This is a genomic window from Photobacterium marinum, from assembly GCF_000331515.1.
Classification (GTDB): domain Bacteria; phylum Pseudomonadota; class Gammaproteobacteria; order Enterobacterales; family Vibrionaceae; genus Photobacterium; species Photobacterium marinum.
The window spans coordinates 1-57,671 of record NZ_AMZO01000001.1; the positions used below are offsets into that span (position 1 = coordinate 1).

55 protein-coding genes, 1 tRNA gene and 1 riboswitch are annotated in these 57,671 nt (G+C 46.2%); of the genes, 23 read left to right on the top strand and 33 right to left on the bottom strand.

Annotated elements, in window-relative coordinates; translation table 11 throughout:
- Window positions 1-62: 62 nt before the first annotated feature.
- Window positions 63-139, top strand: a tRNA-Asp gene (locus tag C942_RS00005).
- A gap of 211 nt (window positions 140-350) precedes the next feature.
- Here the strand turns inward: C942_RS00005 and C942_RS00010 are convergent.
- The 9 genes from C942_RS00010 to C942_RS00050 all read right to left on the bottom strand — a co-directional run bounded on the left by C942_RS00010 (window position 351) and on the right by C942_RS00050 (window position 13,315).
- Window positions 351-1,856, bottom strand: coding sequence for a cytochrome-c peroxidase (locus C942_RS00010; RefSeq protein WP_007461045.1), 1,506 nt, complete (start codon window positions 1,854-1,856; stop codon window positions 351-353).
- Between the two features lie 514 nt (window positions 1,857-2,370).
- Window positions 2,371-2,607 carry a YdcH family protein gene (locus C942_RS00015; protein ID WP_036798142.1) on the bottom strand — a complete coding sequence of 79 codons (237 nt, stop codon included), beginning with the start codon at window positions 2,605-2,607 and terminating at the stop codon, window positions 2,371-2,373.
- A gap of 276 nt (window positions 2,608-2,883) precedes the next feature.
- Window positions 2,884-4,107 (bottom strand): sodium/glutamate symporter, encoded by a 1,224-nt coding sequence (gene gltS, locus C942_RS00020; protein ID WP_007461047.1) that lies wholly within the window; start codon window positions 4,105-4,107, stop codon window positions 2,884-2,886.
- A 688-nt stretch (window positions 4,108-4,795) separates the two neighbouring features.
- On the bottom strand, window positions 4,796-5,140 hold the full coding sequence (locus tag C942_RS00025; protein WP_007461050.1) for a hypothetical protein: 345 nt from the start codon (window positions 5,138-5,140) through the stop codon (window positions 4,796-4,798).
- 107 nt (window positions 5,141-5,247) lie between these two features.
- Window positions 5,248-8,391 (bottom strand): bifunctional diguanylate cyclase/phosphodiesterase, encoded by a 3,144-nt coding sequence (locus C942_RS00030; protein WP_007461052.1) that lies wholly within the window; start codon window positions 8,389-8,391, stop codon window positions 5,248-5,250.
- 198 nt (window positions 8,392-8,589) lie between these two features.
- Window positions 8,590-9,837, bottom strand: coding sequence for an SGNH/GDSL hydrolase family protein (locus tag C942_RS00035; protein ID WP_007461054.1), 1,248 nt, complete (start codon window positions 9,835-9,837; stop codon window positions 8,590-8,592).
- A gap of 76 nt (window positions 9,838-9,913) precedes the next feature.
- Entirely contained in the window at window positions 9,914-11,716 is a 1,803-nt protein-coding gene (locus C942_RS00040) for an RICIN domain-containing protein (protein ID WP_007461056.1), read from the bottom strand.
- 457 nt (window positions 11,717-12,173) lie between these two features.
- Window positions 12,174-12,614, bottom strand: coding sequence for a VOC family protein (locus C942_RS00045; RefSeq protein ID WP_007461058.1), 441 nt, complete (start codon window positions 12,612-12,614; stop codon window positions 12,174-12,176).
- Between the two features lie 14 nt (window positions 12,615-12,628).
- Window positions 12,629-13,315 carry a type 1 glutamine amidotransferase domain-containing protein gene (locus C942_RS00050; protein ID WP_007461062.1) on the bottom strand — a complete coding sequence of 229 codons (687 nt, stop codon included), beginning with the start codon at window positions 13,313-13,315 and terminating at the stop codon, window positions 12,629-12,631.
- A 303-nt stretch (window positions 13,316-13,618) separates the two neighbouring features.
- Between C942_RS00050 and C942_RS00055 the strand changes: the two genes are divergently transcribed.
- Window positions 13,619-14,773 carry an alpha/beta hydrolase family protein gene (locus C942_RS00055; protein WP_007461063.1) on the top strand — a complete coding sequence of 385 codons (1,155 nt, stop codon included), beginning with the start codon at window positions 13,619-13,621 and terminating at the stop codon, window positions 14,771-14,773.
- A gap of 157 nt (window positions 14,774-14,930) precedes the next feature.
- On the opposite strand, the gene torA is transcribed toward C942_RS00055, so the two are convergent.
- From torA to punC, 8 genes are all read right to left on the bottom strand, one after another.
- Entirely contained in the window at window positions 14,931-17,393 is a 2,463-nt protein-coding gene (gene torA / locus C942_RS00060) for a trimethylamine-N-oxide reductase TorA (protein ID WP_007461066.1), read from the bottom strand.
- Window positions 17,394-17,416: 23 nt separating this feature from the next.
- Window positions 17,417-18,601 (bottom strand): pentaheme c-type cytochrome TorC, encoded by a 1,185-nt coding sequence (gene torC / locus C942_RS00065; RefSeq protein WP_007461068.1) that lies wholly within the window; start codon window positions 18,599-18,601, stop codon window positions 17,417-17,419.
- 53 nt (window positions 18,602-18,654) lie between these two features.
- Window positions 18,655-18,825 carry a trimethylamine N-oxide reductase system protein TorE gene (gene torE, locus C942_RS00070; protein ID WP_007461070.1) on the bottom strand — a complete coding sequence of 57 codons (171 nt, stop codon included), beginning with the start codon at window positions 18,823-18,825 and terminating at the stop codon, window positions 18,655-18,657.
- A gap of 596 nt (window positions 18,826-19,421) precedes the next feature.
- Entirely contained in the window at window positions 19,422-20,093 is a 672-nt protein-coding gene (gene artM, locus C942_RS00075; protein WP_007461072.1) for an arginine ABC transporter permease ArtM, read from the bottom strand.
- Entirely contained in the window at window positions 20,090-20,779 is a 690-nt protein-coding gene (gene artQ / locus C942_RS00080) for an arginine ABC transporter permease ArtQ (RefSeq protein ID WP_007461073.1), read from the bottom strand. The genes artM and artQ overlap by 4 nt, the downstream gene beginning before the upstream one ends.
- 1 nt (window position 20,780) lies before the next feature.
- Complete coding sequence (locus C942_RS00085) at window positions 20,781-21,512, bottom strand: lysine/arginine/ornithine ABC transporter substrate-binding protein (RefSeq protein WP_007461075.1); 732 nt, start codon at window positions 21,510-21,512, stop codon at window positions 20,781-20,783.
- Window positions 21,513-21,602: 90 nt separating this feature from the next.
- Window positions 21,603-22,331: an arginine ABC transporter ATP-binding protein ArtP gene (gene artP, locus C942_RS00090; protein ID WP_083882285.1), complete on the bottom strand. Its 729-nt coding sequence runs from the start codon at window positions 22,329-22,331 to the stop codon at window positions 21,603-21,605.
- A gap of 299 nt (window positions 22,332-22,630) precedes the next feature.
- The gene (punC, locus tag C942_RS00095; protein ID WP_036798244.1) at window positions 22,631-23,839 is read right to left on the bottom strand and encodes a purine nucleoside transporter PunC; all 1,209 of its coding nucleotides are present in this window, start codon (window positions 23,837-23,839) and stop codon (window positions 22,631-22,633) included.
- A 105-nt stretch (window positions 23,840-23,944) separates the two neighbouring features.
- On the opposite strand from punC, the gene punR reads away from it, so the two are divergent.
- The gene (punR, locus tag C942_RS00100; protein WP_007461081.1) at window positions 23,945-24,847 is read left to right on the top strand and encodes a DNA-binding transcriptional activator PunR; all 903 of its coding nucleotides are present in this window, start codon (window positions 23,945-23,947) and stop codon (window positions 24,845-24,847) included.
- Window positions 24,848-24,932: 85 nt separating this feature from the next.
- Here punR and C942_RS00105 read toward each other — a convergent pair whose 3' ends face one another.
- The 16 genes from C942_RS00105 to C942_RS00180 all read right to left on the bottom strand — a co-directional run bounded on the left by C942_RS00105 (window position 24,933) and on the right by C942_RS00180 (window position 40,159).
- Window positions 24,933-25,139 (bottom strand): DUF2986 domain-containing protein, encoded by a 207-nt coding sequence (locus C942_RS00105; protein ID WP_007461083.1) that lies wholly within the window; start codon window positions 25,137-25,139, stop codon window positions 24,933-24,935.
- Window positions 25,140-25,226: 87 nt separating this feature from the next.
- Entirely contained in the window at window positions 25,227-25,838 is a 612-nt protein-coding gene (locus C942_RS00110; RefSeq protein WP_007461085.1) for a CDP-alcohol phosphatidyltransferase family protein, read from the bottom strand.
- Entirely contained in the window at window positions 25,838-26,497 is a 660-nt protein-coding gene (locus tag C942_RS00115; RefSeq protein WP_036798144.1) for an ATP-binding cassette domain-containing protein, read from the bottom strand. Before C942_RS00115 ends, C942_RS00110 begins: the two co-directional genes overlap by 1 nt.
- Entirely contained in the window at window positions 26,463-28,190 is a 1,728-nt protein-coding gene (locus C942_RS00120) for an ABC transporter permease (RefSeq protein ID WP_007461090.1), read from the bottom strand. The genes C942_RS00115 and C942_RS00120 overlap by 35 nt, the downstream gene beginning before the upstream one ends.
- Before the next feature lie 53 nt (window positions 28,191-28,243).
- Window positions 28,244-29,437: an ABC transporter substrate-binding protein gene (locus C942_RS00125; RefSeq protein ID WP_007461092.1), complete on the bottom strand. Its 1,194-nt coding sequence runs from the start codon at window positions 29,435-29,437 to the stop codon at window positions 28,244-28,246.
- 5 nt (window positions 29,438-29,442) lie between these two features.
- On the bottom strand, window positions 29,443-31,677 hold the full coding sequence (locus C942_RS00130) for an FAD-dependent oxidoreductase (RefSeq protein ID WP_007461093.1): 2,235 nt from the start codon (window positions 31,675-31,677) through the stop codon (window positions 29,443-29,445).
- A 15-nt stretch (window positions 31,678-31,692) separates the two neighbouring features.
- A complete protein-coding gene (locus C942_RS00135) occupies window positions 31,693-32,277 on the bottom strand; it encodes a carboxymuconolactone decarboxylase family protein (RefSeq protein ID WP_007461095.1) in 585 nt (194 codons plus the stop codon).
- Between the two features lie 161 nt (window positions 32,278-32,438).
- Window positions 32,439-32,831: a hypothetical protein gene (locus C942_RS00140; RefSeq protein WP_232428119.1), complete on the bottom strand. Its 393-nt coding sequence runs from the start codon at window positions 32,829-32,831 to the stop codon at window positions 32,439-32,441.
- Between the two features lie 256 nt (window positions 32,832-33,087).
- Window positions 33,088-33,678: a TfoX/Sxy family DNA transformation protein gene (locus C942_RS00145; RefSeq protein WP_036798147.1), complete on the bottom strand. Its 591-nt coding sequence runs from the start codon at window positions 33,676-33,678 to the stop codon at window positions 33,088-33,090.
- Between the two features lie 135 nt (window positions 33,679-33,813).
- Window positions 33,814-33,916, bottom strand: a riboswitch (cyclic di-GMP riboswitch).
- 215 nt (window positions 33,917-34,131) lie between these two features.
- Entirely contained in the window at window positions 34,132-35,139 is a 1,008-nt protein-coding gene (gene purR, locus C942_RS00150) for an HTH-type transcriptional repressor PurR (RefSeq protein WP_007461101.1), read from the bottom strand.
- 437 nt (window positions 35,140-35,576) lie between these two features.
- Window positions 35,577-36,383, bottom strand: a complete 807-nt coding sequence (locus C942_RS00155; protein ID WP_007461106.1) for a heme ABC transporter ATP-binding protein — start codon at window positions 36,381-36,383, stop codon at window positions 35,577-35,579.
- Window positions 36,380-37,417, bottom strand: coding sequence for a FecCD family ABC transporter permease (locus C942_RS00160; RefSeq protein ID WP_007461108.1), 1,038 nt, complete (start codon window positions 37,415-37,417; stop codon window positions 36,380-36,382). The genes C942_RS00155 and C942_RS00160 overlap by 4 nt, the downstream gene beginning before the upstream one ends.
- Before the next feature lie 38 nt (window positions 37,418-37,455).
- Window positions 37,456-38,295: a heme/hemin ABC transporter substrate-binding protein gene (locus C942_RS00165; RefSeq protein ID WP_007461110.1), complete on the bottom strand. Its 840-nt coding sequence runs from the start codon at window positions 38,293-38,295 to the stop codon at window positions 37,456-37,458.
- On the bottom strand, window positions 38,292-38,711 hold the full coding sequence (locus C942_RS00170) for an ExbD/TolR family protein (RefSeq protein ID WP_007461111.1): 420 nt from the start codon (window positions 38,709-38,711) through the stop codon (window positions 38,292-38,294). Before C942_RS00170 ends, C942_RS00165 begins: the two co-directional genes overlap by 4 nt.
- A complete protein-coding gene (locus C942_RS00175; RefSeq protein WP_007461113.1) occupies window positions 38,708-39,394 on the bottom strand; it encodes a MotA/TolQ/ExbB proton channel family protein in 687 nt (228 codons plus the stop codon). The genes C942_RS00170 and C942_RS00175 overlap by 4 nt, the downstream gene beginning before the upstream one ends.
- A gap of 3 nt (window positions 39,395-39,397) precedes the next feature.
- A complete protein-coding gene (locus C942_RS00180; RefSeq protein ID WP_036798151.1) occupies window positions 39,398-40,159 on the bottom strand; it encodes an energy transducer TonB in 762 nt (253 codons plus the stop codon).
- Between the two features lie 262 nt (window positions 40,160-40,421).
- On the opposite strand from C942_RS00180, the gene hutW reads away from it, so the two are divergent.
- The 20 genes from hutW to C942_RS00280 all read left to right on the top strand — a co-directional run bounded on the left by hutW (window position 40,422) and on the right by C942_RS00280 (window position 57,670).
- Entirely contained in the window at window positions 40,422-41,789 is a 1,368-nt protein-coding gene (hutW, locus tag C942_RS00185) for a heme anaerobic degradation radical SAM methyltransferase ChuW/HutW (RefSeq protein ID WP_007461116.1), read from the top strand.
- A 115-nt stretch (window positions 41,790-41,904) separates the two neighbouring features.
- Window positions 41,905-42,432, top strand: a complete 528-nt coding sequence (hutX, locus tag C942_RS00190; protein ID WP_007461118.1) for a heme utilization cystosolic carrier protein HutX — start codon at window positions 41,905-41,907, stop codon at window positions 42,430-42,432.
- 3 nt (window positions 42,433-42,435) lie between these two features.
- Window positions 42,436-42,993: a heme utilization protein HutZ gene (gene hutZ, locus C942_RS00195; RefSeq protein WP_007461121.1), complete on the top strand. Its 558-nt coding sequence runs from the start codon at window positions 42,436-42,438 to the stop codon at window positions 42,991-42,993.
- A gap of 203 nt (window positions 42,994-43,196) precedes the next feature.
- A complete protein-coding gene (locus C942_RS00200; RefSeq protein ID WP_007461123.1) occupies window positions 43,197-43,592 on the top strand; it encodes a hypothetical protein in 396 nt (131 codons plus the stop codon).
- 428 nt (window positions 43,593-44,020) lie between these two features.
- A complete protein-coding gene (gene eutS / locus C942_RS00205) occupies window positions 44,021-44,371 on the top strand; it encodes an ethanolamine utilization microcompartment protein EutS (protein WP_007461125.1) in 351 nt (116 codons plus the stop codon).
- A 3-nt stretch (window positions 44,372-44,374) separates the two neighbouring features.
- A complete protein-coding gene (locus C942_RS00210) occupies window positions 44,375-44,845 on the top strand; it encodes a EutP/PduV family microcompartment system protein (RefSeq protein ID WP_007461127.1) in 471 nt (156 codons plus the stop codon).
- A 29-nt stretch (window positions 44,846-44,874) separates the two neighbouring features.
- The gene (eutQ, locus tag C942_RS00215; protein ID WP_007461129.1) at window positions 44,875-45,594 is read left to right on the top strand and encodes an ethanolamine utilization acetate kinase EutQ; all 720 of its coding nucleotides are present in this window, start codon (window positions 44,875-44,877) and stop codon (window positions 45,592-45,594) included.
- Between the two features lie 2 nt (window positions 45,595-45,596).
- A complete protein-coding gene (gene eutT / locus C942_RS00220) occupies window positions 45,597-46,433 on the top strand; it encodes an ethanolamine utilization cob(I)yrinic acid a,c-diamide adenosyltransferase EutT (RefSeq protein WP_007461131.1) in 837 nt (278 codons plus the stop codon).
- Window positions 46,420-47,397, top strand: coding sequence for a phosphate acetyltransferase (gene pta, locus C942_RS00225; RefSeq protein ID WP_007461133.1), 978 nt, complete (start codon window positions 46,420-46,422; stop codon window positions 47,395-47,397). Before eutT ends, pta begins: the two co-directional genes overlap by 14 nt.
- A 36-nt stretch (window positions 47,398-47,433) precedes the next feature.
- Complete coding sequence (eutM, locus tag C942_RS00230; RefSeq protein ID WP_007461134.1) at window positions 47,434-47,754, top strand: ethanolamine utilization microcompartment protein EutM; 321 nt, start codon at window positions 47,434-47,436, stop codon at window positions 47,752-47,754.
- 20 nt (window positions 47,755-47,774) lie between these two features.
- The gene (gene eutM / locus C942_RS00235; protein ID WP_007461136.1) at window positions 47,775-48,050 is read left to right on the top strand and encodes an ethanolamine utilization microcompartment protein EutM; all 276 of its coding nucleotides are present in this window, start codon (window positions 47,775-47,777) and stop codon (window positions 48,048-48,050) included.
- 53 nt (window positions 48,051-48,103) lie between these two features.
- On the top strand, window positions 48,104-48,403 hold the full coding sequence (locus C942_RS00240) for a EutN/CcmL family microcompartment protein (RefSeq protein WP_007461138.1): 300 nt from the start codon (window positions 48,104-48,106) through the stop codon (window positions 48,401-48,403).
- 20 nt (window positions 48,404-48,423) lie between these two features.
- The gene (locus C942_RS00245; RefSeq protein WP_007461140.1) at window positions 48,424-49,833 is read left to right on the top strand and encodes an aldehyde dehydrogenase family protein; all 1,410 of its coding nucleotides are present in this window, start codon (window positions 48,424-48,426) and stop codon (window positions 49,831-49,833) included.
- 2 nt (window positions 49,834-49,835) lie between these two features.
- Window positions 49,836-50,675 (top strand): ethanolamine utilization protein EutJ, encoded by an 840-nt coding sequence (gene eutJ, locus C942_RS00250; RefSeq protein ID WP_007461142.1) that lies wholly within the window; start codon window positions 49,836-49,838, stop codon window positions 50,673-50,675.
- Window positions 50,676-50,678: 3 nt separating this feature from the next.
- Window positions 50,679-51,917, top strand: coding sequence for an iron-containing alcohol dehydrogenase (locus tag C942_RS00255; protein ID WP_007461144.1), 1,239 nt, complete (start codon window positions 50,679-50,681; stop codon window positions 51,915-51,917).
- The gene (locus tag C942_RS00260; protein ID WP_007461146.1) at window positions 51,917-53,338 is read left to right on the top strand and encodes an ethanolamine ammonia-lyase reactivating factor EutA; all 1,422 of its coding nucleotides are present in this window, start codon (window positions 51,917-51,919) and stop codon (window positions 53,336-53,338) included. Before C942_RS00255 ends, C942_RS00260 begins: the two co-directional genes overlap by 1 nt.
- Before the next feature lie 13 nt (window positions 53,339-53,351).
- Entirely contained in the window at window positions 53,352-54,716 is a 1,365-nt protein-coding gene (locus C942_RS00265; protein WP_007461148.1) for an ethanolamine ammonia-lyase subunit EutB, read from the top strand.
- 10 nt (window positions 54,717-54,726) lie between these two features.
- Window positions 54,727-55,626, top strand: a complete 900-nt coding sequence (gene eutC, locus C942_RS00270; RefSeq protein WP_007461150.1) for an ethanolamine ammonia-lyase subunit EutC — start codon at window positions 54,727-54,729, stop codon at window positions 55,624-55,626.
- Window positions 55,627-55,640: 14 nt separating this feature from the next.
- Window positions 55,641-56,297: an ethanolamine utilization microcompartment protein EutL gene (eutL, locus tag C942_RS00275; RefSeq protein ID WP_007461152.1), complete on the top strand. Its 657-nt coding sequence runs from the start codon at window positions 55,641-55,643 to the stop codon at window positions 56,295-56,297.
- Between the two features lie 14 nt (window positions 56,298-56,311).
- On the top strand, window positions 56,312-57,670 hold the full coding sequence (locus C942_RS00280) for a 4Fe-4S dicluster domain-containing protein (protein WP_007461153.1): 1,359 nt from the start codon (window positions 56,312-56,314) through the stop codon (window positions 57,668-57,670).
- The last annotated feature ends 1 nt before the right edge of the window (window position 57,671 follow it).

Consider the following 57,671-nt stretch of genomic DNA (forward strand, 5'->3'; position numbering starts at 1 on the left):
CAAATCCCTATCTCTCCGCCACATTCTAGAGGTTGGGCGCAAGCCGGGCTTCATACAGAATTGGAGCGGTAGTTCAGTTGGTTAGAATACCGGCCTGTCACGCCGGGGGTCGCGGGTTCGAGTCCCGTCCGCTCCGCCACTACATTGAAGGCTTAGTCGAAAGACTAGGCCTTTTTTGTATGCCTTGAATTTGTGTTCGCCCTTCGGACGAATGAGTTCTCGAAGAGTCCCGCAGGAAGGCCAGCTCGTCGTGCAACCCCAGTGGATCGCCACTGATTAAAGCCCTTAACTCGGCGGTCCCGACGAAAGGCAAGGGCTTTTTCGTTTGTGGCTTTTAAGATTTTTAAATCTTATTTCAGGCGTCGTTCGTCATATGGCCGTGACTCATATGATCTTGGTGGTGTCGCACTGCTTTTGTCACTTAATGTCTTCAGATAAGCAACGACCGCAGCTTCATCTTCTTTGGTCATTTTAAGGTTACCGACAGGCCCAAAGTTTGACGTTGATATAGCAACATTGTCCTTTATTTCAGGCTCCGGCCAGCAATTCGCTTCCATTGCAGCTTCAATTTCCCATTCACCTGGTTCACAACGTGTCTTGGCAAAGAAGCAAGCGGTAGAAACGGCAAGTTTTTCTTCGTCAGTTGTCGCTGCGGCACACTGGGCTAATTCTTCATCTGTAGTCGGAACTGCCGCTGTATTATAGAAATGAATGAGTTGTTCTAAGGATTTAAACCAACCGTTATGTGTATAAGCTTTCATAAAGCGGCGGTCTGGACGTTTATCTACATTACGTAATGTCGGTACTTTATGTTGACCGAGGTGGGCATTATTTGATGTTACATCAAATAGCCCTTTATTAGGCTCTGCTGCGTTTGGTATTTCATGATTATATGGTACACCAAGGTTGAAATAGCGATCATTGGTATACCTTTCAAATTTTCCGACACCCTCATTGTTTTCGCTCTGATGGCAGAAGAAGCATCGAGCACCTGTACCAGGGCCAACACCATAGAATAAGTCATGACCGTGATTTTCCTGCTCAGTAAACAGGTCTAGCGGGAATTTTCCATCAGCATCACCTCTTAAGGCTATGTCTCGCTTAGAATCAAAGCGGTTATTGTCACTGGACATTTGCCATGCTGATAAAGATACGGCAAATCTTGCAAACTCTTTGTCGATGTTTTCATCATTACAGGTAAGCTCTGTTCCCCAGGCATATTCATACAGCTCTTTACCCCAAGATGTGCTATCAACTTGAATACAGACTGACTTTTTATCAGGCAATGCTTGCTCGACGGGATTTGTATATGGGCTCGCGTGCGCTTGGTCTGAAACTGTACCTATATATTTTTCATACATAGTCTTGTATTCGTTACCCAAGCCTTCGAATACATTAATCTTATGAAAAGATTCGATTAAGTCACCTTCAGCTCGGCCATTCCAGAAGGCACCACCACATGGAGCTGTTCCGCCAAATGCTTGGCAAGCAGGATCAAAGTTTTTAATCCCGATAACTTTTCCTTCGCCATCCAGAAATTGCGCATATTTATTTGTTGGTGGTTTAAGTGTGCCAACTTTGCTGGGATCTGATCCCCTAACCGCAACTTCACCAAGGTTTGTTGTTGAGTCACCGTTAGTACCACCTGTTCCGCCTGAATGGCAAGAAGAACAAGACATGTTATTGTTCAACGAAATTTCTTCGAAGAATAGGCGCTTTCCCATTTCTTCTATGTACGTTAGATTATTATCAGCTGCGCTTACACTGAAGGGAATAAACCCAATAGATAAAGTTAATCTGATGGCAGCTTTGTAAGGATTCATTATCACTTTTTTCCTTATTAATTCTTTATTCATTACTCACTCCTGGTTACTGACGGTGACTAACACCACAGCTTCAATATTCCTTTCTATCTGTAGGGATGAATTGACTGATTGAATTTAGCAAAATTGCCTAGCGATAATTTTCTCAATGATGGTAAATGTACATAAAGCGTTTAAGTATTTGATGATTATGTATTTATTTCTTTATTTGTATGGTGTTTTTCAATTTAATGAATTGGTGCGGCTTTTATTTTCATTGTTAGTTTTGATTATTATTTTTGGAGCCAGGGCATGAAATAAGACAAAGTATTATTATGATTTTGTTAGTGTGAGAATCTCATGAGGATAATTGTGTTTTGGGGAACTAAGATTGTGTTTAATAAATTAGAATGAGCGTATTAAATTAGGATATTGCGAATAGTCATTAATAATTGTGAAAAATAGGGGGAAGAGTAGTGATTATTGAGGGGGGATATCTTATGGGTTTGACCATTCCCCCTGACATCGGTTAAGAACCAGAGGGAGTGGTAAACATGTTAGAACGATTTTAGTTCGTTAAAATGCTGAAAATTTTATCTTTAAGTTGAAGCCGCTCTAGTTTGAGCTGGGTGAAATGTGAATCTTCTGTAGGAACGTTATTTGATTCTAACCCTCTTATCGTATGGTCGAGTTGATGATATCTGTCTGATAAAGTTTTGAAGTTTTCATCAGTCATTTTCAACTCCTGAATTTTGTCTTGCATTTCAGGGAACTCAAGGAAGAGTGCGTGATTTTCACCTAGCATCTTAATACTCCATACGTTTGATTTTAATGATAATGCACTGCTTTTTCTCATCGCCGTTTTTATAACAATCAGCTCACCTGTGCAGGTGAATTGAATAGGATCCGATTGCGCCTCTTAGAGTAGAAGAATCATATTGGTATTATTTTGCGCTTTCGTCGTTCGGACCTTCATTTATCTGTATTAATAATAGAACGAAAAACGCTAATGAAGGTATGTGAATAATAAAAAAGGGCTGAGTGACAACGTCACTCAGCCCTTTTTTGAGCACAAAAATCTTTATTGAATAAAGCTGATATATGTCTGAAGTACGACTAAGTTCGCAATATCAATGAAGAAAGCACCTACAATAGGTACAACCATGAACGCCTGTGGTGACGGACCATTGCGAGACACCAGTGATCCCATGTTCATTACAGCTGTAGGTGTTGCGCCCATACCGAATCCACAGTGGCCGCCTGAAATGACTGCTGCATCATAGCTCTTACCCATAAGGCGGAAAGTTACGAAGTAAGCAAATATCGCCAGCGTAATGGTTTGCACAGCCAGAATAACCAGCATAGGCAATGCCAATTCCATTAGCTCCCATAATTGAAGGCTCATCAGTGCCATAGCCAGGAACAGAGATAAAGAGATAGTACCCAGTGCATCGACTGTTTCAGTATTAACTTTGTACACCTTGGTTGTTTCGCACACATTTGTGATGAATACACCAATGAATAAGGCATAGACAAAGTCCGGGATACGCAGCCAGTTAATACCTAAGCTATCTACCAACTCTTTGACGTGAGAAGCACCAGCAACGCAGACCAATAAAATGAAGAGTACTTCAATGGTGTTTTTTGCTGTGATTCGGTCTTCTTCGTGATCACTGTACGTAACCAGATCCGGATGTGCCGCGTGATGATGCTCACCACCACCAAACTCCGACTTTAATTCGAACTTATTGATCAGGCGCTGTGCGACTGGACCGCCAATGATACCGCCCATGATCAAGCCAAATGTGGCAGCCGCCATAGAAAGCTCAAGGGTCTGGAGGCCGAAGTCGCTTGCAAAAGTCTGTGACCATGCTGCACCTGTACCGTGGCCACCGGAAAGGGTGATTGAGCCAACGATCAGTCCAAGTAGAGGGTCAAGGCCTAGCATAGTACTCAGGCTTACACCTACTGCGTTTTGGATCACGATATATAAAGTAGCTACGCCAAGGAAAAGGAATACGCGTGAACCACCTTTAGCCAGCAACTTGAAGCTTGCTGCTAACCCGACTGTCGCAAAGAACATCTGCATTAACGTGTTCTTAAGGCTTAGTTTAAATGTGATGTCTGTGCCATGCTGGTGAAGAACTGTAATGATAACAGCTACGATAAGGCCACCGACAATAGGTTCTGGGATATTATACTTTCGCAGAACCTTTACTTTGCTATTAATAAAGTAGCCAAGAAAAAGCACGACAATCGCAATGAGCATGGATTCCAGCTCGTTAATTTGAATTGTTGAGTTCATGATGTTGTCTTACATACTTTTTTCATACGGCAATTTTAACTACTAAAAACCCTTGTGCCTATATTGCTTTATGCCGGCTAATGGTGTAGGGCGTGGAGAAATAAAAAGGGTTAAATGTAGCATGAATTAAGCGTAGGTTCTTTTTTTGGAACTGATTGTGGCCATAATATTTGTATTATGTATAAAATCAGTTCCCTTGTATTTGGCGAAAAAATTATCTATTTCGTGTGTCTTCTTTAAAGTTAACAAATACCATAGTTAACCCTTTATATATAATCTCTTTTCAATCAGTTACTTATGTTGATTGTTATTGCTGTTGATAAGGTTTTCATAGAATTTATGGCATATATATTTGTGTAAATTTAATGTTTCGTTGCGTTGGTTTTGTCTATAAAACAAGCAAACTTTAGGGTATGGGTAATTGAACGTCATTATGGTTTATTTTTGCCCTGTTTTTTTAGAAAAATAATTTCAAAAAATTATTAATTCAGAACCAAATTCCCATCCATTGAGAATTTACAGCGTGCTTTCTATACGAAGCTGAAGAGATAAAACTTCTTTGAAGTCACATTTCTCGAAAGAAATGATGTTTTTTATGTTGGCTGGTGTCCGATAAAAACCAGAACCAGCCAGCAATAAAAGGAAATAACTTGGATTGAGTGAAAAATAAACAGGTGAGGCGGGGGGGTTAGGACTGTCGCTTTTTTAATTTCAGATCTTTTCTGAGTTGTTGAATGTAGCGAACTCTGTCCGGGTCAGCCGGTTTAGCCTGAGGCTTTAGTTGATCTGCATTATGAGCCTCACTTTCTAGGACACATCTGCCATTTACTCGGGTATGTGCCGCTTTGGTTTCAAAGCTGGCTCGCTCAGAGGCTTCTTCCTGAGCTTTAGCAATCGCTTCACGGGCTACACTCTGGCTGGTTGCATCTTGAATTACAGGTTGGCGTTGAAAGGTACGCTTACCTGGAGCAGCTGTTTTAGACTGTTGATCTCGCTGCTTGATAAAGTCATCTAAATAATCACTAAAGCTCATAATGGTACCTCAGGGGCGTTTAAGTGACAGGTCTTTGATGAAAATTATATGGTTGAATATGCAAAGGGACAAATGCTTTCCTTGATAGCCGCGTTATTTCGCCGTACTTATTGAATTATTGCCGATTCATTGGCCTCAATATAAAGGCGCTCAAATTCACTTAGTGGCATAGGTGAACCGAAGTAAAAGCCCTGAAATTCTTCAACACCCAAGGTGTCCAGAAATTCCTGTTGAGCTTTGGTTTCAACACCCTCTGCAACAACTTGCATTTTCAGGTTGTGAGCCAGTTCAACGATGGACCGCGTAATGGATATATTGTCTTTGTTTTCGGGCAGATCTTTAATGAACTCACGATCGATTTTCAGAATATGAATTGGGAAGCGACTTAAATAAGCCAGAGACGAGTAACCGGTACCGAAGTCGTCAATCGAGATCTTTACACCTAATTTTTCTAGATTTACGAGTTTATCCAGTGCGGTGGTTACATCACACATGATGACACTTTCAGTGATTTCCAGTTCAAGTGAGTGCGGGTCACATCCTGATTCGCTCAGAGCGCTCTGGACAGTTCTGACAAGATTTGAGTTGAGTAACTGTCGTGCAGAGATATTAAGAGCAAATCTGATGTTAAACCCCTTCTGATGCCATTGTTGTAGCTGGTGGCAAGCCTGGTGGATCAGGTACTCACCCACTTCAATGATTAGGCCTGAATTTTCTAACACCGGAATGAATTCGACAGGGGATCGGATCTGTCCTTTTTCATCTTTCCAACGTAGTAGGGCTTCAACACCACAGATTTTACGAGTCGCTGCATTAATCTTCGGCTGGTAGTAAAGTTCATATCTATCCGTACCAATGCTTTTTCTTAGCTCTGACTCAAGTTGGATGCGTTTAATATTGTCGAGACCCATCTGTCGGGTGAAGAAACAGAATTGGTTGCGATTTTTTTCCTTTGCGCGATAAAGGGCGATATCTGCATTTTTGAACAAATTGTCGACATTATTACTGTCATCAGGGAACAGGCTGATCCCCATACTGGCAGTAATAAGTAGCTCTTTATTCTCAACACAAAGAGGCTCGCGGATGTGATTGATGATTCTGTCTGCTAGGTTGGCTATATTTTCTGGTGAAACGTCTGATTTAATGACAATGGCAAACTCATCCCCACCGAGTCTTGCAAGTAAATCACCCTCTCTGAGGGTATGTTCGATACGCTGGGCTATAGCCGTTAAAACCTTATCGCCGATATCGTGACTGAATGAATCATTGATCTGTTTAAAGTGATCAAGATCAATGGTTAGTAAGGCAATGCTCTTGAATTCCTTCCTTGCCTGAATCATTGCACTTTCGATGTATTGAAGGAGCAGGGTTCGATTTGGCAATTCGGTAAGCAGGTCGTAATGGGCCAGTTTGTGAAGTTTGTTTTCAAAAAGGATCCGTTCAGTAATGTCTTTACCGGTGGAAATATAATGACTGATTCTGCCACGGTTGTTCCGGATCGGCGAGATGGTTCTCTCTTCATAAATGATGGAGTCATCAGCCTGCCTGCGGGCAATCACTCGATTGATTGTTTTACCTTCTTTCAATTCATCCTGTACTGCACGAACTTCTTTGTCATTATCTAAAGTTTCTTTTAGCAATGCTGAAGATTGAGCACCAAGGATATCTCTGGATTTGATGCCATTGAATTTTTCAAATGCCTGATTGACATATTCAACGATACCCTGGTTATTTGTGATAATGATTGAGTCATTACTTTGCTCCAGGGCTCTGCTCATGCTTTTCAGTTTTTCTTCGCGTTCAATCCAGTAAGTGACATCTCGGAAATTCAGCAGAATTTCACTTCGGTTACTGTAGTGTGTTTCTGTCGCGATAAATTCAATGTACCGGGTTTTGAGCTGGCTGAGCTTGATCCTGACTTTTATAGGTTTGTCATTGGCTTCAATATCTGAATTGTGAATCTGCTCGACGAGTTCTTTGATTTGCTGGCGATTTTTATCGCCTGATATCAGTTTAAGCAGGCTTTTACCTGGTGCGGAATCATCATTGATATTCAGGATTCGGCCGGCTGCTTTGTTAATGGTATTGATAGTCATGTCTCGGTCAATCGTCAGAAGACCATCTGGCACATGCTTTAGAACCGTTGAGTATTGCAGTGCGACATCTTGATTTTCCTGTTTGAGCTTTTGTTCATGACGAAGCAAGTGCAGTAGATGCCACGACAGTACAGCACAACCGGAGCAGAGGGAAAGAACTAAAGTAGCGAGTAGTGAGACTCTTATTATCCTTTCCCGGGTAAAGGCCAGCTCCATTACTGCCTGACTCATGTCTATTTTTGATATCACCGTCCAGGGGAGGTCGCTGCCATCGAAGGGGAGGGTAAATAATTCGTCTCCTTGAAATTTATCACCGGAGAAGAAGCGGGTATAAGTGAAGAGAAAATCCCCCTCAATCATCTGGCCTCTTTCTTCGGTTTGAATTTTGTTCCATAGATCAGGGTAGTTATCAAAGAAATCATTGTTGAGATTGCCATTAGGTCCCGGCATAAACTGCCAGGAAGTATGAGCCTCTGGCCCTAACAGCCATTGCCCCTCTTTATTTATCAACCAGTTTTGTCCGTGAGTCCATTGATAGAGGTTATTGAGTTCTTCGAGATAGGTATAGCCAAGGTAGTTAAGGGCAATTAACCAACTGCGCCCATTAACAACAAAATGACTGACAAAACGAAGCATAGGTTTTGTCGGCTCTTCTATTTGCCCGTTCTCCATGTTCAGATCAAACTCGGAAGTGTAGAAAGTGCCGGGTTCAATTTTCAACGCATTACTTACATAAGGACGATGGCTTTTATCCTGAAGCATATTGTCATCAACTTGAACGGCTTTTCCGTCAGTCATGTTGATTCGGATAACTTCTTTACCTTGATCGTTTATCAGTCTTACTTGATCGTAGAAAGAACGTGTAAGGATCATTCTTTTAAAGGCATTGGTGACAATGTCTTTTTTCTCGGCGGGGTTGTGTAAGTTATTGCTCACTTCCTGAATTTTTTGTGTCAGGTAACGAAGGTCATCAATGATAGGCGCAAAATGTAACCGCGTGATATGCAGTGTGGATTGCTGGATGTTACGCTCTCTTTCCATGATGCGTTGTTCCAGCTGTTTGACATCCTGATGGTAAATATAGAAAGCACTTCCCGCTGTAATGGCAAGAAGGGGGAATAATAAGGCGATGAATCGGAATAACGCAGCTCTCATTAACACGTCCATGATGCAATCTGATGCTTATCAAGAATTAGTATAGAGTACGGTGGAAGCAGAATGCACACAAAGTTGTAATGTTGCTGTTTGTTTTGCTAGGCAGTTCACTATCAGCAACAAGATAAGTTGCGAAAAAAGAATAAAAAACGGGGTAGTGTGGCTACCCCGTTTTGTTGTTATTAACTATATGATTAATCAGAACTTAAATTGATCAAGAGCTGACTTGCTGATCTGTTCTGCCAATACTTTGTGGGTCTTGGTTGTTGGGTGTGTAACGCCCCAGAACATATAGCTATCAGAACCGTATGTGGCACATTCGTTAGTTAGCGAGTGGCTCATCAGGTAGTCTTTCGCTGAGTTACGGTCAATGTTCAGACATGCATCTGTCACATTGTGGAAACCGTATTTCGCAGGATTTGTTGAAATATCCTTAAACAGGCCACTGGTATCGTAAAGTGAGATATTCACGCCCTGAAGCTGGTATTTAAGTACTTCCTGTTTGATGAATTCGTTGAATTCTTCAATCTTGCGGCGAACTTCTACTGCTTTTTGTGGTTCAGAGTATTTGAACTGAGGCGCAATTGTTGCGTCTGGCAGAGTCAGCGCCAGAATGTTCTGTGCACCGTTATCAGTCAGGCGCTTAAGGGCGCGGGCGAAGTCGTCACTTACGTCTTTTACTGAGCGGTCGTAGTTGACGAAGTCGTTCAGGCCAAATTCAATTGTAAACAGGCTGTTTTCCGGGTTGTAGTTCTTCGCCATTTTCATGTAAGTCAGGTAGGAATCAACCTGATCATGAATACCGGAAAGTAGCAGGTATTGAGTATCACCGGCTGCACCACCTACAGACCAGTTATATAGTGGCAGGTGCTTGTCTTGGGCAATGTATTCAACCCAGACAAAACCGTTGCTGAAGTGACCCAGGAACCATGAGTTCGGGTTAGGGAAGCGCCACTGGAATGCGTTGAACAGGTTACCGGTATCTGAAATGCTGTCACCAAAGGCAATGATCTTATTGATCTTCTCTGGCTGGTAGCTGTTTTCATTTGTCCAGAATGAGTGGTTGTAAGAGAAACGGTTATCTGAAGCGAAGTAAGTGATGTCAGCCGTTTCATGATCTACACCCAGTGTTTTCTGGCAGCGTTCCATGATCTCGTCTTGTGGAGTATCGGTATAGAACATGTTCATGAACGAAATGGATGAATACCAGTATCCGTGGACTTTGTAGTAACTACCGTCATCATTTAGAGCCCATTCCCACTCTGTTGCTGGATCATTGTGGTTGTGATGAGGACGGTACCAGCAGCGGGCATAGGTATAAGTTGTATCAGACTGAACGCTTCGAACGGCTTCTGCTGTGATATCTTCTGCGCGAACCATTTCTGTGGCAGACGCAACGCCGCAGAAAGGAAGCAATATTGAAATGGCAAGTAATGTTTTTTTCATTTTTAGTCCAATAATAGTTATTGTTGTTTAGTCGCCAACATAACGACAAAGTGAACCACTCATTCCTGATGAGTGATTAAGGGGTTACGGTGCTGAAGTCAGTAAAGCGGCTGGTATAAAGCACGCTGTCTGGCTTGTCTTGAATATCTTCAATGCGCAAAATGCTAGGTACAGCTGTTGATGCATCAATGGCATTGATGGTTCTGTCATAGTTAGTTGTAAACAGCACATCATTTGAGAACTGATTAGGTTCCTGCCATGACCAGACCTGAGTATTTGGGGCGTAGTCATCATTACAGTTGGTGCTCAGAGAGAGTTTCCCGCCTTCTGAGTCCAGACATTGATTCAGATTAGCGACACTGCGGTAGCGTTTTTCCTGATCGTAGATAAACGACTGAGATTTACTGCCTTCAACACAATCCTTGAATGTCAGTTCACGGCCATTAACCACCGTCAGACACTGTGCTTTTTCCTGACTAAGGTAGGTTGATTTGATTGTTACAGCATCACTTCCAAGGAACCATGGGCTGTTCCAGTCAATGGTGATTGGGAAGCTGTCGGTATAGGTCAGCTTTTCAAAATTTCTGTCTTCCTGCCAATTACGGTTCCAGTCAGTTTTTCCTGTCCATAACTGGCTGCCTGATGCGTAACGGCGGCCGATAATCCAGCGGTTGTGGCCAAACAGAGCAAGGCTGTTTACCTTGGTAGTGACATTAATGGTTGAGCTGCCAGAGACATCTTCTTTAGCCGCTATTTTGGCTACGAAATCCGGACGCAGGCCACTCAGAGCCAGTGGGTTATTCGAGCGGATCTTGTCGAAATTCCATGGGTTGCCGCGGAAGTCATCATAGTCCCAGCACCAACCATCAGCCGTACCAAGGTTACAGAAACCATTTTCCGGATTGATTTGGGAGCCATATTTGTTGTTGATGTATTTAATTTGATAACCGTCGCGGTTAGTTTGGGTAATAAGGCCAAACTCTTTTTTGTTGGTGATGGTATATTTGTCAGTAAATTTATATTCAATATCTTTAATCGGAATTTTAGGTGAAAAACCAAGGCCGACTTTGATGCTTGAGCTGGTTTCTTTCTCTACTTTTGACTCAACTTGATCTTGCATACGAGGATATAAATCGTTGAGATAGATATCACCATTTGCAAGTTTGGCTTTGTCATTTACTTTCACATCGACGCTGACTGAATCTAGGTATTCCTTGTAAACATAACTGACGCTGCTGTTATGCTGCCAGCGGCGGTAAATATCAGACCACGCATTTTCCATTCCCATGTCGATACCTGTTCCTTCTGCAAGGACGATCTCAACAAATTTATCTTTATCACCGGAACGGGAGTAATAAGGTGATTTTCTGTAATAACGAACTTTATATTTTAGTGTTGCGTTACCTTTGTTCTCACGCTCTACGTTAAATCGACGGTGAAGAACAAATTCCATGACTTTAGGATTACTGCTTGAGCTTAGTGAGCGACGTGTGCGGCTGCGTTTGTTTAAATCGTTTGTCAGGTTTGTCGCTACGTATTCAGTATCCGGATGATCTAATAAATAGATTTGTCTTTCAGAGATCTTATTTGGTTTGGTGATGAGTACATAGTTAGTACTGACACCTAAGCCAAGGATATGGTTGGTAAAACTGCTTCTTTGTACTGGTGATAACTTTGTCAGGTTCAGTACATAGTAATTACAATCTTGAGGTAAGGTTTGTTCGTTACCAGACAGATGACATTCTTGCTGAAAGTAAGCGGTGGAAGACTGGATTATATCTGCTAATACATCTGTCTGATTAAGGGTGGCTGCATGGTTTAATGAACTGAAAGGTAATAAAAAGCTCATGCCGATAAACGCGCACGGTAATTTATTCATTGTATTTTCCTTTATTCACACTTTATTCTGGGTATAGAAGTGTTGCGGCTTTATTTTAGGAAGGGTGAATAAAGGCAACTAGAGTGAAAGCGCGTTTTTGCGTTGCTGTGTTGAAAAATACTGTCATTTTCAACATTCACTGTCAATGTTGCCAGGGATTTATAAAATCCGGTTTTGAATGCAGGTCAATAAAATGAGAGGTAAAAAGTTTAACTGATATTAAATTGTCTCAAATTTATTATGGGTAATAAAAAAGATAGAGCTTAAATAACGAGGTAATATATTTATAGTTACCATACGACATGTTATTTATTGGTGAATAAATATGAATGAAATATTCACGATGTTCTTATATGTTAGGAATTTAACGTGGGAAATATTGGCAGATGTAAAGCAATTAATAAGCTAATTGACTTACATCTGTATGGTTACTGTTCAGTTATATTGCCCTTTGAAATTACCACTCGCCAATATTATCCATTGATACCCATGGTTCTCTTGGTGCTAGTGGTTCTCCTTTTTGTAATAACTCAATAGATATACCGTCAGGTGAGCGGATAAAAGCCATATGGCCATCACGAGGAGGACGGCTTATCGTGACGCCTTGTTCCTGGAGGTGAGAGCAGAGTTCGTAAATGTTATCGACACGAAAAGCCAGGTGACCAAAGTTCCGGCCACCGGTATAAATCTCCGGGTCCCAGTTATAAGTCAGCTCAATCAAAGGTGTGTTATGGGCTCCGGCACGAGTAACATCATCACGGGCAGCGAGGAAGACCAGAGAGAAGCGCCCTTTGTGATTATCGATACGGTGAATTTCCTGTAGCCCGAGCTTGGTACAATAAAAGTCAAGCGATTCATCCAGATCTCTGACGCGAACCATGGTATGCAGATATTCCATTCTGTTTTTTCCTTTTAGTTAAACCATTCCAGTAGCAAATCGCTGACGGCTTCACCTACACCAGCTGCTGATTGGGGGTTTTGGCCTGTAACCAGTCGTCCGTCGATGACAACATTTGCGGTCCATGCTGGCTTTTCGACAAAGTGCGCACCGCGGATCATCAGCTCGTCCTGGAGAGAAAAGGGCACAACGTTATCCAGTTCAACGGCTTTTTCTTCTGTATTGCTGAAGCCGGTAACTCGTTTATCGTCAATCAAATAACTATCATCAGAAAGCTGGATATTGATTAGTGCTGCCGGACCATGACAGATGGCTGCCACAATTCCACCTTCTTCATAGATTTCGTTTGCTTTGTCCTGAACGTCGGGATCATCGGGAAAATCCCACATAGTGCCGTGACCTCCGGCGAAAATAATGGCCTGATATTCAGAGGCATTGATGTCATCAAGTGAGCGGCTGTTTTTAAGATTTTCTGCCAGTTCAGGCGTTGCTAAAAACAGGGCATTGTTTCTGTCTTCTTCATCAAAACTTTTGGGATCAATGGGAATTTCACCGCCTTGAATTGAGACAATATCGACATCGATTCCATGCTTGGCAATTGCATAGTAAGGGTGGGTGAGCTCTGAGAACCAAAGACCAGTGGTTTGATTGCTGTCGCCAAGTCGTGCGTGGCTGGTCACTACAATTAATGCCTTTGCCATGTTTAACATACCTCCGCGCCGGATATTGTCAGTAAAAGGGACACACCTCAGACATAAGCGTAGTAAGAATCACTGTGAATAGAAAAATAGTCCGGTATTCGATGTAATGCTTCCAGTTATCGATGAGAACTTGTGCTGTGAAGTGAGACGAAGTTTTATCTGCAACTGAATGTATTTTTTAATAACTCAACCAGCAAACTTGTGCTTGTTTATTGACCATTGTGAAATGCCCGCAGTTAACTGAAAAATAAGGGAAAGGCGATGAAATGGGTGGTTAGGACGGGTATAGGAATCGTATGTTTAATGTTATTGCTGATGGTCGGGCTAATGCTCATTCCACCGCCGGAAATGCCGCAACCTGATGGTCCGCATAAAGTTGGTGTTACGGAGTTTGAAGTGGGGGATGTTTCGCAGCGGGTTCATATTATGGCTTGGTATCCGGCAGCTGATACAGCGAAAGGGCAACATCTACCTTATACCGAAAGTTATGTGGCAGAAGCTTTGAGTGCACAACAGGGACTGCCTCCTGCACTGCTACATGATGAAAGGCCTTCATCGTCAATCATTGATGGTCAAATTCTGGCAGGAAAGCATCCGGTGCTTCTGTTTAATCACGGTTATGGCTCACATGCTATGCAAAACCTAACCAATATGGAGCAGCTTGCCAGTCATGGTTACATCGTTATGTCTCTGGGGCATCCAGGGCACAGCTTGGTGGTGAAGATGCTTAATGGTGATTTGGTTCAGCAGAAGCCAGAAGTCGCTTTTGACCCTGAGCTTTTAACGGCTGAATATGGAAATAAGATCGCGACATATACAGAGAAATTGCGAAAGAGTGCCTCTTTGGATGAGTGGCAGCAAAAGATGCAGCAGTATGAACAAGTAATGATGAATGATGCTGTTGGTTATTTTGGGAGATGGGTTAAGAACAATCAGCAGTTGCTTGATGCCTTGCCGGATATTGCCAGCAGCCAGCAAAAAACGTTATTTGGCGGGCACCTTGATCTCGACAGAGTGGCAGCTTTCGGGCATTCGTTTGGCGGTGCTGTGGCGTCGCACCTTGTTATGAACGATGAACGTGTTAAAGCAGGGATCAATCTTGATGGGCAGTTGTTTTCATTTTCAGTGAACCCGGAAAGCCGCGCACCGTTGTGTATTGCTTATTCTACGGATAACCAGTTGGCTGGCATTGCTCAGGATTTCTCCTGGGTTAATAGCCAGGTAGTCAAAGCGAGTGCCGGAGGAGGATGTGAGGCGCAATTTACAGGGGCCGCTCATATGAACTTCAGCGACTTAAACTATGTCACGCCATTGAAATATGCCGGTATTCTGGGAGCGATTGATTCAAATGTGATGCACAAAGCCACAAACGGCTTATTGGTCGGTTTCTTTAATCAGTATTTACGCGGTGGTGAGCCAATGCAGGCTCCTGCTGATGTCGAGTTTCGGATGTATTAATGTTTTCTGACGTTGTTTTAGGGCAGTTCTTAAATAGTCTGAGGATCGTTCTAGGATAGTTTCACGATCATTCCGGTTCAATTTACACAGTTAACAGAAAAGCCCCGGCCAGAATGCTCTGTGCCGGGGCTTTGTTATCTGCTTGTATCCTGTCGGATTAGCTTACTTCAATCGGACCACCGAATGAGGTTACCGGTGGTACTTTGCCAGTGAACTTCTCGAAGTTAACCAGACAAGTGTTCGCACTGGTCGCCTGTGCAAGCTCTGATGACGGAATATCCTGAGTCAGGGTGTTCGGGTCACCGTAGGTATCGATAGCACCGTCTTTTTCGTTAAGCGGGCCGTACCATGCTCCTTCCTCGATACGGATAACACCACGAGCATAGCTGTCAGTCAGTACTGCACCGGCCAGTAGCTGGCCACGGTCATTGAAGACGCGCACCAGGTCGCCGTCTTTAATGCCTTTCTCTGCGGCATCCTGAGGGTTAATGTAAACCGGCTCACGACCTTTAACAGCGTAAGTCGCACGGAACTCTTCAGATTCACACATCTGTGAGTGAAGACGTTTGTCTGGGTGACATGACTGCATCCAGAATGGGTGCTTTTCAGAACCCGGACCACCGTGAGAACGTTCACTCTTCTCGAACCACATAGGGTGGCTTTGACAGTGTTCGTAACCGAAGCGACCAATCTTGCGGCTGCTGATTTCAATGAAGCCTGATGGGGTACCCAGTGCATTGATTTCCGGATCTTCACGGAAGTCAGCATGGCGAACCCAAGGTTTACCTTCACCGAAGTCCAGTACGCCTTTCTCCCAGAACTCATCAAACTCAGGCATGTCAAACTTACCCTTGTTTGCATCACGGCAATCAGAGTACAGCTGACGAACCCATTCCATCTCGTCCATACCACGAGTGTATTCTTTGTGGCGGCCGAAGCGACGGGTCAGCTCAGTAAAGATTTCGAAGTCAGTTTTCGACTGGTACAGCGGGTCAACCAGTTTGTGCATCGCCAGCAGGCCGCGGCCACTGTATGAGCCGTATACGTCGATATCATTACGTTCGAACTGAGTACAGGCCGGCAGTACGATGTCAGAGAAACGACAGGTAGCCGTCCATGCAAAGTCTACGGTTACAACTGTCTGAAGCTTGCGGAATGCCTTCTTCATACGGTTGCGATCCTGGTGGTGGTGCCACGGGTTGTTACCGCTGATCACCATCATCTTGTAGTCAGGCAGGGTAACGGTTGAACCGTTGTACTTAATTTTCTTACCAGGTTCCAGCAGACAGTCAATCCAGCGGGCTACCGGGATTGTACGGCTGTAGCCGTTGAAATCGTTGTTGTCCCACTTAGGCTTTTTGCCCTGGTCAAGGTTACGCGGGAAACCGCCCGGAGCCGCAAAACCGGTTGAAGGTACACCGATTGAGCTGTAGTGGTGGCCGTAAGAAACACCACCGCCAGGCAGACCAATCTGACCAACCATTGCAGCGATAACTGCACCCATCCAGTATGGTTGTTCACCGTGCTCCTGACGCTGGATACACCAGCCGAACAGGATCTGAGTACGGCCGTTAACCAGCATGCGGGCAAATTCGCGGATCTTGTCAGCATCAACACCACAGATCTCTGCTGCCCACTCAGGGGTTTTCTCGATGTTGTCTTTTGACTTACCCATCAGGTAAGGAACAAACTCGTCGAAGCCCAGGCAGTAAGTTCTGATGAATTTCTTGTCGTACAGATCTTCAGTGTACAGGGTATGCGCTACCGCTAGCATGAAGGCTACGTCGGTCTGCGGGTTGATGTACAGGTGATCGTTGCCCAGGTAGCGCTGGGTTTTGTTTTTCACCGGGTCAACAGACAGAACGTTCACTTCGCCCTTGGCAACTTTCTCTTTCAGTTGCTCAAGGTATGCGTACGATTCGTGAGTTTCACAGTTCCAGCCAACCTGCAGGTTTTTCACAGGGTCAGTCGCCCACAGAACGATGTTGTCACTGTTCTTCAGGATTTCAGACCATGAAGTACCCTGAGCATAAACTTCCGTTGAGCCCAGAACGTAAGGAAGAATAGTCTGGCCAGCACCGGTAGAGTAGTCACCAACTTTAGTGATGAAGTTACCGTGCATACCTACAGCACGCTGCATGTGGCTGGTACAGCTGTGGAACTGACCAGTCTGGCGCCAGCCGGTTTGACCTGCGTGCAGAGCCCATGGACCGTATTCTTTCTGAACTAGTTCCAGTTCACGGTAGAACAGATCCAGTGCTTCATCCCAGGTTACGCGTACGAAACGGTTATTGCCGCGGGTATCTGCGCTGTACTTGTGCTTTTTCAGCCAGTCCAGGCGAACCATAGGGTAACGGACACGCGACGGGCTGTAGATAATACCCTTGACACCATTGATCATATCAGTCGGGTATTTATCCATTTCCAGTGGTTTGATTTCCTGAACTTTACCAGCGTATACGTGGGCGCGGAACGCGCCCCAGTGTGAACCTGATACTTTCCAGCTGCCAGTAGTTTCAGCGGCCAGCGCTTTTGTGGAGGTCAGCAGGCCAGGACCGATAACGGATACGGCACTCGTGGTAGCAAGGCCTTTTAGAAAACTTCTTCGGGTAACAGACATTGTTTAATTACTCCATCAATCGCTTAGTGGTGGCCTTCAGAAAAATCTGATGAGTGCTTCTGCAGATACTTCAGTACCAGCGCCTTGCTGTCGGTATCGAAGTTAACGAATGCCATCATGCCGTTGAACATGCCAGGCCAGGTGTTGGCATCAAAGTGAGCTTCATCAGGCTGGGTGTGACAAACTGAACAGTTAGTCTGGTAAGACTGTTTAGCCTGTTCCCAGATTGGCTGAACGTCGTCAAGCAGGGCTTCTTTCTTCATCCACAGCTTCGCTGTTACACGCTGCCATGGCAGACCTGTCAGCTCATCTTCCTTGCGCTCAAACTTCTCAATAAGCTGATCGTTGGTTGATGCTTCTTTCAGTAGGGAGGCAACGGCGATGTTCATACCGAAGTCTTCCTGGATTACACGGCCGAAACCTTTGTCTTTACGCCAGCCAGATACTTCAACCTGGATAGCATCTTTAGTCTGGTCGACAACTTTAATTGCTGAGGCAGGGTTCAGCAGACCAGCTTCAGTGCTCAGGGCTTTCTCTTCGTAAAGAGGCAGGTGACGGACACTGATGTATTCGCTGCCAACTTCGAACTTTGTGTTAGATGCCAGTTGCTCCAGCTGGCTGATCATGCCACCGGTGCTGTCCATGTTATGAGGCAGGTTGTGGGCAATACCCTTGTGACAGTCAAGACAGCTCTGATCACGCTCGGCTGCTTGCTTCATCTGGATACGCGCGGTAGGGCGCATATTATCGAAATCCATGCTGTCGTAGTCGTGACAGTTTTTACATTCCAGGGATTTGTTTGCAGAGAAACGATCCCATTCGTGCTGAGCAAGGACAATACGGCGTTCTTCGAATTTTTCACGGGTGTCTAGATCACCAAAAAGTTGGGCGAACACTTCTTTGCTTGCTTGCATTTTACGGGCAATTTTATCCGTCCAGTCATGCGGAACGTGACAGTCAGGACAGGTAGCACGAACACCTGAAGTATTTTTCCAGTGAACTGTTTCTTGCAGCTCCTGATAAACATTATTTTCCATGGTATGGCAGCTAATACAGAATTCTTCTGTGTTCGTAGCTTCCAATGCTGTATTAAAACCACCCCAGAAAATAACACCGGCAAGGAAACCGCCAAGCGTTAAAACGCCCAAACTGATATGAACACTCGGGCGAGACAATGTTCGCCAGATCTTAATTAAACTTGATTTCATACTGTGTACTCTTGTTGTTGATTTTGATTATTGTTGTGAGGTCTGCACACGTCTTAGTGGCCAGGAGGCCCAAAGAACAGCGCTTGCATCATCCATACGATGAAGCCGTAACCGCCAACAAACATCACGCTCAGAACCGGAAAGAGCACGACAGTAATTAAAAAGAAAGTTCGCCATTCAAGCTTTCGCTTATCCTGGCTTGTAGTAGAAATCCCATTGTTCATAGTGCTACCTGCATTCGCTAATTTGATTCAATAAATATCAACAAAGAAAATTAACAATTTTATTTTTAGAAAGATCATAAGAGATATTTTTGCAGCGATTCAATTAGCCTGAGGCTATTAATTTCTTTAATCGTTGGGTTTTTTGATCTTCAACGGAAAGATGAATGGGAATAATATTATTGTGACCCTTTGTATTTATATATTAATAAATGTTAATGATATTTTGAGGGAAAAATAGCCGTCAGGATGTGTTTTAATTGTTTTATTTGTAAGTGACTTGTGAGCGGTGTGTTGCTGCGAGTGGTTTGCGAACACTGTTTATAATGTTCTTATTATGCATAACAGATATTACAGTGTATTTTTTTATTGCCAATTACCATAAAGTGGTAATGGATGTGACTGGTTGTTAATAGGTGATGGCGTGCATATGTTTTTGTTCATTTTTGCTTAAATAAGAACGGTTGGCATTTAAAAATATTAATCGAAGTGCTTAATCATTATCATTAAAGAGAACGCAAATGCGACGAAATAGAAAGCCAGTCACAAAATGACTGGCTTGGGTTGGTGGTGGCTTAAGCGGTGTGGGTGAATTGTGTTCAGTGTGCCGACTCGAATGCCAGTGCTCTTTTTTCTACATTTCTGAATAGCAAGGTTAAAAAACCGTTAATTCCCAGGTAAAAAGCACCTGCAACACTGAATACAACGAGCGTGTCATAAGTCTGAGCATTAATCCGTTGCGCATAACCCATGATGTCCATGATAGTAATCGTGCTGGCAAGTGAAGTCCCTTTGAAAACCAGGATGACTTCATTGGAATAAGCCGGAATCGCACGACGAATTGCGTAAGGGAGTAATACACCCAAAGTCGTTTTGGTATTCATTCCCAGTGCTTGACAAGCCTGCCATTGACCGGAAGGAATGGCTTTAAATGCACCCTGAAAAAGTTGGGAACTGTAAGCTGCGGTATTGAGAGCTAAAGCGAGCATGGCGCAAAACCATGGCTGGCTTAACCATTGCCATAAGATACTGTCACGGACGGCTTCAAACTGTCCCGGACCGTAGTAAATCAAAAATATCTGTACTAGCAGTGGAGTACCGGTAAAGAGGGTGATTAGGCCGCGACTTATCCAGTGAACGACAGGTGTTCGCAGGATCAGAGAGACGGTCATACACAATGCCAGTGTACAGCCGACCAGCAATGAAACCATGGTAAGTTCAATACTGGTTGTCAGGCCTTCAAGGAGTTGCCAGATATGCTGTTCGTTCATGCGGTGGCTCCTTGCGTTTGATTAAACCCTTGTGCCGAAAATTTATGGTCCAGCAGTTTGACTACTTTTTGAGTGATCAAAGTGATAACCAGATAAATCAGGGCTGCACTGGCGTACCAGGTAAAACTTTCATGAGTGGCTGCTGCTGTCAATTGCGCTTGCTTAAGCAGGTCGGTAACACCGATCAGAGATACCAGCGCAGTGTCTTTAAGCAGAACCAGCCATTGGTTGGTTAGTCCCGGCAGGGCATGGCGTACTGCCTGTGGCAGCACAATACGGAAGAAAGCCCAGGGTTTGCTGATGCCCAGTGCGCTGGCTGCTTCACGTTGGCCATTGGGTACGGCTTTTAACGCACCTCTTAGCGTCTGCGCAGCATAAGCTGCAAAAATCAGCGACAGGGCAATAACGCCGGACAGGAATGGACTGACTTCCACAAAATCGCCGGTCAGAATAAACAGTACCTGAGTTGAGCCAAAGAAAATAAACAGTACAACCAGCAGTTCAGGAAGGCCGCGCAGAACGGTGACTAATGCCGTGGTCGGCCAGGCAATGAATTTGTAGCGAGACATTTCACCGCCAGCGAATGCAATTGCTAATACCAATCCGGCTAACAGGCTGGCAAAAGCCAGCTGCAAAGTCAGCCAGCCAGCTTCAGCCAAAGTTAGCGCATAACCAGATAACGCCATATTACTTACCGAAATATTTATCAAAAATTGCCTGGTACTCACCGTTAGCCTTTACGGTTTTCAGTGCCGCGTTTAGCTTGTTGACCAGTTCCTGATTATTTTTATTTACTGCAATACCAAAGCCGTTACCGAAGTATTGGGCGTTGGTGATTTGCTTTCCGACATAAGTCAGTTTGTCGTTTTTCTTAAACCATTCAGCAACTACAGCAGTATCGCCGAATACAGAATCAATACGACCATTCTGCATATCAAGGAAAGCATCCTGATAGCTGGCATACGGCACAGCGGTAACACCAGGCATTTGGTCAATCAGGTAGCTCTGGTGAGTCGAGCCGTTCTGAACTCCGATACGCTTATCTTTCAGCTCATCCTGGCTGGCCACTTTCCCGCTAATCGCAACAAAAGCTGCCGCATTGTCGTAGTACGCGTTGGTAAAGTTCACTTGCTGCTTACGTTGCTCGGTAATATCAATACCTGAAATTGCTGCATCGTAACGACGGAATTTAAGTGCAGGGATCAAGCTGTCAAAAGGTTGGTTATGGAAAGTACATTTTGCATTGATCTCTTCACACAGTGCATTTGCCAAATCCACATCGAAACCTTGGATTTGGTTATTTTGATCCATGTATTCAAATGGGGCATAGGTGGCTTCCATTGCAAATTTAATTTCGTCCTGCGCTGCTGCCTGGGCTGAAACCAAACCAATAAGGGAAGCCAGTAAGATTTTTTTCATTGCGATACTCCATGCGTAACTGTTCTCTGCATCCCGTAATGTCGTGATGCAGGATTAATAGGTTTAAATAGAAAGAAAGTGATTTGTTGACTAGTGCGTCAGGTATTCTGCGAACTGAGCTGTTGCCGGATTAACAAAAGCGTCTCGCGTGCCGTGCTCAACGATTCGACCTTTTTCAAGGTAGAGAACATGGCTGGCAATTTTTCTCGCGAAGTCGACTTCATGAGTTACAACAACCTGGGTGATTCCGGTTTCGCTCAGTTGGTTAATAATCTTGACGACCTGATTGGTGATCTCCGGATCCAATGCGGCTGTCGGCTCATCAAACAGTAATATATCCGGCTTCATCATCAGTGCGCGGGCGATAGCGACACGTTGTTGTTGACCACCGGAGAGTTGCATTGGCCACGCATCTGCTTTATCTGCAAGCTGAAGAGTTTCAAGGATCTCCAGCGCTTCTTTTTTAGCGTCAGTTTTGTCTTTGCCTGCAACTTTGACTGGCGCTTCAATTAGATTTTCCAGCACAGTTAAGTGTGGCCATAAGTTGTATTGCTGAAAAACCATTCCGACTTTACGGCGCAGGCGCAGTCCTTCCTGCTCCTGAATAGAATTGCTGAAATCGAAACTTTCATTGGCAATGGCCAGTTGACCGTTGCTTGCGGTTTCAAGCAGGTTCAGAACCCTTAGGAGGGAACTCTTACCTGCACCACTTGGGCCAAGAAGCACAAGGGTATCTCCTTTATTACAGCTGAAGCTCACATCATGGAGCACCTGTGCCGGACCGTAGAATTTATTGATATTGCTTAACTGAATACTCATGCTGACATACTGCATTAATCGTCACTGGGGTCTATATTACTCAAAGTGATTTCTTATGCAAGATAAATGTATAAATAATCCTTGAGGCAATATTTTTTGTGCTGCTAGAAGGTCGGTTAGCTGTTTATTGCTTTTGTTTTCAGCGCATTCTTGGCAGAAATGAATGTCTGGTTTGAGAGAGTGAAAAGCTGGTGTGGGTAATTAGTCACTTTGAGTGGGAAGAATTTGAATTGTATAAGAGGCAATAAAAAAGGCTGCCAAGAGGCAGCCTTTGTTAATTATTCGCTGAGGCGAAAATTTTATGCGGTTTGTGCGTGCTCAATAGACTGGCGGTGCGCTTTAACAACCAGTGAATAACCGATCAAAGCGATAAAGCCGGTTGAGAACATCGCGATTGTTACTGTCATCAGGCCATGTGCTGCGAATGCAGATACAATACCGCTGGCGGCAAAACATACCATGGTTTGCAGGAAGTTAAGCAGGCCGGCAGCTGTCGCACTACAGCTCTTGAAGTCTTCCAGCGCTTTGCTGATGATGATTGGATAGATTGCACCGTTTGCAACAGCCAGCAGACAGAACGGTACCAGGATTGGCCAGATTGTCTTAGGTTCTGTGTTCATTGAAATCAGGAACATTACAGTCACGCTGGTCAGGAATAGTTTCAGGATCCATGGCAGGATGCGCTGGCTGTCATATTTCGCAAGCAGCGTACGGCAACCGTAACCACCGATGATGAAAGCAACAGTTTGTGGTGCATAGCTCAGACCGATATCGGCACCAGAGTAACCCATTGCTGACATAACAAATGGTGAGCCAGTCAGGTAGGCGAAGAAAGCAGCAGAACAGGCAGCAAAAATCATCATGTTACCAATGAATTTTTTTGAACTGAGGATCTGCTTGTAATCATGACGTAACTGAACTGTGATCTTTTCTTGCTTTTTGTCTAAATTAGCGCTTTCAGGCTCTTTTAGCGTCATAACGGACATAACTGCACCAAAAGCAACAAGGGCTACAAAGATGCTTCGCCAGCCGAAATGACCTTCAAGCATGGCTCCAGCAAGTGGGGCCAGTGCCGGTGACAGAGCAACCAATGGCATAATTGTAGCAAATACTCGCTCAGATACCTTACCTTCATAGCGATCAACGACTACTGCTTGCCAAATAACCGTTGCACTACAAGCACCTAACGCCTGAGCTAAACGTGAAATAAGCATGATTTCGATGTTCGGTGCAAAGGTACAACCAATAGATGCGATGCTGAAAAGCAGCATGCCGCCCATTAGAACTTTGATACGGCCGATACGATCTGACAGCGGACCATAGATCAACTGACCCAATGCCATGCCTAACAGAAAAATACTTAGAGACAATCCGATAAGTGATTGTGATGTATCAAAATCTGAACGCATTGATTCAAAAGCAGGCAAGTACATGTCAGTAGCAAGGTAACCAAGCATACTTAGACATGCAAACCAAAGAAGAGTGATTTTAGAAGGTTGTTTGTTCATAAAAGAGGGATCTTTTTGTATTACTTTTGCGGCCAGTTTAATGTTGCAACGCGATGCTGTGAAACGGTAATATTTCAACATTGCTTTCAAAAAATTTGATTTGATATGTTTTCGTACAATGATCTGCAAGTTATTGATGTTGTTGCCCGCAGGGGCAGTTTTTCCGGTGCGGCGGAAGAGTTGCATAAGGTTCCAAGTGCAATAAGTTACACGGTTCGGTTAATTGAAGAGCGATTAGCTGTCGATTTATTTGTCAGGTTGCACCGTAAGGTTAAGTTGACTCCTGCCGGTGAATATTTTGTTGAAGAAGCAAGAAAGCTGATTAAGCAAATGGATCAGATCAAATATCAGACCCAGCGGGTAGCTAATGGTTGGTCACAGAGTGTTTATGTTGCCCTGGATACGGTGGTGAGAGAGAGTAGGGTGAATACGCTGGTTCGTGATTTCTATCGACAGTTTCCTGATGTTGAACTTCATTTGTCTATGGAAGTGTTCAATGGGGTTTGGGATGCATTGGCTGACGGTCGCGCAGATATAGCTATCGGGGCAACAGCTGCGGTTCCGGTCAGCGGTTCATTTGACTACCGGGATATGGGGACTCTTTACTGGAAGTTTGTAGTTGCACCGGATCATCCTTTAGCTAATGCTGACTATCCGTTAGAGCCTGAAGAGCTGATGCAGTATTCGTCAATTTGTATTGAAGATACTTCGCGAGTATTACCTAAGCGGGTGACCTGGCTAATGGATAACCAGCGTCGGATTATGGTGCCAAACTGGCACAGTGCATTGCAGTGTCTTAAGGCTGGGTTGGGGATTGGTGTTGTTCCTGAGCATATGGCACAACCGAGAATTGATTCCGGTGAGCTGGTGGAGAAAAAGCTAGCAACCAAGCCTGCAGCGAGTCCGTGTTGCCTGGCATGGAATAAGGAAAGTCAGAATCCGGCGATTGAATGGTTGCTGGAATATCTGGGGGACAGTGAACAGCTGCACCGTGAATGGATGAGATAGAGTTGAGATGGCCTGAGGCAGTGTTAAGAAGCAGAGAAAATGTGGGCAGGAAGTGCCCACATTTTGAAAGGGATTCCGACGGAATTTACTCGTCAGATTCTGCTGAATTCTCAGACTGCTCTTCCGTTGCAGTTTCTTCAGGTAATTGCTGGTTTTCTGCCGCCGCTTCTGCTTCCATCTTGGCTCGCTCAGCTTTGGAGATGTAGCGAGGCTTGTTGCTGCGGTGAATTTTTGAATTCATCTTTTTATGCTTCTTCAGCAGCGTTTCTTTCACTTTTTTCTTACGGTTCATTTTGTTCCGGTTTTCTGTTTCATTCGAATAAATCAGCCGCAGATTGTAACGGTAATACGGGCGATGACAAGTTTAAAAGTCTGCTTGTTATTCCGATTTTAAGGTGTGATACCCGGCCCAGATCCGCGAGAGTGTAGTTATCCAGCAAAGGCTTCCGAAAATCCATGCAATGGCAGAGAAGTGCTGAGGTAACAGGCAGAACAAAACGAAACAGGCAATAGTTTCAGTGCCTTCAGTCAGGCCGCCAATGTAATACAGCGACTTGTGTTGGTATACAGGACTTTCAATATTACGTTTGCTTGCCATGATAGCAAAAGCCAGAAAGCTGGAGCCGGTGCCGATAAATGAAAAAATCAGGAATGCTCCTGCGACAGCGTTGGTTTGTGGGTCGGCAAGAACAAAACCAAAGGGTATCAGCGAGTAGAAAAGGAAATCTAAGGTAATATCCAAAAAGCCGCCGCAGTCGGATATTCCCTGTCGTCGTGCAACAGCACCGTCGAGACCATCGAAAATGCGGTTTAAGACGATAAACCCGAGTGCCCATTGATATTGCTGGAGAACCAATGCAGGCAGAGCCAGTAGGCCGATAGCAAAGCCGGCAATGGTAATTTGGTTAGCTGTAATACCGAACCTATCCGGCAGAGCTGCAGCGGTGGTTAAAGGTCCACGGATAACCTTAATTGCGTACTGATCTAACATCACACACCTCTTGGTTTATTCAGGCTGGATTGCCAGGGCCAGTGAAGAACGCTCCCGTCTGCCGGAATATCATCTTCATCGTGTGTCACCATTAGCGCGGGAATATTTTTCGACTTAATCTGCTGAAATACAAACGCCCGAAATTCACTGCGCAATGCTTTATCGAGTTTACTGAATGGTTCATCCAGCAGAACTGCGTGAGGTTCAGACAGAAGCATTCGCATTAAGCTGATACGTGCGCGTTGCCCGCCGGAGATCTCCGGTGGCATTTTATTGGTAAGCTCGGTTAATCCAATTTTGGAAAGTGTCGCCATCGCGGTTTCTTTACGTGCTTTTCCGTTGACTGATTTAGGTAATCCGAAAGCCAGGTTTTCCCAAATATTCAGATGCGGAAACAGCAGATCATCCTGAAACAGAATCCCGATTCGGCGCTGATTTGGTACTAATCCGTTCATTGCTATTTCATTCAGGCGTATTTCGCCACTCAGCTCAAACGCCGGACTCAGGTGACCGGCTATGGCGCTGAGCAGGGTGGATTTACCACAACCGCTCGGTCCCATCAGAGTGAGGACATTGCCCGCCTTTACCTTGAAACTGGTTGGTTCAAATAATGCGTTCTCACCATTAGTTAAGGTGAGGTTTTCCACAGATAACGTCATCCGTGTTGTGTCTCCGTTGTTGCTTTTCTTGACGGTTAAAACGAGACGAGTAACGGCTCGCCGTTAACGCCAGGGTGAAAAAGATAAATGGCAGCATGCCTTGGAGCAGGCCATAAACGGCACTGACCCGACGATCTTGTCCGCTGGCAAGTGCGACAGCTTCTGTGGTTACGGTTGAAATCCGGCCTGCGCCCAGCATTTGGGTTGGCAGGTATTGCGCAAGGCTGACACTGATGCCGACAGCCAGGGCCAGCCATACTGAAGGCAACATAATCGGCCGTTTTACTCGCCATAGGGTTTGCCAGCCGTTAAGGCCCAGGCTGCGGGCAGATTGATCTAAGCGGATGTCATAGCTGCGCCACGGTCCGTCTAATGACAAGTACATATACGGGAAGACAAAGAACAGGTGGCTCCAGGTAACCCACAGCCAGTACCATTGCCCCGGCACAAAATAGGTGCTGATCTGAATACCAAACAAGATGGACAGTTGAGGCAATACCATAGGAATTGCGATAAGCCAGCCGGGCAAGCTGCGCTGGTATTTCTGTCGGTATTCAAGGCAGGCAACAGCCAGAATTAAAGCCAGTAGACTGCTGATTAGCGCCAGGGTCACACTGTTTGTTGTCAGTTCAATCAGTGAATAGGATTCCTGTTGCCAGAACCGCGAGCTGTAGCGGCTCGGAAGCAGATCCGGAAAACGCCAGCGGTGAGCAAAAGACCACAGTCCCAGCACCGGCAGCACTATCAAAGGCACTGCGACGAAAGTGGCATAGCCGGGAAAGTGCCAGCGTTTATTATTTGTATGCAGAGAAGCCTCAGCAGAAGTGAATTTCGGACCACTGATCTGCCATTGGCGACAATATGACAAAGAGAACCATTCCACAAAGCGAATAAAACCGAGGGCCAGCAATGCAATGGTCAGTAAAAGAATCGCACCGACAGCGGCACGGGGTAGCAGTGTAAGCTCCGGCTCATTGAACCATTGCCAAACCAGAACAGAGAGTGTTGGCGGGCGCGATGGGCCGAGGATCAACGCAACATCAACCACAGAAATACCGTAAGCAAGCACGGCAAAAATAGGTAGCCGCATTTTTGGCAGCCACTGCGGCAAAATGATTTTGAGCCAGCTTTCTTTCTCGCTGTAACCTAATCCGCTGGCAATGGCCTGCAAACGCGTGACTTTGATTTGCTGAAGTACTGAAATACTCATCAGCAACATAAATGGCGTTTCTTTTATCGCCAATGCCATAAGCAAGCCGATACCAAACTGATCCTGTGTCAGGCTGAACCAGCCACTGGTATTTAACCCAAGGTTTTCCAACACCCGGAAGAACCATCCGGTAGGAGCAAACGTGAAAGCAAAGCCAATTGCAAAAGCAACATGTGGCATTGCCAGCATAGGTGACAAGCTGTGCTCGATACGTTGCCAGCCGGGCTTGTTCCAATATCGGCGTAATACCAGAAAGCAAAACAGGGTTGCCAGTGATGTACTGCCGAAAGCACTCAGCAGGGTAAGCAGTATTGATTCGTTCAGTCCGGGCCATTGGGCGACAGCTACAAACGCGGATACCCCCGGCTCTGATAATCCGAGTTGGGGAAGCCATGAGAAAGCAGGTATCACAATTCCCAGTAATCCGGGGATTAACGGCAGGACGCAAAGTAGTAGGGTGAGCAGGAACAACAAATGAATCATAACAAGCCTGGTTAACGGGCATTCAAGAGAAGCATGAATGCCCGAACATAAGATTAACTACCGTAGCGCTTCTGCCATTCCAGCTCTATTGCTGTCAGCCAGCTTGGATGGGGCTCAGGAATGGATTTGAACAGTGAAAAGCCTTGAGCTCCGCCTTTGGCAAGGGCTTCTGCTTTCAATACAGAGGGATCACCCCAGATTGCGCTGTCTGCTTTGCGTGCCTGCGCTTCTGGACTCAGCAGGAAGTTAATGGCAACCAGGGCACCTTCCTTCGCGGTGGCATTCCAAGGAACGGCCAGGAAGTGAATATTTGAAAGAGCTCCCTGTTGGAAAGCATAAGTCTGAGCTGTTTCAACCAGATTACCACGCTCGATAGCTGCATTGGCTGCATTCGGATTGAAAGTAATCGCCAGCAACAGCTGCTGATCGTCTAATAACTGGATAGTTTCACTGGTACCTGACGGAAAGCGTTTCCCTTGCTGCCAGGAGACTGGATGAAGTTGATCCAGATATTGCCATAGCGGCGCGGTAACTTGCTCGAACTTCTCTTTATCCGTTTTAATATCGATTGGCTGGTACAGTGCGTTCCTTTCTTTAGTCAGCTCGATAAGAGCGGCTTTCAGGAAGCTGCTGCCATGAAATTCCGGTGGTTGCGGATAGCTGACTTTGCCGGGGAAGGCCTTCGCCAGACTTAATAATTCACTGAAGTTCTGCGGCGGGTTGTTCAGTGTCATTTTGTCATGAATAAACACTAGCTGGCCAACTCCCCATGGGGCTTCTAACCCTTCAGTCGGCTCGGTAAAGTCTTCGTAAACCGGTAGTGATTTATCGACATACTGCCAGTTTGGTAGCTGTTCAGTTATCGGTCCGTACAGTAAACTGCCGTCCTTCATAGATCGGAAGTTCTCACCGTTAATCCACACCATATCGACGCTGCCGCCGGTGTTTTTCCCGGCTGTCTTTTCTGCCAGCAGGCGCTGAGTGGTTTCTGCTATGTCGGCTACTTTTACATGCTTTAGAGTAACGCCATACTCAGCCTGTAGTTGACGACCTGCCCAGCGAAGGTAATCGTTGATTTCCTGGCTACCGCCCCATGCATTAAAGTAAACAGTCTGCCCGCGGGCTTTTTCCACTGTTTGCTCCCAATTCTGTGTGGCGGCAGAAGTTGCTGTGGAATCTGATGCCGCCAGAGCATGGCCCAGGCTAGCAGCAAGTGAAATGGCTAATCCTAAAAAGAGTTGTTTCATTTTAGTTAAATATCCCTATTTTCATTCAATACAGTTTCTGACGGTGCTTTATTGCCCGCATACTTATTATTCTCTTTACGCATCCAACGGTGATATTTCTCGACCCAAGCAAGTAAAGCCTGAGGGGCGTTGGCCTGCTTCCAGATTCCGGCGGTATATTTGGCAGCTTCGCTCATCGTCGGGTAGGGGTGAACAGTGCCAAGGATCTTATTCAACCCCAAACCATGCCTCATAGCGAGGGTGAACTCCGCTAACAGTTCACCGGCATTACTGCCGACAACAGTGGCACCAAGGATCTTATCTTTGCCTTTTGGAGTAATTACTTTAATGAAGCCGTGATCTTCGCCATCTGTAATCGCACGGTCAAGGTCATCGATCCCATAAGTGACCACTTCAAAGTCGATACCCTGCATTTGGGCTTCTTTTTCGTTAATACCCACTCGAGCAACTTCCGGTGAAGTATAGGTTGCCGCCGGTAATACGGAGTAATCGGCTTTGAATTTCTTGAAATGTCCGAAAAGTCCGTTTACTGCTGCATACCATGCCTGGTGAGCAGCCGCATGGGTTAACTGGAACGGGCCAGCAACATCGCCTACTGCGTAAATGTTCGGGTACTTGGTTTGCAGGTACTCATTCACATCGACAGTGCCACGCTCAGTTGTCGTGATGCCAAGCTCCTCCAAGCCAAAGCCCTGAACGTTTGCTACACGACCAAGTGCCAGCATTACCGCATCAAATTCAACGACTACCTCGTTATCAGTGTTTTGGTCGAAGTTGTTACGGTGAAGATAAACGCACTGGACCTGACGGCCATCTTCAGCAATGGTTGATTCAAAACGCACTGCTTTATAGCCGAGTTTGATGTCAACGCTATCTTTTTCAAGCCCGTTTTTCACCAGTTCAGATGCGTCATTGTCTTCGCGGATTAACAGTTGTTCCGCCATTTCTACCAGAGTGACTTTACTGCCGAGACGGCTGAAGCTTTGTGCCAGTTCACATCCGATTGGGCCACCACCGAGCACTAATAGACGTTCGGGTTGTTCTTTCAGTGACCAGATTGAATCTGAGGTCAGGTAGTTGACCGTTTCAAGCCCTGGAATATTCGGTACAAGAGGACGAGCCCCCGTTGCGATAACAATATTACGGGTTGTAATGCGCTCATCGTTAACTTCTACTTCCCATGGCGAGAGGATTTTTGCATCGCCCTCAATACAATTAACACCAAGCTTTGTATAGCGTTCTACTGAGTCGTGAGGCTCTATTTTCTCTATCACCTTATGGATGCGAGCCATCACCTGCCCAAAGTTGACCTGAGGCTTCTCGGTTGTAATTCCGAAGTCCTGTGCACGGGAAATTTCGGCCATGGTGTGAGCGGCACGGATAATTGCTTTAGACGGTACACATCCGGTGTTAAGGCAATCTCCCCCCATTTTATGACGCTCGATAAGAGTTACTTTGGCTTTCACTGCCGCAGCAATATAAGAACTGACCAAGCCACCGGCACCGGCGCCGATCACAACCATGTTCTGATCGAAGTGCTCTGGGCGTTGCCAGTCGCCGTATACACGGCGTTGGTTGATGATGTTCATTACCATCTTCGCAATAAGCGGGAACAGGCCAAGCAGAGCAAGAGAGATCAGAACCGGAGCAGAAATGATGCCGTTGAGGGATTCAATCTCACCTAACTGAGTACCGGCGTTGATATATACCATGGTACCGGCGAGCATCCCGACCTGGCTCACCAGGTAGAACATACGGGTACTGATTGGTGTCAGGCCCATTACCAGGTTCACGATAAAGAATGGGAAAATAGGAATCAGACGCAGAGTAAAGAGGTAAAACGGCCCGTCTTTCGCGATTCCTGCATTAATTGGTTCAAGACGATTGCCGAATTTATTTTGAACCCAGTCTCGCAGGATGTAGCGGCTGAACAGAAACGCGAGTGTGGCCCCTATGGTACTGGCAAAAGACACCAGCAGCAGGCTCCACCAGAATCCAAACAGTGCAGCACCCAGCAATGTCATGATGGCAGCGCCTGGCAGCGACAACGCTGTGACGACCACATAGATGACAAAGTAGATCAGGCTGGATAAAAAAGGCTTCGCTGCAATAGTATCTTGCAGGGCAATTTGCTGAGCCTTGGCTTGTTCCAGTGTGAAGTACTGGCCAAGATCCAACGTAAACCACAGACCGATAAGGCTGATTATTGTCCCGAGGAGTAGCAGTTTTTTTCTATCCATGACATCACCTTTCAATCATTTATCTGAAGATTCCGCAGTCGGTGCTTTTTCATCACCCGGCTGGATTGGAATTGAACAAAAACCTTGTTCAGGTACATCAAGTGCGGTGTTAAATTTCGCCGACAGGTTCTGGAAAGAAACCAGAGCAGTAAGTTCAACCAGTGCATCAGCGTCATACCATTTCTGAATATCGCTGAGCATCGTTTCAGTAACTTTTTGACCGGTGATGGTCATCGCCTCTACGTAAGTAAGAATCGCGCGCTCTTGCTCATCGAAGTACTCACTGTGCTGCCAGTTAGCAAGGGCTTTGATTTTCTCAACACAATCGCAGCGCTCTGCCAGTTTCATACCGTTGGCATCAACGCAAAAAGCACAATCATTAAGCTGAGAAACACGAACGCAGACAAGTGAACGAATAACCGGGGTGATAGGGGAGGACTTACGATCTAAGTATCCAAAGAAACCGGCCACCAGCCAGAATAAAGTAGGGCGTCTACCCCACAATAGCGCGGGATTCAGAACGTTACCGTAATGACGTTTTTGAAGCCAAAGAAGTGGTTTAATAAAGATGGAATACTGTTTTTTGGCTGGTATACGCACATGAGCCCCTTATATGTCTGTATCACTGTAGCAATATGCCACTCTTAGTATATCAATCTAGTTGGACTAATGGTCGGCTATATTACTAGATTGTTGTGAGACACAGACCGTTAATGGGGCAATTAAATTTCAGAAAATTAAGATAATTTTGATAAAAGTGCTTAGTTGACTGAAATTTGTACTACTTGTGACCTTTGTTGTTTGGCAATATCTGCCGTATCAGGGTTTGCGACGAATAGATAAAAGCAGGCAACTAAAGGTAGAGAAGCAATCACCATGGTCTTGCCGATGTGATAGTTGCGATACCAGTATTTCTTTGAGCGAACTTTTAAAAAGACACCCCAGCAAAGCAGCAGTAGGTTAAAGGCCGCAGTAATAATTAGTGCACTCTCAAGAGTTTCAAGAGAGGCATGTTGCTGAAGTACTAAAAGTGTCACTATTGCAGATGGAAGTAAACTGACAAATACAAGACCACGCATTAACCTGGGCCATATACAAAACTTGTCTTTAAACATTTGTTCAGCTTGTCCGGGAAATGGCTTTGAATAGTACATAACAACCTCCGGTTTATATGACGGTTCAATTTTACTAATCGGAGGAGTTAAAAAAAGAGTATTGATGATTTTATGAACAGCTTTGTGAGAGGTGTCAATTTTTCACTCGTATTGACAAAAAATTGTCAATTAACGACTAAATAATTTAATTAAGCAATGATTTTTATATGCTACAAGTGTTAATTAATCAAGTTGGATACAAAGATAAAAAATAAGAGGTGACATGCACCTCTTATTATATTTTGCTTATCTGAATTTAATTCAACTGTGACAGAAGCTCTGTACGTCGCTGTTGTGGAATTACAGACCAGTGCGTACCACTTACAGCACCTTCTAATGCCCACAGAAGCTCGATATTAACTGTATCTCTGTGTGTCTCCTGTAATGCTCTGTAAGCATTTAGGGAACCCGCTTCATACAGCTCTTCAACTGTGGTTATGCCAGCTTTCTTAAGCATTCGCTCGTTGGCCAGGCGAAGGTTCGGCAGATCTTTAATACGGTTCGGTCCGCTTTTGCTTTTGGTTTCCTTATCCTGTTTGGCTGCCTCCAGAGCTCGTTCAGCTTTGCTGACAATTCTTTGCGGCTCATTCCACCATTCTTCAGGAATAGCATATTGCTTAGTTACAACAGGGAAGCCACGTTTTTTATAAACGTAAGGTTCCAGACCTGCTTTCTTATATTCCTCTTCGTTGTCGGCATTAGCACGTAAATGCAATTTGTCATTTACTACAAGCGCAAACATTGTTTCGCCTGAAAATATGCCAAAACCGCCAAACATTGAACGAGATTTAATATTCTCGAAACAATTAAATAATCTTAATGATTCTTTAAGTACTGGTTTGTCCATGCGTCTTCTCGGTGATAAATATTGTGAAATATCTTCGAGTCACCTAAAACAAGAGCGAGGATTCAGAATAGCAAAATTTACAAAAAGACTATGTCAGCGATAAGTTAAAGTCTGACATAGCCATTTGCTACATCCATCGGCAACCCCGCTACCATAAGTGACATAGTTCATAAAACTAAACACTTTTAGGCCGGAAGCTTTGCGTCCCAATCTTTCGAATGGTTTGCCTTGTTCGTGACGCTATTAATATATCTTAAGTTATGATTTTTGACCTTGCTCCCATTTTTAAAAGTGTGATCTTGGTCCAATAAATTAGTTCGTTTTTTGGGCGCTTGACGCATTTTTCATAGCTATTGTTCATATTGAATACCATTTTTTTCACGGATGAAAAAAAACCGGTGAGTTGCCTCACCGGTTTTATGTGTCAATATCGACGCAGATTGCAATTGCAGCTTATGCGCTAAGCTTCTTAACAGACTTGCGAACCACTAGTTCAGGTGCCATTTCAAAAATCTGATGCTCGTGTTTTTTGTCTTTAACACGTGCCAGCAGGATCTCAATTGCTGTTTGACCTAATCGACGTTTAGGTTGGTGAATTGTCGTCAATGGCGGCGAGAAGAACGGCGCCAAATCAATGTTATCGTATCCTATGATTGAAATGTCATCTGGAACACGAATACCAGCTTGTTCAAATGTACTGATTAGACCCATCGCCATGATGTCGTTAAAACAGAAGATAGCAGTTGGGCGATCTTTCATTTCAATAAAGCGATTCGCAGCAACTACAGCGGATTCACACTCGAAGTCGCCTTCGAGAATCCACTTATCGTTTACGTTTAGGTTGGCTTCTTTCATTGCCTTATGGAAGCCTTTCAGGCGCTCCTGACATGTCAGTTTATCTTTATGACCTGTCAGGCAGCCAATCTTATTATGACCTTGTTCGATGAAGTACTTGGTTGCCACATAACCACCAAGTTCTGCGTTGTCCTGAATTTTATCTGTGTGTGGGCTTTCCGGCCCCCAATCCATAATCACCATTGGAAGATCTTTCTGACGTTCAAGCAGCTCAAGTAGCTTTTCATCCAGATCTGAGCACATAACTAGCAGGCCATCGACACGTTTCTCTGCCAACATACGTAGGTAATCACGCTGCTTGGAAAGGTTACCTTCTGTGTTGCAAAGGATCAGCGTATAACCCTGACTGTAGCAGTACTCTTCAACACCGTGTACTACTTCGGCAAAAAATGGGTTAGTCGATTTTGTTACCAGCATTCCGATGGTACGTGTGGTATTACACTTCAGGCTTCGCGCGACGGCACTTGGCGCGTAGTTCAGTTCTTCAACCGCCTCTAATACCTTTTTCTGTGTAGCTTCCGCCACGAAGCGGGTTTTGTTGATCACGTGTGAGACTGTGGTCGTTGAGACACCAGCTAAACGTGCAACATCTTTAATCGTTGCCATACTTATTCTTCTAATAATTTTAGGTCAGAGGGCCCGACCGTTTCATATTCATTTAAATTGATAGTAACAGACAGCAAAATTGTCTGTGGCTGACCAGGTAATTTTGCTGTTTGTTCCCTGCTGCATTCTAAGCAAGCCATCATGTACAAAAACGCCAAAAAGCCGCTTCAACGAGCGGCCTTGCTTCTCGCGTCTTTACTGACGTTACATTGTTAATCGCTTGCGTTCACATTCTACTGAGTGTAGCGCACAGTGCAACGTTTCTGTATTCCAACATGTTAATTCTTGATAGATATCAACAAAGTTAAGGTACTTGTAAGGTGTTTAGATGCATATGCTGGCTTATTTGTGTGACTTAACTAATTTCAAAAAAGCCCCAGGTGATCAACCAGGGGCTTTTAGGACAGATTAATACTTTTCTTTAAAGAACAGATAGTTCAGGATGCCGCTGGTATCACTACCGGATAATCTCCATTTGGGTGCGGTGTTATATAAACTGGCCAGTCATATATGCGTTGTATTGTTGCTGATTGTAAAGATTGCCAGGGTGTCCCATCGGCCTGGATTTTTCCGTCTTTAAGGATGATCAGACGATCCGCGTACTGTGCTGCAAGGTTTAAATCATGGATAACAACTATGACAGCCGCTCCGGCTTTCGTCAGTTCTTGCGCAATCTGTAATGTTCTGTGTTGGTGAGAAAGATCAAGAGCTGAAGTCGGCTCATCAAGTATTAGTACGCAATTGTCTCCTGCTTGACTCAACTGGCTCAATACCCGGGCGTAATGAACACGCTGTTTTTCACCTCCCGACAATGTGGGGTAAAGTCTTGATGCAAGGTGTTCAACGCCAACTCTATTCATCATTTGCTTGGATAAAGCTCTTACTTTTACTTTGGGAAGCTCAAGTGGTAGTGAACCCAGCTCGACAACTTCGGCTGCAGTAAATGCAAAACTCAGGTTGCTATGCTGGGGGAGTACTCCCAGGTGTTTGGCTAGAGTCTTGGGGGACCATTTTTCACACGTTTTGCCAAAGAGTTCAACTTGACCATCGGCTTCTATTTCACCGCATAGCACTTTAAGTAGAGTACTTTTTCCTGCACCGTTAGGACCAAGCAGGGCCGTCATCTGGCCTTTGTGGATTTTTAGATTCAAATCATCGAGCAGCTTTTTTCCGCCTAGTGTTAATTTGAGTCCTCTGCCTTCGATAGCAACGGTTGTTTCAGAGTTTGCCACCTTTTCAGTCATGACATTTTTCCTTTTTGCGTGACTAGCAGAATAATGAAGAATGGAGCACCCAGTATGGCCGTGACTATACCAACAGGCAGTTCTGCCGGCGCTGCAATAACTCGCGCCATCATATCGGCAACCAGCAAAATCAGTGCACCAAGCAATGCAGAAAGTGGTAGCAGGGTTTTATGGTTAGGTCCTGTCAACATGCGGCCCAAGTGAGGGATGATTAAGCCAACGAATCCGATGATACCGGTCAGGGAAACGGCAACACCGACACCGGCGGCGCACAGTAAGATTAAAGTACGTTTCAGGCATTGGACATTAATCCCCATGTGTTTTGCTTCTGCCTCGCCGAGCAGAAAGGCGTTTAATGCGTTTGCATGGCGGTCAAACCAGATTAATAGAATGGCAAGTGTAGTAAATGCGAGGGTAATACTTTGCCATGTTGCACCAGCTAGCGAACCCATTGACCAGAGAGAAAGATCGCGCAGGGCCTGATCATCTGCAAAGTAATTCAGTAACCCGAGTCCTGCGCCGGAAAGGGCACCTATAGCCACACCAGCTAACAGCATAACAGTAACTGATGTACCGGTTTTATCCGTCCCTAAGCGGTAAACCAGATAGGTAGTTGCAGCGCCACCAAGGAATGCACAGGCTGGTACAGTTCCTAAAGTCAATAACTGAGGAAAAGAGTTCGCTAACGGTGCAAAGATGACGATTGCCAGTGCAGCTCCCAAACCCGCACCACCAGAAACACCTATGATTCCTGGATCTGCCAGTGGATTTCTAAACAGTCCCTGCATAACTGCACCACAAAGAGCTAGGATGGCACCAATGGCAATACAGAGTAGCGTTCGCGGCAGGCGAACCTGATGAATCACCAGTTTGATGTGGAGAGGTAGATCTACATTCCACGGAGACAGGGCTTTGATGCTTTCACTGAAGCTGATTGTCATCGGGCCGACAATCACTGAAGTAATGACTGCTAGCGCCAGCAGAAAAAAGCCCAGTGGAAAAGCGGTGCTGACGGGCATTCTTTTGAGCTGCATAATTCTAGATTGCATAGATAACCGTAATTTCGTTAGCTTCAGTTTTCGTAAAACACTTTGTTCAGGCGTTCTGCTTCACTCAGGCTCAATAAACCTAATCCGCCGATAAGAGCTGCGCCGTCGATCGAGGCCAGTGATTTTGTTTGGCCTGCCGGAGTGGCTGCCAGTAAAGGAATCCTGCTTAACAAACCATCAATATTGCTGATTTGATACATAGTACGGGAGCTGACCAGGATGATATCCGGCTGCATTTGCACCATCGCCTCAACAGAAATGGGTTTGTAAGATTCAACAAAACTTGCTGCAGGGTTGATTGCTCCGGCAAGTTTGATAACAGTATCTGCTGTTGTATTACGACCGGCTACATTGGCCGGGCGGCCTTCATGTAACATCAGGAACAGTACTTTTTTCGGCGAAGAGTTGCTTGACTGTATACGTTTGAAAATTGAATTAACCTGATTCTGTACCTTTGCCTGAAGATGTTCAGCTTCTTTTTCCTTGCCTGTTATTTTTCCTACTTCGGCAATTCGAAATTTGAGGTCATGGACTGTCTCACCTGAATTGACAATATTGACTTTAATCCCGGTCTGACGAATCAGGTTCAATGTCGTCTCCGGACCCATTTCATCAGAGCCCAGAATGCGTGTTGGGTTGAGTGCGATTAGGCTCTCTGCTGACAGTTGGCGGTGATAGCCTAGTTTAGGTGTGTTGTCATCAACCAGTGAACGGCTGGTTGCATCGACAGCCACAATTTGCTCCTGCGCATTCAAGGCATAAATCAGCTCAGTGATGGTTGCGCCAGCACTGATGATGCGTTCATTGGCCCATGCAGAACCTGAAATGATAAATAGGGCGGTTGCCAGAGCAAGTTGCCTCATGATTCTTCCTCTTCCATTAGTAGTTGAGTGGCTTTAATGTCGTGTTGTTGCAGGAATGCAAGCAACTTCAGCATGTGTTCAACAGAGCCTGCTTTATCTGCACCAATTACAACCGGTCGTTGTGGATTTTTTTTCATTTCCTTAATCAGTGCTTGTGTGAACTCATTCCAGCTTTCAATTGGAGCGCTCTGTAAAGCCCAGTAAGGTGATGCTGAAGCCAGGTTGATTGTTACCGGATCCGCCTCAGTTTCTTGCAGTGTTTTGGTTTCTGTTTGCGGTAAGTCAACCTCTAGCGATTGCAAACGCACACTGGCTGTTAGCAAAAGGAAAACCATGACAATGAAAATAATGTCCAGTAGAGGGGTCAGGTCCGGCTGGATTTCCTCTTCAAGTAATGAATTATTCGCGCGGATCATGTCTTGGCCTCAGTGGCTTTATGGTTGGACGGTATATTTTGTTGGCAGTTTTGATCCAGGCTGATCCCTTCAAGCCAAAGGTTGCAGTGGTTGAGGGTATGCTCCAGTTTGGCAGTCACTTTATCGGCCCATAATCCAAGTAACTGCGCACCGGCGATGGCTGGCAGGGCGATGATCAGACCTGCGGCAGTGGTACGCATCGCAAGTCCCAGACCATCAGCAAGATCATTCGGTGTTACAGATCCTGTGGATAGCGCGATTCCTTTAAACATGTCGATCAGGCCAAGAACCGTACCCAAGAGACCTAGTAGCGGGCTAATTACTCCGATAAGACCAAGTAGGCGTAAACCGGAGCGAAGCTGGCTGCGTTTTTGTTGCAGCCAGATTCCGGCTGCATCTTCACGCAGAGGCTTATTAAAGTGGCGATGGGAAATCAGCATAGCGACACCTTTATACAGAAGGGGCCGCTGTGTTTTGAGTGAGTTGGCCAGCTGATCAAGTCCTTCCTCGTTATTGCGGTTTTGCGCTGCAAGAAGGCTGTTGATTTTGCTTTTTCCGACACCGGTGCACAGCAGCACCTGTATTGATCTCTCAAGCAAAATCATAAGAGTTAAGGCTGAGCAGATCAGAAGCGGCCAAGTCATCAGGCCGAGTTGATTTTGCAGTTGGTAAATAGTGTTCATTGCTTAATCCAATTTAAAACGAACAGGGATCTGAACCCGATGGGCAATGGCTTGACCATCAACGACATGAGAAGAAAACCGCCAGCGCTTAATGGCTTTTAGCGCTGCTTCATCCAGAACAGTTGTCCCGGATGACTTCAATAAAGTCTGCTTTATTTGCTTGCCATCAGGAGCAATCCAAACTTCGATCATTACCTGTCCTTCAATACCCCGACGCTTGGCGATTCTTGGATATTTCACCGGACTTGGCCGGGTGGCGAAGGTCGGATTACTCACGAGTTTGGGGGAGTTGTTAACTCCGGCTGCCTCCTGGCTTTTTACTTCTGGCTTTGCTTCTGCCTGTGGCATGGGTTCTGCTTTTACTGGTTGAGGTTTGGAAGTGGTTCTTTCCGGCAGCTTTTGTTCTTTGTTTTTTACTACTTTGTTCTCAGCCTTCTTCGGAGCCGTTTTTTGGGGGGCTGGTTTTATGTTCTTTTGTACAGGTAGCGACTTGTTTTCCGGCTGTTTTCTCTTTACCAGCTTTTTGATTTTGGTTTCTTTTTGTATTGGTTCTGGCTTAGTTTCAGTTTGTACAGCCGGAGCTGGCGTTTCTTTTACGGCCTGGTGAGCTGCCGGTTTGGGTACAGACACTAAGTTTAGAGATACACGGGTTGATTCTGTACCAACAGGCATCGCTATTGCCTTGTTTTCAGGAACGGCAGATAAAAGGATGCTGTGTATAAGAAGCGATGCTGTTCCTGCTATTACATAACGTTTGCTGTTCACTGCTAAGTACCTGACATTTGCCGTTATACACAACAGATTCGAAAACGTTCAATCCAGAATCTAAGTCAATGATATAACGAAGAAATATATTGTTAATTAATCGATCAAAAACCGCTTTTGATCGATGTTTGTGCTCATTATCCACGAAAGGCGAATAATATCAATTATCATTTGCAATCACATTTATCGGTGATTATGATGCCGTCAAATAACAAGTCTTATCATTTGGCGGGAGGCCGACAGCTGTTGGCTTGAATTATCTATGCAGTTAGAACAACCATTAAATCCAGAGTATTTAAGGGAAGAGTTGACGGGGAGGCATACGCCTGATCCTTTACGCTTTGCTTTTGAAAATAAGCGCTCGGCTCATGCCGGTGGTATGTCATCAATGGTGGCTGAAGAGGATCGTCAGACAACAGCTATGGCTACATTGCAGAACGTTCCTTCAGTAGCAGGAAAGCGATGCTTGTATATTCATGTCCCGTTTTGCCGTGTGCGCTGTACTTATTGCAACTTTTTTCAGTATGCCTCGAGTCAGTCTCTGATCGATGACTATTTTGAAGCTTTGTTGACCGAGCTGGTATTTAAAGCGCAAATGCCCTGGACCCAGTCAGCACCATTCCATGCTGTCTATATCGGTGGCGGTACACCGACGGATCTCACTGCCGAGCAGATAACCCGCCTGGGTAAGATGGTGCGACAGCATTTTCCGTTAACCACGGATTGTGAACTAACGCTTGAAGGTCGAATTAACCGCTTTGATGACAAGATGTTTGATGCGGCTCTGGAAGGTGGTTTTAACCGTTTTTCATTCGGGGTACAAAGCTTTGATACTCAGGTACGACGTAAAGCAAAACGCCTTGATGACAGAGACGTGGTGCTTGAGCGAATTCAGCAACTGAGCTCGACTGATGCCGCACCGATTGTGATTGATTTGCTGTTTGGTCTTCCATATCAGGATGTGGATATTTGGCAGCAGGATCTTGATGATTTCCTTGATAGCGGTGCCCACGGTGTCGATCTTTATCAGCTCATTGAAATGGGCGGTACACCGATGAAAGGGATGATTGAACAGGGACGATTGCCCGAGCCTGCAGATACGCCAACTAAGGCAACTATGTTCGAATACGGTGTGGATTTCATGGCCAGGCACCATCTTCGCAGATTGAGTGTAAATCATTGGGCTCGAGATAACAGAGAACGCAGTATTTATAACAGCCTGGCGAAGACATCAGCTGAGGTGTTACCTCTGGGTGCAGGCGCAGGTGGTGGCGTTGGTGGCTATGGTTTTATGCAGCACCGCAACCTGGATGCTTATATTAATTCAGTAAAAGCCAGAGAAATACCGTTGGCGATGATGACGAAGTCATCTCCACAGGCTGCTTTGCATTCGGAGATAAAAGCTAGTTTTGACCGTGGTTTTCTGTCTGCAAAAGAGCTCATCGCGAAATTTAATCAGGACATATTCAGTTACTGTCGCCCGCTTTATGAAATCTGGCAGCGTAACGGCTTGGTTAAGGTTGAAGGTGATTACTTATCACTGACGCTCGCGGGTACGTTTTGGTCGGTTACTCTGGCACAGGCAATGATCGAGGTGTTGCAAAAAGGCATGGTTTCTAAAGCGGCATAAAGCGCGGAGCCGGTTCTGCTCGTATTCGGCTCAAGATACAAACTTTCTTATAAATAATGAAACTTCGGCCAATGGAATGCTCAACTTCTGACAAGCCGGAATTTGGAGTGTAATTGTGTTTGAACATATTTCTTTCGAAGCATTGAAATCACAAGTCGCGAAACAACTTGAAGAGAATCCACAGGCTCATGCGATGTCTATTGCTGAAACACTTGGGGTTACTGAAGGTGAGGTAGTAATGGCTTACCCGGAAGAGCTGGTTGTTCCGGTTCCGGGAGGTAGAGCTCAGGCAATTTTGGAAGATTTACCTGCGTGGGGGCCGGTGACTTCGATTGTGCACTCTATGGGCTCGATCTTTGAAGTTAAAGCGCCATTCCCTAAGGGGAAAGAAGCTCGCGGATATTATAACCTTATGGGTAAAGACGGGGAGCTGCATGGCCACCTTCGCCTGGATTTGGTTACTGACATTGCTCTTGTCAGCAAACCATTTATGGGACAGGAAAGCTACTTCATAGGTTTCTTTGCCAAGGGCGGTGAGTGCGTCTTTAAAGTTTATTTAGGACGTGACAAAAAGCGTAGGCTGTTCCCTGAACAAGTCGAAAAATTTAAACAATTAAAACAAGAATATCTCGGAGAAAAGTAAAGAATGAATGAAGTAAAGCAGGAACGCCTTCAAAACCGGCTTGGCCCTGAAATTGCCGAATTTCGAGAGTCGTGCCAGACCCTTCAGCTCGCTACTGTTGATGTAGAAGGCAAACCCAATGTGAGTTACGCGCCCTTTGCCTTGTTGGATGATGGTTATTATGTGTTGATCAGCCAGATTGCCAAACATGCGCGTAATTTGCTTGAGAATCCGCAAGTGTCTTTGATGATGATTGAAGATGAAGGTACGTCGAAAACGATTTATGCCCGCAAGCGACTAACATTTGAAGCGAATGTCTTTGTGGTTGATCGGGAAACCGAACGTTGGCAGGAAGGTATTTCTGCATTGCAAGATCGTTTTGGTGAAATTGTTGAAGGGCTAAGCGGTCTGGCAGATTTTTCTCTATTCCGCCTGGAGCCGACTCAGGGATTGTTTGTTAAAGGCTTTGGTCAGGCATTTCAGGTTAGCGGTGATGATCTGGTGGACTTTGTTCATTTGCAGGAAGGACACAAGCGTATTGTAGATGGAAGCGAAGTGACAACACCATCAGAAAAGCTGTAACAGCAGTTCGTATCTTAATGTAAGTTGCAACATGAATAGTGATTTAAGGCCTGAATGAATATCAGGCCTTTGTTCGTTTAGGTCGTTATAACGGACAATCGCGGAATCGCTTGATCCGGATCATCGTAAGCAGAAGGCTTTCTTGATGGGGGAAAATTTCGTGTGATAATTGTCATATTGATAACAATATCGGATTTGATTTTATGTCCAATAAGAATACGAAAGGTGTGCGTTTTGCCTACGTCGCCAGCTTCCTGACCCCGTTTACGTTAATGATTTCTGGTATTTTTGCAGTGCTTTATTCTGCGTACCAAATGAATAAAGGTACAGATGAGCTGAGTTACAGCCATTACTACACAATAATTCGTACTTTCTTTTTGTTCTTTACCTTCTTTGTTGTGCTGGGCGTAACGGCCGCGACCATGAGTGGGATGGTGGCCGGTGCCGGTTACTGGGTACACAGTTCGCTGCTGGATAAACTTTTGCAGGCAATTCCGATTGTGGGTTTGATCATAGCAGCGCTTGCCATTCTGAAGTGGTTTTTCCAGCATATAAAAGGTATGAAACTACTGAGCCAGAATAAGGCAATCGAGTTGTAAAAATCGAAGCGAATCATAACTAATATATAACCGAAGCCCTATGGCTTCGGTTTTTTTATGCCTGAATCAGAGTGAGTTTAAAGCTTCTATAGATGGTGTTAAATATATTAATCAATGACTTTTTATATTTAATTTATTGATTCTTCCAATTTAATCTTCTTCGGTTTTTATAGTCTTACGCATTTTTTAAATTATTTTCCTGCTTAATTTCATCTCTGATTTAAATTTTATTCCTGAATGGAAATTATATTTTTTGTAAAAAAGTAGCATTTAAATACTTATGGGGAATATGGTGACTGGGTTCAAAAATTAAGTAATTAATATGACACTTGATTACTATTTGCATAAGAACTGTGACTTGGGTTGAGTAATAGCTCTAGAATCATGTGTAGATTATATGAGCATGTTTTGTCCTGTTAAGTGATCTGATGATAGATATTGATGCTGGAAAAGAACGAATTATTCAGGAGTTTGTGCCAGGCAAGCAAGTTACACTTGCGCATCTTGTTGCAAATCCAACCGAAGAGCTTTGTGAACGTGTTGGTGTAGAAAGTCTGGGTGCTATTGGTATTCTGACTCTAACCCCTGGTGAAACATCAATTATTGCCGGTGATATTGCGACTAAGGCAGCCCATGTCAGTATTGGGTTTCTGGACCGTTTTTCTGGTGCTTTAGTTATTACCGGAAGTGTTTCTGCCGTTGAAGAATCTTTAAAAACCGTAATAAGTGTTTTAAGCGATACCTTGTCTTATAACACTTGCGATATGACAAGAACGTAAATTATGGCTACGGATCAGATAGGCAATGTCGCTTTTGTTGGTGAAGTTGATGCTGGTAAATCAGCGTTGATCGATAAGTTAATTGTTCAGGAAGCTAATATTGGTAAAACCCAGTCCCCCATTTTTTATAAAGGCCGGGTAATTGATACTCCGGGAGAGTTTGTTGATAACCGCTCATGGAACGGTGCATTACTTTCCACGATCTCTACCGTAAAAACGATTGTCATTTTGCAGCCGGCAACGGCAAAGCGAATAACAGCACCAAGCGGTCTGCTGCGTGTATATCCAAATAAAAATGTTGTTGGGGTGATCAGCAAAATTGACGCAGAGGGCGCTGATTGCGAGAGAGCTGCGGCTTTGCTGAAACAAAACGGAATAGCTGGGCCGTATTTCGAAACCTCAATTTTTGATCAGGCATCAGTTGATCGGCTTTACCACCATTTACTTTCGCTCCAGCCCGTTGCGCTGGATTGAACTGTGTCTAACTACCAAGGATTGCAGTAATGAAGAAATTAATTTCTGCAGCGGATGTTCGCAAGGCGAAGTCAGAAAAACGACCGTACCTTGTTGTCCCTGTGAAGGATTTTATTGTGACGCCGGAAGCGCGAGATGTTGCCAGTGTGGAAGGAATTGAGCTTTTAGAAGAGGCTCCGGTTGCCCCGCAGCCTCAGATCACTCAGCCGGCAGTTATAGCAGAACCTGTTGCTATTTCACAACCGGTAACGTCTGCTGAATTGTCAGTCGCTCGGGAAATTCAGGCTGAGATTGAATCAAAACTGCCGGATGTTGACGGTGAAAAGAGCGTATTAATCCAGGCTTTAGTTGCTAAGGCATTGGCTGATTTTAACCAACAGGCTCCGGCTTCTGCTCGTCAAATAAATGATGACGGTATTGTACTTGTTCGTGGTAATGCGGTTCAGCTTGGTGAGTTCGATGGAGCGCCAGGAAAGAACATAGGTCTGACAGACGTTATTGGTGCTCAGGACAATAGTAACATGGGGGTTGGTTACATGGGGTGGGAGAACGCCTTCTTCCCATGGACTCTATGCTACGACGAAGTCAACGTAGTACTGGAAGGTGAGTTTCATGTTAAGACAGCCTCCGGCACAACTATCGGAAAGCCTGGCGATGTGATCTTCATTCCTAAGGGCAGCACGGTGGAGTTTGGTACACCGACGCATGTTCGCTATGTCTACATTACCTATCCGGCTGAATGGGCGTAGGTATGGACAAGACAACAACACCTTCGTTTATCACTGAAGATTACCTGCGCCAGCATGTCGGTATGCGGCATGGCGGGGAAATTCACCTGCCGCCGGGTACACGTTTCACTCCGGCCGCACAGCAGTTACTGAATGACAAACAGATCACTGTGCGCTGGCGAGATGAAAAAGGGCAGGTGTTTGTTGAAAGTGCGTCTACGCAGGGCGCACAGCTGGAAAAGGTACATCCGCTGAAGAATAACAATGTCAGGCCGGAAAATGCCTGCATGTTATGCGGTTCTGATGTTGCCAGTAAACCGGCGTTAATGACCCATCTCAATGACCAGATGCTGGTGCCTAAGACCCATCCGCGTATTTTGCTTAGAGGCAAGCTCGATAGCTGTATCAGTTATTGTGTGACTGTACAGTGTGCAATGGATTCAATGCCGGAAATGTTGCAGGGCTTTGTGGCTGACATCCGTTCGTATCTTGGTCAGGTGATGCAATGTGAAGTGACTGAACAGTCCTTACCTGAGCCTGAATTAGGCGAATTCAGCGCAGATATTGTCCATCGCTGGTCCCATAATCCGCTGCGTTATTTGGGTCATGACCATATCCTGCCTGATGTGAGCTACGGAGCTTTAGTTGCGCAACTTAACTACCTTCGAGCACAGGTACGTGAGCTGGAGCTAGTGGCAAGCCAAGTGTATATGGACCACAGCATGAAGCTGACTCGTAACGATATTGTGGCAGGTCTGAACCGGCTATCCAGTGCGATATATGTTGTGATGATTCTGGTGCTGCAATGCCAGCATGGCAATCATGCGCTATTAGGAGGGCTGGGCAATGAAATTGCTTGAGCAGTGCCGTAGCCAGTGTTTTAAATATCCTAAACGTATCGTTTTTCCTGATGCTAATGATGTCCGTCTGTTACATGCCGCAAATGAAATGAAGCTGGCGGGGTTGGCTGAGCCTATCTTGCTTGGCAATCCGTTTCAGCTTCGGGACCTGGCACATCGTAGTGGTATTGCTGTTCCATGTCTTACTCTGCTTTCTCCGGAATCGGCAGGTTGCTTTGACGAGATGGTGACAAGTTATATCGCCAAGCAGCGCAAGCCGGTGACGATGGAAGAAGCCGTTTCCAGGCTCAAGCGTCCGTTGGATTTTGCCATGATGATGGTTGATCAGGGCTATGCAGATATTTGCATCGGCGGCAACGTATCTACAACCGGAGATGTGATCCGCGCGGCTATCCGTGGCATCGGTGTTGCGCCGGGCTCTAAAACTGTTTCCAGCTTCTTCCTGATGTTGTCACCAGACGGTGAACAGGTTCATGCCTTTTCCGATGCCGGAGTTATTCCCGTTCCGACGGCACAGCAGTTGGCTGATATTGCCATTGATACTGCATATAACTACCAGATGCTCACTGGCAATGAACCACGTGTGGCCATGCTTTCTTTTTCAACCAAGGGAAGTGCTGATCACCCGACTGTGAGCAAGATGTCGGAAGCCACCGAACTTGTCCGCCAGCGCCAGCCGAATTTGATCATCGACGGTGAAGTGCAGTTCGATGCTGCGATTGTTCCGGCGGTGGCGGCCCAAAAAATGCCTGACAGTCCGCTTGGCGGTCAGGCCAATGTCTTTATTTTCCCCTCTCTGAATGCGGGCAACATTGCCTACAAAGTGGCTCAGCGTTTGGGAGGATACATAGCTCTGGGTCCCATGCTGCAAGGTTTGGCGGCACCGGTGCACGATTTATCCCGCGGCTGTAGTGCGACAGATATCGTCGATATCTCAGTGTTGGCATCCAGCCTGTGTAAATAACCCATTTAACCAACAGCTAGTTTTGAGGATTTAACAATGGAAGCGCTAGGCATTATTGAAACAAAAGGACTGACGGCACTGATTGAAGCATCTGATGCCATGGTCAAAGCAGCCCGTGTTCAACTGGTTGGCTACAAGCAAATCGGCTCAGGAATCGTTTCTGCCATGGTGCGTGGCGATGTGGCTGCATGTAAAGCGGCAACTGATGCAGGGGCTGCTGCTGCCCAACGTTTAGGTGAAGTGGTTGCTGTACACGTTATCCCTCGTCCACACGGTGATCTGGAAGCAATCTTCCCAATTACAGCGGAGGAAGAGGACGCGAAACCTGCTCCTAAAACCCGCACTACAACCAAATAAGTCTGAATAAGGATAAGTCAATGGACGCATTAGGAATTCTTGAAACAAAAGGGCTGACAGCCCTGATCGAAGCCTCTGACGCAATGGTGAAGGCGGCTCGTGTCGAACTTGTTGGTTATCAGCAGATTGGTTCTGGTTACGTGACCGCACTGATCCGTGGTGACGTGGCGTCTTGCAAGGCTGCCACCGATGCCGGCTCAGTAGTTGCCCAACGTCTTGGCGAATTGGTGGCGGTGCATGTTATCCCTCGTCCGCACGGCGATCTGGAAAAAGTATTTCCCATTAAAGCCAAATAATCAGGCTTCCCCTTGGCATTAAAACCAGGGGGTGTTGAAAGGTAGGAACTCGTATGCGAATTGCACGCGTGATAGGTCATGTAATTGCCACAGTACGCAGTCAGAACATGCGGATGGACAAGCTTTGCCTGGTTGAATTTGTTGACAGGCACGGCGAGGCAACGGGAGACATTCACATCGCAATGGATCAGCTTGGGGCTGGTGAAGGTGAATGGGTGATGGTTGTGGCAGGCAGTTCGGCTCGTGCCGCTTATGGCAGTGCAGGAGACGAGTCTCCGGTTGACCTTTGTGTGGTCGGAATTATTGATGAAGTAACGGCAGCTAGCGAGCAGTTGTACAACAAGCACGGTTAGTTGCCTGGAGAAGATTCCTTATGGATCAGCAGCAAATAGAAGAGATTGTCAGACGTGTCGTCATGCAACTGAACGGTAGCGCTGCAGGCACGGCTTCTGTGAGCGAGCAAGGGGATTACGGAATTTACCCGTCGCTGGACGGAGCGGTGGCAGCCGCCAAAGAAGCCCAGCGCGGAATCCGCACTATTGCCCTGCGTGACGACATTATTCTGGCTATTCGCCGCATGGCTAAAAAGCATGCCCGCGAACTGTCGGAGATGGCAGTGGAAGAAACCGGTTTTGGCCGGGTTGAAGACAAAATTGCTAAGCATTTACTGATAGCTCACCGCACTCCGGGAACTGAAATTCTGGCGCCACAGGCGGTCTCCGGCGATGCTGGTATGAGTCTGATGGAGAATGCGCCGTGGGGTGTGATTGCCTCAGTTACCCCGAGTACCAATCCATCCTGTACTGTGATTAACAATGCCATCAGCATGATTGCTGCAGGCAATGCGGTTGTCTTTGCGCCGCATCCGGCGGCTAAAAAAGTCTCTCAGTACGCAATTCAGTTAGTGAATAAAGCTTCGGAGAGTGTCGGTGGCCCGGTAAATATTTGTACTACGGTCGCTACACCTTCGCTTGAAAATGCTCAGGCGCTGTTCACTTATCCGGGAATTGGCTTACTTGTGGTAACCGGTGGTGACGCGGTAGTTGATGCTGCCCGTAAAGTGACTGACAAGCGTCTGATCGCAGCCGGGCCGGGTAACCCGCCTGTTGTTGTCGATGAGACGGCTGACCTTGAACGTGCCGCCATTTCGATTGTTCAGGGCGCGTCTTATGACAACAACATTGTCTGCGCAACGGAAAAAGAAATCATCGCAGTGTCTTCGGTTGCTGACGAGCTGAAAGCACGTATGTGTCGAAACGGCGCGTTTGAAGTGACACCGGAGCAAGCCGAGGCAATTGCACGCGTGGTACTGAAAGGCTATCCGGGAGATCAGCCTGCGGCTAATCCGCAGTGGGTCGGTCGTGACGCAGCAAAAATTGCTGCTGCCGCCGGAATTGATGTTCCGGCTGAAACCCGCCTGTTGGTATTCGATGCTGATAAATCCAATGTCTTTGCTGTTACCGAGCAGATGATGCCAATCATTCCACTGATCCGTGCAGCTAATGCTGATCAGGCTATTGATTGGGCTGTTGAGCTGGAAAAAGGCAACCGTCATACTGCAGCGATTCACTCCAAGAATATTGATGTGCTGACGCGCATGGCATTTGAAATGGACTGCAGCCTTCTGGCGAAAAACGGTCCGGCGATTGCCGCAATTGGTGCTGGTGGTGAAGGTTGGACAACAATGACCATTTCGACACCGACAGGCGAAGGGGTAACTAACGCTCTGACCTTTACCCGTAAGCGTCGTTGTACTGCGGTTGATGCCTTCAGGATTGTATAACGATGACGAATCAGTATCTCGAACAAGCTAATCGGAATTTGTTGATTATCGACGAGATAGTCAACGATGAGACTGCGATTGATACACCGACTGATTGGTATGTCGGTATCGACTTGGGTACGGCAGATATCCAAACCGTTGTCATTGACGGAGACGGAACGCCGATTGCGGCGTTTCTCGACTGGGCGGATGTGGTTCGTGATGGTGTGGTAGTGGACTATGTTGGTGCCTGCCGCATCGTTCGGGATCATCTGGAAAAGGTACAGCATAAACTTGGTGTTCAGGTTGAAGAAGCCATTACCTCTTATCCGCCGGGAACAGATCCTCGGATCTCAATCAATGTAGTTGAATCGGCAGGGATTGTTGTCAGCCATGTTATCGACGAGCCATCCAGTGTCGCAGCCTTGCTTCATATCGAAAATGGTGCCGTGGTTGATGTCGGTGGCGGTACGACAGGTACAGCCATTATCGAGAGCGGTGAGTTGGTGACATCGCTGGATGAGCCCTCGGGAGGACGACATGTGTCTCTGGCTATTGCCGGAGGTATGACGGTCGACCTGGAACAGGCGGAGATCCAGAAGCGCCGCAGCCACGAAGACCCGTTAGTAGCGGCTATGGCAAAACCAGTGATTGAGAAAATGTCAGATATTGTGGCAGAGCATATTTCCGACCATCAACCGGGAAGTATTTACCTCACCGGTGGCGGTACATTGATCGCTGGGTTTGCTGAGATCTTCCGTAAGACCTTTCCAGAACTGGATGTGGTTGAACTTTCACGGGCGCTGTACCTGACACCGTTGGCGATTGCCAGCTATGGCTTGGCTATCAGGGACGAGGAGTAGGGGATGACTGTATCAAGCAATGAAATTGCCAGCATTGTTCAGCAAACCTTGCAGCAATACCAGCCTTATCGTGGATTTACCTTTCGCTCGCCGTCAATCACGGTGACAGGCGGGCACTGTGTCAATCAGTTGGGTGAGGTGCTTAATGAACTGGGTGCAACTCATGTTCTACTGGTCGCTGACAAGGTTGTACATCAGTTGGGGCTGACAAAAGGTTGCGAAACGGCAATCACTTTTGCCGGACTTGGGCTGACAGTGTTCAGTGATGTTGACGGTGAACCGGACAGTACATTAATTGCTCATGGGCAGACTTGCCTTGAACAAAGCAATGCAGATTTTGTGCTGGGTATCGGTGGTGGTTCAGCGCTTGATGCAGCTAAAGCAATCGCGGTGATCGGTGATTATCGAGGTCCGCTTACCCAGTTGAAGGTTGGCGGTATCGCCAGCCGCCGGGTTGGTTTGGGCGCTATCCCGACAACAGCCGGAACAGGATCAGAAGTGACTGATATTACGGTGATCAAAGATATCACACTGGATATCAAGGTGCCGGTAAAAGGACCGGCACTGGTTCCTGACCTGGCTTTGCTTGACCCTGCTTTGATGCTGAATGTCCCGGCAGGGATCACAGCTGCAACCGGGATCGATACGTTAACTCATGCCATTGAATCCTATGTTTCCCGGCTGTCGAATCCGTTGTCTAAGGCTTATGCCTATCACTCGATCGAAACTCTTATCAAAGCGCTGCCGATTGCGGTTGGCTATGGCCATGATATGGACAAACGTTATGACATGGCTGTCGCGGCATATAAAGCCGGGCTGGCATTCAGCAATGCCGGGCTGGGGCTGACCCATGCAATCGCTCATCAGATTGGCGCTCGTTATCATCTGGCTCATGGTGTCGCTAATGCCATTTTGTTGCCGTATGTCATGGCGTTTAATGCTCTGAGCTGTGAAGCCGGATATGCCGAAGTTGCCAATGCCCTTGGTGTATCCCGCGAGGGAATGACCAGTCGTGAAAAATGCCGGGCGGCAATTCTGGCTGTACGTCAGTTGGTAATGGATCTGGGTTTGCCGACGTCGCTTACCGGTGTCGGTATGACCGAAAGTGATTTTCCTCAACTGGCAGAGCAGGCAATGAAGGATATCTGTTTGCAGGGAAATCCGCGTCAGGTGACGCCGTCGCAAATCATTACCTTGCTGAAACAGGTGATGGGCGGGCAATTACCGGAGGGCTATTGCTGATGGAAAGGAAAATCGTCCATAGCGTCGGTATTGATATCGGTACGACAACTACTCAGGTGATTTTTTCTAACCTCACTGTGGTCAATCGTGCACCGGCTTCGCAAGTGCCTGTTTACGAGTTTGTTGACCGGGAGATTTCTTACCAGAGTCCGGTCTCATTCACGCCGATTAATCATCAGGGCACGATTGATGCGGATAGGCTACGTCAGTTTATTGAGCAACAAATCGAGCAAGCCGGTTTTGCGGCACAAGGTGTCGAAACAGGTGCAATCATCATTACCGGTGAAACCGCTAAAGCGCATAACGCCCGTGATGCCATTATGGATTTGTCCCAGCAACTGGGAGATTTCGTGGTGGCAACCGCAGGTCCGAACCTTGAATCTGTTATTGCCGGGCGGGGGAGCGGTGCACAAGAGCTTTCCCAGAAAAATCACCTTAAGGTGATGAACATCGATATCGGCGGCGGAACATCGAACTATGTGGTGTTTGATTGTGGTCGCGTCGTCGAGACGGCTTGTCTGAACATTGGCGGGCGTCTGGTTGAGCTTAATGGTCAGGGTGAAATCGCCTATATCCATAAGCCAGCGATTGCTGTGATGCAGGAACTGTTTGGTGACAATACCAATCCGCGCCAGATCACAACAGATCACCTGAATCGTATTGTTGATCGTATGGCAGAACTGATTCTTGAAGTGATGACAGGTCAGTTGTCCTCTTTAGCCGTTCAACTGTTACAGACACCGGCTCTGTCGTCAGTATCAGATATAGATGCTGTTTTCCTCAGCGGTGGTGTTGGTGAGTGTTATTACCAGCCACAGCAGGCAGAGCTCGAATTTGGTGATATCGGCCCGCGCCTTGCCAATGCGTTGTTGCGTCATAAAGAAATGGCCAGCCGGCCAGTGAAAAAGCCGAATCAGACGGTGCGGGCCACGGTTATCGGAGCTGGTGCCTATTCACTGACCTTGTCCGGTTCAACTATCTGGCTTAATTCTGACGAACTGCCTCTTAAAAATATTCCGGTTGTTCATCCGGCTGTCGACTGGCAGCTGGAGAAGCCATCAATTTGCAAAGCAATCGTTATTGCTGCAGAGCGAATGGATTTAGTGCTTGGATGTGACCGTTATGCCATTGCCATCGATGATGGGATGCCTGCGAAATATGCAGCCGTTCAGCATGTTGCTTGTGAACTGGCGGACTTTTATTGCGAACACGGCAACCACCAGGATCCGGCATTTGTCATTGTTCATAACGATATCGGTAAAGCACTTGGTATGGAGCTTCAACCAAGGCTGCATCCGCAGCCGGTCAGTGTCATTGATGAGGTGATCACCCATGAAGGGGATTACATCGACATTGGCAACAGTTACTTCGGCGGGGAGATCGTCCCTCTGACAGTTAAATCACTCGCCTTCCCGTCTTAATAGGAGTTTATACATGAAGTTGAAAACCCACCTGTTTGGTCAGACATACCAATTCAGGGATGTAAAAGAAGTATTGGCAAAAGCCTCTGATCTACGTTCCGGAGATATTCTGGCCGGAGTTGCTGCGGAAACAGCGCAGGAACGGGTTGCGGCCAAGCATGTTCTTTCTGAAATGACGCTGAAAGATCTGCGTGAAAATCCGGTTGTCAGCTATGAAGACGACATTATTACCCGGATTAATCAGGACAGCCTGAATCGTGCCATGTTCGAAAAAATCCAGAACTGGACGGTCAGCGAGTTGCGTGAATATGTCATGTCAGATGACATGAGCAACGAAGACATGCAGCGTCTGCGCAAGGGGCTGACAGCTGAGATAGTGTCTGCTGTCGGTAAGCTGTGTTCAAACTCTGATTTAATGTACGGCGCCAGCAAGATGCCTGTCATCACCAAAGCTAATGCAACGGTCGGTTTGCCTGGTCATTTTAGCTGTCGTCTGCAACCAAATGATACTCGCGATAATGTGAACTCAATCTTGGCCCAGACTTATGAGGGGCTGACTTACGGTTGTGGTGATGCCGTCATCGGGATTAACCCGGTAACGGACAGTGTCGAAAATACGACTCAGATGCTGAATGCGATTCAGGATGTGATCGATAAGTGGAATATTCCTACCCAGCCTTGTGTGTTGGCACATATTTCAACTCAGATGGAAGCAGTACGTCGCGGTGCACCAGGCGGCCTGTTATTCCAGAGTATCGCCGGTTCTGAGAAAGGTCTGGCTGAATTCGGTGTCAGTGTCGACATGTTGGATGAGGCTTATGAAATCGGTAAGCAGTACTGCAGCCTGGCCGGTGAAAACGTGATGTATTTTGAAACCGGTCAGGGCTCGGAGCTTTCTGCCGATGCCCACCACGGCGCGGATCAGATGACAATGGAAGCTCGTTGTTATGCACTGGCACAACGTTATAACCCGCACATTGTTAATACCGTTGTTGGCTTTATCGGTCCCGAATATCTCTACAACCATCAGCAAATTATTCGTGCCGGTCTGGAAGACCACTTTATGGGCAAACTTTCCGGTATGCCGATGGGTTGTGATGCTTGTTACACCAACCACGCCGATACCGATCAGAACTCCAATGAAAACCTGATCACTTTGCTGGCTGCTGCGGGGGTTAACTTCGTTATTGGTATGCCTATGGGTGATGACATCATGCTGAACTACCAGACTACGTCATTCCACGACACTGCAACTGTTCGTCAGTTACTGAAGCTTCGTCCGGCCCCTGAATTTGAGGCTTGGATGGAAACAATGGGACTGATGGAAAACGGACGCCTGACCCGCAGGGCCGGCGATCCTTCAATCTTCTTCAAGTAAGGGTGTGGAAATGATGAACGAGCAAAAAATTCAGGACATCGTCGCAACAGTACTCGCCCAGCTTGGCGAGACCAACGTTACGCCGGCAGCAGTGACAAAGGTTGTTGATACTGCAGTTTCAACAGGTGGCTCAGAGGTTGTGAGCGGTGAGTCGTTGCCGGATCTCGGTGAGAAGTGTTTCAAGAAATGGAACGGTATTGAAAATGCGGCAGATAATAAAGTAGTCGAAGACCTGATGTCGCAGACGGATGCGCGTGTTGGTACTGGCCGAACTGGCCCGCGCCCGCGCACGACGGCATTGCTGCGCTTCCTTGCTGACCATTCCCGCTCAAAAGATACCGTTATTAAGAATGTCGAATCGTCCTGGTTACAGGAACGTAATCTGATGGAAGTGCAGTCTTGCGCATCTGATAAAGATGAATACCTGACCCGTCCTGATTTGGGCCGCAAGCTCAATGAAGATGCGAAAAAGCTTATTCAGGAAAACTGTAAGCAGACACCACAGGTTCAGGTGGTGTTGTCCGATGGCTTGAGTTTGGATGCGGTAACGGTAAACCACGATGAGATTCTGCCACCTTTGTTGAACGGCCTTAAGAATGCCGGTCTGGATGTCGGTACTCCATTCTTCCTTCGCTATGGTCGAGTTAAAGCTCAGGATGAAATCGGTATGTTGCTTAATGCTGAAGTTAACCTGTTGCTGATCGGTGAGCGTCCGGGGTTGGGCCAGTCTGAGTCACTCAGCTGTTACGCGATTTATAAGCCGACAACAGAAACCGTAGAGTCGGATCGTACTGTAATTTCGAACATTCATGCTGGTGGTACACCGCCGGTCGAAGCCGCGGCAGTGATTGTTGACCTGGCGAAAACTATGCTGGCGCAGAAAGCCAGTGGTATCAACTTAAAGCGCTGATATAGGAAGTGAGCATGGCAATTTTAGACAAAATCCAACCAGCGGTATTGGCGACGCGAGTGATTGCCTCTGTCGATCCGGTTTATAAAGAGAAAATGGGGCTGCAACCTCATCATAACAGTATTGGCATGATCACCGCTGATTGTGATGACGTCACTTACTGTGCGCTGGATGAAGCCACTAAGGCGGCGAATGTTGATGTGGTTTACGCCCGTTCTTTTTACGCTGGTGCAGCTCATTCATCCGGGCCGACATCCGGTGAGGTGATCGGTATTTTAGCCGGAGCCTGTCCAGCGGATGTTATTGCCGGTCTGGATCGTGCAAAAGCGTTTATTGAAGATGAAGCGGCATTCCAGTGCGCAGATGAAAGTGGTGATATTGCTTTCTTCGCCCACCTGGTTTCATCAACAGGTACTTATCTTTCCGAAGAAGCAGGAGTTGAGCAAGGTGAAGCGTTGGCTTATCTGATTGCACCACCATTGGAAGCCATGTATGCACTGGACGCGGCATTGAAAGCTGCGGATGTGAAACTGGTGAACCTTTTTGCGCCACCGTCAGAAACTAACTTCGGTGGTGGACACCTGACAGGTTCTCAAGCGGCATGTCGAGCGGCTTGTGAAGCATTCCAGGCGGCGGTGCTGGATGTTGCCCGCAATCCAATAACTAATTAGCCGGGAGAACTGTTGTGAATCCGTTATTACAACAGGTTCAGCAGGGTGGTGTGATTGGTGCTGGTGGGGCAGGGTTCCCCACCTACGTCAAGCTCGACTGCCAGGTCGAACTGGTTCTGGCTAATGGTGCGGAATGTGAGCCTTTGCTGTACAAGGATCAGGTCTTGATGCAGCGCTGGGCCCGAGAGCTTTGTGGTGGGATGCTGATTGCTATGAAGCAGGTCGGTGCTCACCGTGGTGTCATTGGTATTAAGAAAAAGAATACTGACACCATCGCTTGCCTGCAGGAACAGTTACCGCCGGGTATTGAGCTGATGCTGATGAATGATGTTTACCCGGCCGGGGATGAAGTTGAACTTGTATTTCAGGCGACGGGTAAGCGTATTCCTGCCGGAGGGCTGCCGAAAGATATTGGTGTGATGGTCAATAACGTTGAGTCCTTCATTAATGTTTTCCGCGCAGCACAGGGGATCCCAGTAACGGATACCATGGTGAGCGTTCATGGTGAAGTTCGCGAACCTTATACGGCATGGCTACCTATTGGTATGAGCTACCGTGAGGCAATTAAACTGGCCGGGGGAACGACTTGCGCTGACTTTATTGTGGTGGAAGGCGGTCCGATGATGGGGCCGGTAACTGATGATCTCGATAAGCCGATCACCAAGGTTTCCAGCGGATTACTGGTATTGCCGCGTAGCTCAAGGATCGCGAGGATCAAAACGCGCAGTGATGAGGATGTGCGCAGGATCGGCAAAGCATCTTGTGATCAATGTAGCCAATGCTCATCTATGTGCCCGCGCGGTTTGTTGGGATACCCCGTTAAGCCGCATCTGGCGATGCGCTCCTTGCAGGTATCCGGCTCGAATAACCTTAGTTACGCGCTGGCTGCACAGGCCTGTTGCGAATGTAACTTGTGCACAATGTGGTCATGTCCGGAGGGATTGGATCCGAGCCGGGTATGCGCAACTACTAAGCGAGCATTACGGGACGAACAGCTTTTGCAGACACCGGCTCAACTTCAGGCCAGTACAACCGATGTTCATCCCCTACGTGAATACCGGGGAGTGCCGACCAAACGTTTGATCAGAAGACTTGAGCTGACGGACTATGCGATGCGGAAAGCAGCATTTCTAGATGATGAAATACGTACTGAGCGGGTAGTCATTCCATTGTCACAACATATCGGCAAGCCAGCTCAGGCCATCGTTCAGGTGGGTGAGCAGGTCAAGAAAGGGCAAATGATCGGTCAGCCTGCTTCGGATGCATTAAGTGTTGCGGTACATGCCAGCATCAATGGTGTTGTTGTCGCTGTCGGAAGCGAAATTGTGATTGAAAAGAAACCTGCAGTGCTGAACGTATCATTACCGATTTGAA

What these genes read in the sequence shown, in the direction of transcription:
- C942_RS00010 (WP_007461045.1), bottom strand. Translation starts at nt 1,856, where the DNA reads ATGAATAAAGAATTAATAAGGAAAAAAGTGATAATGAATCCTTACAAA.
- C942_RS00015 (WP_036798142.1), bottom strand. Translation starts at nt 2,607, where the DNA reads ATGCTAGGTGAAAATCACGCACTCTTCCTTGAGTTCCCTGAAATGCAA.
- gltS (WP_007461047.1), bottom strand. Translation starts at nt 4,107, where the DNA reads ATGAACTCAACAATTCAAATTAACGAGCTGGAATCCATGCTCATTGCG.
- C942_RS00025 (WP_007461050.1), bottom strand. Translation starts at nt 5,140, where the DNA reads ATGAGCTTTAGTGATTATTTAGATGACTTTATCAAGCAGCGAGATCAA.
- C942_RS00030 (WP_007461052.1), bottom strand. Translation starts at nt 8,391, where the DNA reads ATGAGAGCTGCGTTATTCCGATTCATCGCCTTATTATTCCCCCTTCTT.
- C942_RS00035 (WP_007461054.1), bottom strand. Translation starts at nt 9,837, where the DNA reads ATGAAAAAAACATTACTTGCCATTTCAATATTGCTTCCTTTCTGCGGC.
- C942_RS00040 (WP_007461056.1), bottom strand. Translation starts at nt 11,716, where the DNA reads ATGAATAAATTACCGTGCGCGTTTATCGGCATGAGCTTTTTATTACCT.
- C942_RS00045 (WP_007461058.1), bottom strand. Translation starts at nt 12,614, where the DNA reads ATGGAATATCTGCATACCATGGTTCGCGTCAGAGATCTGGATGAATCG.
- C942_RS00050 (WP_007461062.1), bottom strand. Translation starts at nt 13,315, where the DNA reads ATGGCAAAGGCATTAATTGTAGTGACCAGCCACGCACGACTTGGCGAC.
- C942_RS00055 (WP_007461063.1), top strand. Translation starts at nt 13,619, where the DNA reads ATGTTATTGCTGATGGTCGGGCTAATGCTCATTCCACCGCCGGAAATG.
- torA (WP_007461066.1), bottom strand. Translation starts at nt 17,393, where the DNA reads ATGTCTGTTACCCGAAGAAGTTTTCTAAAAGGCCTTGCTACCACGAGT.
- torC (WP_007461068.1), bottom strand. Translation starts at nt 18,601, where the DNA reads ATGAAATCAAGTTTAATTAAGATCTGGCGAACATTGTCTCGCCCGAGT.
- torE (WP_007461070.1), bottom strand. Translation starts at nt 18,825, where the DNA reads ATGAACAATGGGATTTCTACTACAAGCCAGGATAAGCGAAAGCTTGAA.
- artM (WP_007461072.1), bottom strand. Translation starts at nt 20,093, where the DNA reads ATGAACGAACAGCATATCTGGCAACTCCTTGAAGGCCTGACAACCAGT.
- artQ (WP_007461073.1), bottom strand. Translation starts at nt 20,779, where the DNA reads ATGGCGTTATCTGGTTATGCGCTAACTTTGGCTGAAGCTGGCTGGCTG.
- C942_RS00085 (WP_007461075.1), bottom strand. Translation starts at nt 21,512, where the DNA reads ATGAAAAAAATCTTACTGGCTTCCCTTATTGGTTTGGTTTCAGCCCAG.
- artP (WP_083882285.1), bottom strand. Translation starts at nt 22,331, where the DNA reads ATGAGTATTCAGTTAAGCAATATCAATAAATTCTACGGTCCGGCACAG.
- punC (WP_036798244.1), bottom strand. Translation starts at nt 23,839, where the DNA reads ATGAACAAACAACCTTCTAAAATCACTCTTCTTTGGTTTGCATGTCTA.
- punR (WP_007461081.1), top strand. Translation starts at nt 23,945, where the DNA reads ATGTTTTCGTACAATGATCTGCAAGTTATTGATGTTGTTGCCCGCAGG.
- C942_RS00105 (WP_007461083.1), bottom strand. Translation starts at nt 25,139, where the DNA reads ATGAACCGTAAGAAAAAAGTGAAAGAAACGCTGCTGAAGAAGCATAAA.
- C942_RS00110 (WP_007461085.1), bottom strand. Translation starts at nt 25,838, where the DNA reads ATGTTAGATCAGTACGCAATTAAGGTTATCCGTGGACCTTTAACCACC.
- C942_RS00115 (WP_036798144.1), bottom strand. Translation starts at nt 26,497, where the DNA reads ATGACGTTATCTGTGGAAAACCTCACCTTAACTAATGGTGAGAACGCA.
- C942_RS00120 (WP_007461090.1), bottom strand. Translation starts at nt 28,190, where the DNA reads ATGATTCATTTGTTGTTCCTGCTCACCCTACTACTTTGCGTCCTGCCG.
- C942_RS00125 (WP_007461092.1), bottom strand. Translation starts at nt 29,437, where the DNA reads ATGAAACAACTCTTTTTAGGATTAGCCATTTCACTTGCTGCTAGCCTG.
- C942_RS00130 (WP_007461093.1), bottom strand. Translation starts at nt 31,677, where the DNA reads ATGGATAGAAAAAAACTGCTACTCCTCGGGACAATAATCAGCCTTATC.
- C942_RS00140 (WP_232428119.1), bottom strand. Translation starts at nt 32,831, where the DNA reads ATGTACTATTCAAAGCCATTTCCCGGACAAGCTGAACAAATGTTTAAA.
- C942_RS00145 (WP_036798147.1), bottom strand. Translation starts at nt 33,678, where the DNA reads ATGGACAAACCAGTACTTAAAGAATCATTAAGATTATTTAATTGTTTC.
- purR (WP_007461101.1), bottom strand. Translation starts at nt 35,139, where the DNA reads ATGGCAACGATTAAAGATGTTGCACGTTTAGCTGGTGTCTCAACGACC.
- C942_RS00155 (WP_007461106.1), bottom strand. Translation starts at nt 36,383, where the DNA reads ATGACTGAAAAGGTGGCAAACTCTGAAACAACCGTTGCTATCGAAGGC.
- C942_RS00160 (WP_007461108.1), bottom strand. Translation starts at nt 37,417, where the DNA reads ATGCAGCTCAAAAGAATGCCCGTCAGCACCGCTTTTCCACTGGGCTTT.
- C942_RS00165 (WP_007461110.1), bottom strand. Translation starts at nt 38,295, where the DNA reads ATGAGGCAACTTGCTCTGGCAACCGCCCTATTTATCATTTCAGGTTCT.
- C942_RS00170 (WP_007461111.1), bottom strand. Translation starts at nt 38,711, where the DNA reads ATGATCCGCGCGAATAATTCATTACTTGAAGAGGAAATCCAGCCGGAC.
- C942_RS00175 (WP_007461113.1), bottom strand. Translation starts at nt 39,394, where the DNA reads ATGAACACTATTTACCAACTGCAAAATCAACTCGGCCTGATGACTTGG.
- hutW (WP_007461116.1), top strand. Translation starts at nt 40,422, where the DNA reads ATGCAGTTAGAACAACCATTAAATCCAGAGTATTTAAGGGAAGAGTTG.
- hutZ (WP_007461121.1), top strand. Translation starts at nt 42,436, where the DNA reads ATGAATGAAGTAAAGCAGGAACGCCTTCAAAACCGGCTTGGCCCTGAA.
- C942_RS00200 (WP_007461123.1), top strand. Translation starts at nt 43,197, where the DNA reads ATGTCCAATAAGAATACGAAAGGTGTGCGTTTTGCCTACGTCGCCAGC.
- eutS (WP_007461125.1), top strand. Translation starts at nt 44,021, where the DNA reads ATGATAGATATTGATGCTGGAAAAGAACGAATTATTCAGGAGTTTGTG.
- C942_RS00210 (WP_007461127.1), top strand. Translation starts at nt 44,375, where the DNA reads ATGGCTACGGATCAGATAGGCAATGTCGCTTTTGTTGGTGAAGTTGAT.
- eutQ (WP_007461129.1), top strand. Translation starts at nt 44,875, where the DNA reads ATGAAGAAATTAATTTCTGCAGCGGATGTTCGCAAGGCGAAGTCAGAA.
- eutT (WP_007461131.1), top strand. Translation starts at nt 45,597, where the DNA reads ATGGACAAGACAACAACACCTTCGTTTATCACTGAAGATTACCTGCGC.
- pta (WP_007461133.1), top strand. Translation starts at nt 46,420, where the DNA reads ATGAAATTGCTTGAGCAGTGCCGTAGCCAGTGTTTTAAATATCCTAAA.
- eutM (WP_007461134.1), top strand. Translation starts at nt 47,434, where the DNA reads ATGGAAGCGCTAGGCATTATTGAAACAAAAGGACTGACGGCACTGATT.
- eutM (WP_007461136.1), top strand. Translation starts at nt 47,775, where the DNA reads ATGGACGCATTAGGAATTCTTGAAACAAAAGGGCTGACAGCCCTGATC.
- C942_RS00240 (WP_007461138.1), top strand. Translation starts at nt 48,104, where the DNA reads ATGCGAATTGCACGCGTGATAGGTCATGTAATTGCCACAGTACGCAGT.
- C942_RS00245 (WP_007461140.1), top strand. Translation starts at nt 48,424, where the DNA reads ATGGATCAGCAGCAAATAGAAGAGATTGTCAGACGTGTCGTCATGCAA.
- eutJ (WP_007461142.1), top strand. Translation starts at nt 49,836, where the DNA reads ATGACGAATCAGTATCTCGAACAAGCTAATCGGAATTTGTTGATTATC.
- C942_RS00255 (WP_007461144.1), top strand. Translation starts at nt 50,679, where the DNA reads ATGACTGTATCAAGCAATGAAATTGCCAGCATTGTTCAGCAAACCTTG.
- C942_RS00260 (WP_007461146.1), top strand. Translation starts at nt 51,917, where the DNA reads ATGGAAAGGAAAATCGTCCATAGCGTCGGTATTGATATCGGTACGACA.
- C942_RS00265 (WP_007461148.1), top strand. Translation starts at nt 53,352, where the DNA reads ATGAAGTTGAAAACCCACCTGTTTGGTCAGACATACCAATTCAGGGAT.
- eutC (WP_007461150.1), top strand. Translation starts at nt 54,727, where the DNA reads ATGATGAACGAGCAAAAAATTCAGGACATCGTCGCAACAGTACTCGCC.
- eutL (WP_007461152.1), top strand. Translation starts at nt 55,641, where the DNA reads ATGGCAATTTTAGACAAAATCCAACCAGCGGTATTGGCGACGCGAGTG.